Annotated in this window: 56 protein-coding genes and 1 pseudogene (1 of these 57 only partly in view); 34 read left to right on the forward strand and 23 right to left on the reverse strand. The window is 65.3% G+C overall.

Features of this window, described 5'->3' with window-relative positions:
- Positions 1-243: pseudogene (locus tag Mrose_RS01900) on the forward strand (orotidine-5'-phosphate decarboxylase); the annotation flags it as partial.
- On the opposite strand, the gene Mrose_RS01905 reads toward Mrose_RS01900, so the two are convergent.
- The gene (locus tag Mrose_RS01905) at positions 218-589 is read right to left on the reverse strand and encodes a hypothetical protein (protein WP_119275742.1); all 372 of its coding nucleotides are present in this window, start codon (positions 587-589) and stop codon (positions 218-220) included. The pseudogene Mrose_RS01900 and the gene Mrose_RS01905 sit on opposite strands and share 26 nt — an antisense overlap.
- 102 nt (positions 590-691) lie before the next feature.
- On the opposite strand from Mrose_RS01905, the gene Mrose_RS01910 reads away from it, so the two are divergent.
- The 15 genes from Mrose_RS01910 (at position 692) to Mrose_RS01980 (ending at position 16,671) form a co-directional block, all read left to right on the forward strand.
- The gene (locus Mrose_RS01910; RefSeq protein ID WP_119275743.1) at positions 692-1,765 is read left to right on the forward strand and encodes a PA0069 family radical SAM protein; all 1,074 of its coding nucleotides are present in this window, start codon (positions 692-694) and stop codon (positions 1,763-1,765) included.
- Positions 1,766-1,825: 60 nt separating this feature from the next.
- On the forward strand, positions 1,826-2,377 hold the full coding sequence (gene pyrE, locus Mrose_RS01915; RefSeq protein ID WP_119275744.1) for an orotate phosphoribosyltransferase: 552 nt from the start codon (positions 1,826-1,828) through the stop codon (positions 2,375-2,377).
- Entirely contained in the window at positions 2,374-3,516 is a 1,143-nt protein-coding gene (locus Mrose_RS01920) for a stage II sporulation protein M (RefSeq protein WP_119275745.1), read from the forward strand. The genes pyrE and Mrose_RS01920 overlap by 4 nt, the downstream gene beginning before the upstream one ends.
- Positions 3,513-4,517, forward strand: coding sequence for an NAD(P)H-dependent glycerol-3-phosphate dehydrogenase (locus Mrose_RS01925; protein WP_119275746.1), 1,005 nt, complete (start codon positions 3,513-3,515; stop codon positions 4,515-4,517). Before Mrose_RS01920 ends, Mrose_RS01925 begins: the two co-directional genes overlap by 4 nt.
- Positions 4,518-4,809: 292 nt before the next feature.
- Positions 4,810-5,724 (forward strand): sugar ABC transporter substrate-binding protein, encoded by a 915-nt coding sequence (locus tag Mrose_RS01930; protein WP_119275747.1) that lies wholly within the window; start codon positions 4,810-4,812, stop codon positions 5,722-5,724.
- 214 nt (positions 5,725-5,938) lie between these two features.
- Positions 5,939-6,973 (forward strand): ABC transporter permease, encoded by a 1,035-nt coding sequence (locus tag Mrose_RS01935; RefSeq protein WP_119275748.1) that lies wholly within the window; start codon positions 5,939-5,941, stop codon positions 6,971-6,973.
- 4 nt (positions 6,974-6,977) lie between these two features.
- Positions 6,978-7,820, forward strand: coding sequence for an ATP-binding cassette domain-containing protein (locus tag Mrose_RS01940; RefSeq protein ID WP_119275749.1), 843 nt, complete (start codon positions 6,978-6,980; stop codon positions 7,818-7,820).
- 49 nt (positions 7,821-7,869) lie between these two features.
- Positions 7,870-8,877: a Gfo/Idh/MocA family oxidoreductase gene (locus Mrose_RS01945; RefSeq protein WP_243455031.1), complete on the forward strand. Its 1,008-nt coding sequence runs from the start codon at positions 7,870-7,872 to the stop codon at positions 8,875-8,877.
- 75 nt (positions 8,878-8,952) lie between these two features.
- Positions 8,953-10,830 carry a 3D-(3,5/4)-trihydroxycyclohexane-1,2-dione acylhydrolase (decyclizing) gene (gene iolD, locus Mrose_RS01950; protein ID WP_119275750.1) on the forward strand — a complete coding sequence of 626 codons (1,878 nt, stop codon included), beginning with the start codon at positions 8,953-8,955 and terminating at the stop codon, positions 10,828-10,830.
- A 79-nt stretch (positions 10,831-10,909) separates the two neighbouring features.
- The gene (locus Mrose_RS01955) at positions 10,910-11,836 is read left to right on the forward strand and encodes a TIM barrel protein (RefSeq protein ID WP_119275751.1); all 927 of its coding nucleotides are present in this window, start codon (positions 10,910-10,912) and stop codon (positions 11,834-11,836) included.
- Positions 11,837-11,846: 10 nt separating this feature from the next.
- A complete protein-coding gene (locus Mrose_RS01960) occupies positions 11,847-12,854 on the forward strand; it encodes a class II fructose-bisphosphate aldolase (protein ID WP_119275752.1) in 1,008 nt (335 codons plus the stop codon).
- Positions 12,851-13,861, forward strand: coding sequence for a 5-dehydro-2-deoxygluconokinase (gene iolC / locus Mrose_RS01965; RefSeq protein ID WP_245969455.1), 1,011 nt, complete (start codon positions 12,851-12,853; stop codon positions 13,859-13,861). Before Mrose_RS01960 ends, iolC begins: the two co-directional genes overlap by 4 nt.
- A gap of 58 nt (positions 13,862-13,919) precedes the next feature.
- Positions 13,920-14,924, forward strand: a complete 1,005-nt coding sequence (gene iolG / locus Mrose_RS01970; protein ID WP_119275753.1) for an inositol 2-dehydrogenase — start codon at positions 13,920-13,922, stop codon at positions 14,922-14,924.
- Positions 14,921-15,781, forward strand: coding sequence for a 5-deoxy-glucuronate isomerase (iolB, locus tag Mrose_RS01975; RefSeq protein WP_119275754.1), 861 nt, complete (start codon positions 14,921-14,923; stop codon positions 15,779-15,781). Before iolG ends, iolB begins: the two co-directional genes overlap by 4 nt.
- 86 nt (positions 15,782-15,867) lie before the next feature.
- Positions 15,868-16,671, forward strand: a complete 804-nt coding sequence (locus tag Mrose_RS01980) for a DeoR/GlpR family DNA-binding transcription regulator (protein ID WP_119275819.1) — start codon at positions 15,868-15,870, stop codon at positions 16,669-16,671.
- Here the strand turns inward: Mrose_RS01980 and ppsA are convergent, their stop codons facing one another.
- Complete coding sequence (gene ppsA / locus Mrose_RS01985; RefSeq protein WP_119275755.1) at positions 16,672-19,110, reverse strand: phosphoenolpyruvate synthase; 2,439 nt, start codon at positions 19,108-19,110, stop codon at positions 16,672-16,674.
- A gap of 144 nt (positions 19,111-19,254) precedes the next feature.
- Here ppsA and Mrose_RS01990 point away from each other — a divergent pair, with 144 nt between their 5' ends.
- The gene (locus Mrose_RS01990) at positions 19,255-20,082 is read left to right on the forward strand and encodes a pyruvate, water dikinase regulatory protein (protein ID WP_119275756.1); all 828 of its coding nucleotides are present in this window, start codon (positions 19,255-19,257) and stop codon (positions 20,080-20,082) included.
- A gap of 51 nt (positions 20,083-20,133) precedes the next feature.
- On the opposite strand, the gene Mrose_RS01995 is transcribed toward Mrose_RS01990, so the two are convergent.
- Positions 20,134-20,340 carry a hypothetical protein gene (locus Mrose_RS01995; protein WP_119275757.1) on the reverse strand — a complete coding sequence of 69 codons (207 nt, stop codon included), beginning with the start codon at positions 20,338-20,340 and terminating at the stop codon, positions 20,134-20,136.
- A 79-nt stretch (positions 20,341-20,419) separates the two neighbouring features.
- Between Mrose_RS01995 and Mrose_RS02000 the strand changes: the two genes are divergently transcribed.
- Positions 20,420-21,505, forward strand: coding sequence for a LacI family DNA-binding transcriptional regulator (locus Mrose_RS02000; RefSeq protein WP_119275758.1), 1,086 nt, complete (start codon positions 20,420-20,422; stop codon positions 21,503-21,505).
- Between the two features lie 8 nt (positions 21,506-21,513).
- Here the strand turns inward: Mrose_RS02000 and Mrose_RS02005 are convergent, their stop codons facing one another.
- Positions 21,514-22,224, reverse strand: coding sequence for an alpha/beta fold hydrolase (locus tag Mrose_RS02005; protein WP_119275759.1), 711 nt, complete (start codon positions 22,222-22,224; stop codon positions 21,514-21,516).
- 104 nt (positions 22,225-22,328) lie between these two features.
- Positions 22,329-23,111: a tRNA (adenine-N1)-methyltransferase gene (locus Mrose_RS02010; RefSeq protein WP_119275760.1), complete on the reverse strand. Its 783-nt coding sequence runs from the start codon at positions 23,109-23,111 to the stop codon at positions 22,329-22,331.
- 78 nt (positions 23,112-23,189) lie between these two features.
- Here Mrose_RS02010 and Mrose_RS02015 point away from each other — a divergent pair, with 78 nt between their 5' ends.
- Positions 23,190-24,983, forward strand: coding sequence for an ABC transporter ATP-binding protein (locus Mrose_RS02015; RefSeq protein WP_119275761.1), 1,794 nt, complete (start codon positions 23,190-23,192; stop codon positions 24,981-24,983).
- On the opposite strand, the gene Mrose_RS02020 is transcribed toward Mrose_RS02015, so the two are convergent.
- The 6 genes from Mrose_RS02020 to Mrose_RS18745 all read right to left on the reverse strand — a co-directional run bounded on the left by Mrose_RS02020 (position 24,980) and on the right by Mrose_RS18745 (position 27,566).
- Complete coding sequence (locus Mrose_RS02020) at positions 24,980-25,327, reverse strand: hypothetical protein (protein ID WP_119275762.1); 348 nt, start codon at positions 25,325-25,327, stop codon at positions 24,980-24,982. The two genes, Mrose_RS02015 and Mrose_RS02020, sit on opposite strands and share 4 nt — an antisense overlap.
- Positions 25,328-25,890: 563 nt before the next feature.
- A complete protein-coding gene (locus Mrose_RS02025; protein WP_147371548.1) occupies positions 25,891-26,208 on the reverse strand; it encodes a hypothetical protein in 318 nt (105 codons plus the stop codon).
- Between the two features lie 175 nt (positions 26,209-26,383).
- Positions 26,384-26,728, reverse strand: coding sequence for a type II toxin-antitoxin system VapC family toxin (locus Mrose_RS02030; RefSeq protein ID WP_119275764.1), 345 nt, complete (start codon positions 26,726-26,728; stop codon positions 26,384-26,386).
- Positions 26,725-26,907 carry a hypothetical protein gene (locus tag Mrose_RS02035; RefSeq protein WP_119275765.1) on the reverse strand — a complete coding sequence of 61 codons (183 nt, stop codon included), beginning with the start codon at positions 26,905-26,907 and terminating at the stop codon, positions 26,725-26,727. Before Mrose_RS02035 ends, Mrose_RS02030 begins: the two co-directional genes overlap by 4 nt.
- A 78-nt stretch (positions 26,908-26,985) precedes the next feature.
- Positions 26,986-27,408: a type II toxin-antitoxin system VapC family toxin gene (locus tag Mrose_RS02040; RefSeq protein ID WP_119275766.1), complete on the reverse strand. Its 423-nt coding sequence runs from the start codon at positions 27,406-27,408 to the stop codon at positions 26,986-26,988.
- Positions 27,405-27,566: a hypothetical protein gene (locus Mrose_RS18745; protein WP_182482631.1), complete on the reverse strand. Its 162-nt coding sequence runs from the start codon at positions 27,564-27,566 to the stop codon at positions 27,405-27,407. Before Mrose_RS18745 ends, Mrose_RS02040 begins: the two co-directional genes overlap by 4 nt.
- Positions 27,567-27,580: 14 nt before the next feature.
- Here Mrose_RS18745 and Mrose_RS02045 point away from each other — a divergent pair, with 14 nt between their 5' ends.
- Positions 27,581-28,939 carry a recombinase family protein gene (locus Mrose_RS02045; protein ID WP_119275767.1) on the forward strand — a complete coding sequence of 453 codons (1,359 nt, stop codon included), beginning with the start codon at positions 27,581-27,583 and terminating at the stop codon, positions 28,937-28,939.
- Between the two features lie 166 nt (positions 28,940-29,105).
- On the opposite strand, the gene sufU is transcribed toward Mrose_RS02045, so the two are convergent.
- The 8 genes from sufU to aceA all read right to left on the reverse strand — a co-directional run bounded on the left by sufU (position 29,106) and on the right by aceA (position 39,433).
- Positions 29,106-29,525, reverse strand: coding sequence for a Fe-S cluster assembly sulfur transfer protein SufU (sufU, locus tag Mrose_RS02050; RefSeq protein WP_119275768.1), 420 nt, complete (start codon positions 29,523-29,525; stop codon positions 29,106-29,108).
- 9 nt (positions 29,526-29,534) lie between these two features.
- On the reverse strand, positions 29,535-30,758 hold the full coding sequence (locus tag Mrose_RS02055) for a cysteine desulfurase (RefSeq protein ID WP_119275769.1): 1,224 nt from the start codon (positions 30,756-30,758) through the stop codon (positions 29,535-29,537).
- Between the two features lie 151 nt (positions 30,759-30,909).
- Positions 30,910-31,212: a non-heme iron oxygenase ferredoxin subunit gene (locus Mrose_RS02060; RefSeq protein WP_119275770.1), complete on the reverse strand. Its 303-nt coding sequence runs from the start codon at positions 31,210-31,212 to the stop codon at positions 30,910-30,912.
- Between the two features lie 52 nt (positions 31,213-31,264).
- The gene (gene sufD, locus Mrose_RS02065) at positions 31,265-32,611 is read right to left on the reverse strand and encodes a Fe-S cluster assembly protein SufD (RefSeq protein ID WP_119275820.1); all 1,347 of its coding nucleotides are present in this window, start codon (positions 32,609-32,611) and stop codon (positions 31,265-31,267) included.
- A gap of 84 nt (positions 32,612-32,695) precedes the next feature.
- Positions 32,696-34,105, reverse strand: a complete 1,410-nt coding sequence (sufB, locus tag Mrose_RS02070) for a Fe-S cluster assembly protein SufB (RefSeq protein ID WP_119275771.1) — start codon at positions 34,103-34,105, stop codon at positions 32,696-32,698.
- 138 nt (positions 34,106-34,243) lie between these two features.
- Complete coding sequence (gene sufC, locus Mrose_RS02075; RefSeq protein ID WP_119275772.1) at positions 34,244-35,002, reverse strand: Fe-S cluster assembly ATPase SufC; 759 nt, start codon at positions 35,000-35,002, stop codon at positions 34,244-34,246.
- Positions 35,003-35,244: 242 nt separating this feature from the next.
- Complete coding sequence (locus Mrose_RS02080; RefSeq protein WP_119275773.1) at positions 35,245-38,049, reverse strand: tetratricopeptide repeat protein; 2,805 nt, start codon at positions 38,047-38,049, stop codon at positions 35,245-35,247.
- An 88-nt stretch (positions 38,050-38,137) separates the two neighbouring features.
- Complete coding sequence (gene aceA / locus Mrose_RS02085) at positions 38,138-39,433, reverse strand: isocitrate lyase (protein ID WP_119275774.1); 1,296 nt, start codon at positions 39,431-39,433, stop codon at positions 38,138-38,140.
- A 371-nt stretch (positions 39,434-39,804) separates the two neighbouring features.
- On the opposite strand from aceA, the gene Mrose_RS02090 reads away from it, so the two are divergent.
- The 3 genes from Mrose_RS02090 to Mrose_RS02100 all read left to right on the forward strand — a co-directional run bounded on the left by Mrose_RS02090 (position 39,805) and on the right by Mrose_RS02100 (position 41,863).
- Positions 39,805-40,677 (forward strand): hypothetical protein, encoded by an 873-nt coding sequence (locus Mrose_RS02090; RefSeq protein ID WP_147371549.1) that lies wholly within the window; start codon positions 39,805-39,807, stop codon positions 40,675-40,677.
- Positions 40,674-41,126, forward strand: a complete 453-nt coding sequence (locus Mrose_RS02095; RefSeq protein ID WP_119275776.1) for a hypothetical protein — start codon at positions 40,674-40,676, stop codon at positions 41,124-41,126. Before Mrose_RS02090 ends, Mrose_RS02095 begins: the two co-directional genes overlap by 4 nt.
- Before the next feature lie 74 nt (positions 41,127-41,200).
- A complete protein-coding gene (locus Mrose_RS02100) occupies positions 41,201-41,863 on the forward strand; it encodes a hypothetical protein (protein ID WP_119275777.1) in 663 nt (220 codons plus the stop codon).
- Positions 41,864-41,908: 45 nt separating this feature from the next.
- Here Mrose_RS02100 and Mrose_RS02105 read toward each other — a convergent pair whose 3' ends face one another.
- The gene (locus Mrose_RS02105) at positions 41,909-42,553 is read right to left on the reverse strand and encodes a GntR family transcriptional regulator (protein ID WP_119275778.1); all 645 of its coding nucleotides are present in this window, start codon (positions 42,551-42,553) and stop codon (positions 41,909-41,911) included.
- A gap of 76 nt (positions 42,554-42,629) precedes the next feature.
- Between Mrose_RS02105 and Mrose_RS02110 the strand changes: the two genes are divergently transcribed.
- The 10 genes from Mrose_RS02110 (at position 42,630) to Mrose_RS02155 (ending at position 52,728) form a co-directional block, all read left to right on the forward strand.
- The gene (locus Mrose_RS02110) at positions 42,630-42,992 is read left to right on the forward strand and encodes a UxaA family hydrolase (RefSeq protein ID WP_119275779.1); all 363 of its coding nucleotides are present in this window, start codon (positions 42,630-42,632) and stop codon (positions 42,990-42,992) included.
- Positions 42,992-44,203, forward strand: coding sequence for a UxaA family hydrolase (locus Mrose_RS02115; protein ID WP_275052651.1), 1,212 nt, complete (start codon positions 42,992-42,994; stop codon positions 44,201-44,203). The genes Mrose_RS02110 and Mrose_RS02115 overlap by 1 nt, the downstream gene beginning before the upstream one ends.
- A gap of 46 nt (positions 44,204-44,249) precedes the next feature.
- Complete coding sequence (locus Mrose_RS02120; RefSeq protein ID WP_119275780.1) at positions 44,250-45,176, forward strand: hydroxyacid dehydrogenase; 927 nt, start codon at positions 44,250-44,252, stop codon at positions 45,174-45,176.
- The gene (locus tag Mrose_RS02125; RefSeq protein WP_119275781.1) at positions 45,173-46,168 is read left to right on the forward strand and encodes an Ldh family oxidoreductase; all 996 of its coding nucleotides are present in this window, start codon (positions 45,173-45,175) and stop codon (positions 46,166-46,168) included. Before Mrose_RS02120 ends, Mrose_RS02125 begins: the two co-directional genes overlap by 4 nt.
- Complete coding sequence (locus tag Mrose_RS02130; RefSeq protein WP_119275782.1) at positions 46,165-47,427, forward strand: ABC transporter substrate-binding protein; 1,263 nt, start codon at positions 46,165-46,167, stop codon at positions 47,425-47,427. Before Mrose_RS02125 ends, Mrose_RS02130 begins: the two co-directional genes overlap by 4 nt.
- Positions 47,428-47,527: 100 nt before the next feature.
- Entirely contained in the window at positions 47,528-48,433 is a 906-nt protein-coding gene (locus Mrose_RS02135; RefSeq protein WP_119275783.1) for a carbohydrate ABC transporter permease, read from the forward strand.
- Between the two features lie 162 nt (positions 48,434-48,595).
- Positions 48,596-49,426 carry a carbohydrate ABC transporter permease gene (locus Mrose_RS02140; RefSeq protein ID WP_119275822.1) on the forward strand — a complete coding sequence of 277 codons (831 nt, stop codon included), beginning with the start codon at positions 48,596-48,598 and terminating at the stop codon, positions 49,424-49,426.
- Between the two features lie 96 nt (positions 49,427-49,522).
- Positions 49,523-50,857, forward strand: a complete 1,335-nt coding sequence (locus tag Mrose_RS02145) for a fucose isomerase (RefSeq protein ID WP_119275784.1) — start codon at positions 49,523-49,525, stop codon at positions 50,855-50,857.
- Positions 50,845-51,678 carry a PfkB family carbohydrate kinase gene (locus tag Mrose_RS02150; RefSeq protein ID WP_119275785.1) on the forward strand — a complete coding sequence of 278 codons (834 nt, stop codon included), beginning with the start codon at positions 50,845-50,847 and terminating at the stop codon, positions 51,676-51,678. The genes Mrose_RS02145 and Mrose_RS02150 overlap by 13 nt, the downstream gene beginning before the upstream one ends.
- 60 nt (positions 51,679-51,738) lie before the next feature.
- The gene (locus Mrose_RS02155) at positions 51,739-52,728 is read left to right on the forward strand and encodes a tagatose 1,6-diphosphate aldolase (protein ID WP_119275786.1); all 990 of its coding nucleotides are present in this window, start codon (positions 51,739-51,741) and stop codon (positions 52,726-52,728) included.
- Between the two features lie 119 nt (positions 52,729-52,847).
- Here Mrose_RS02155 and Mrose_RS02160 read toward each other — a convergent pair whose 3' ends face one another.
- Together Mrose_RS02160 and Mrose_RS02165 are read right to left on the reverse strand one after the other, a co-directional pair.
- Positions 52,848-53,255, reverse strand: coding sequence for a type II toxin-antitoxin system VapC family toxin (locus Mrose_RS02160; protein WP_119275787.1), 408 nt, complete (start codon positions 53,253-53,255; stop codon positions 52,848-52,850).
- Positions 53,252-53,500, reverse strand: a complete 249-nt coding sequence (locus Mrose_RS02165; protein WP_119275788.1) for a DUF6364 family protein — start codon at positions 53,498-53,500, stop codon at positions 53,252-53,254. The genes Mrose_RS02160 and Mrose_RS02165 overlap by 4 nt, the downstream gene beginning before the upstream one ends.
- A 230-nt stretch (positions 53,501-53,730) precedes the next feature.
- Here Mrose_RS02165 and Mrose_RS02170 point away from each other — a divergent pair, with 230 nt between their 5' ends.
- A complete protein-coding gene (locus tag Mrose_RS02170; protein ID WP_119275789.1) occupies positions 53,731-54,192 on the forward strand; it encodes an iron chaperone in 462 nt (153 codons plus the stop codon).
- Between the two features lie 235 nt (positions 54,193-54,427).
- Here the strand turns inward: Mrose_RS02170 and Mrose_RS02175 are convergent, their stop codons facing one another.
- Positions 54,428-54,987: the 3' portion of a Gfo/Idh/MocA family protein gene (locus Mrose_RS02175; RefSeq protein ID WP_119275790.1), read on the reverse strand. Its footprint extends 655 nt past the window's final position; 560 of the gene's 1,215 nt are visible here — the last part of the coding sequence; its start codon lies off the right edge, out of view; its stop codon occupies positions 54,428-54,430.

A 54,987-nucleotide genomic window follows, 5' to 3' on the forward strand; every position in this document is an offset into this window, starting at 1 on the left:
GGGGCGGTGGTGGGGGCGACCTATCCCGAGCAGGTGGCCGAGATGCGCTCGGCCATGCCCCGCTCGCTCTTCCTCCTGCCCGGCCTGGGGGCCCAGGGCGGCCAACCCTTGCGGGGAGCGGGGCTGCTCAACTCGGCCAGCCGGGCGCTGTACTACCCAGGGGGGAAGCCGCGGCTCGAGGCCGCCGTGGCCCAGGCCGAGGCCTACCTGAGCGCGCTCAGCTCACCCACCCCGTCGCTTTGAAGCGCTCGAAGCCCCGCTGGGTGAGCTGGGATAGCTCCTCGAGCAAGGCCGGGTCCGCCGCCTTGAAGTTGAAGCAGGACTTGCCCTGCATGCGCTTGCGCAGGGCGGGGGAAATCTTCTCGAGCAACTCCGGGTGGTTGTAGAGAGGGATCAGGTGATAGCTGACGTAGTTTTTCTTGACCTGAACGCTGCCGAAGGCGAACTGGTAGCCGTCTGGGCGCTTGTGGTGGGTGTAGAGCGCGTATTCGCCTGGTTGGTCGCTTTTGACCTCGAGGTGGGGGGCGTAGGGCTCGAGGATGGCCTTTAGTCGCTCGAACAGCGCCTGAAAATCGCTCTGCCTGGGCATGCTCACCTCCGCTTCGGACTGGCTTGGTGTCCTGGGTGGCTTGAGGTCAGCTTATTACGCCAATAGCGAAATTTTAACTCACAATATGCTAACATTTATTCCATGGGTCTCCCCGACCACCCTCACCCCAGCATCGTCGGGCGCGGCGCGGCTTCCAACCCCTCCAACCGCTTCGAGCGGCTGCAGATCACCATTGACCCCCTCGACGATTACTTTGAGCCCCAGAGCCTCAAGCCGCAGACCCAGTATTTCAAGGACCATTCGCGCTCTATCCTCACCCGCAACGATTCTCCCGACATCGCCGCCAAGGTCAGCATCAACCCCTACCGCGGATGCGAGCATGGGTGCGTGTACTGCTTCGCCCGTCCCACACACGAATATCTCGGTTTTTCCCTTGGCCTGGACTTCGAGAGCAAGATCATGGTCAAGACCGACGCGCCCGATCTGCTGCGCAAGGAACTCGCACACCCGCGCTGGCAACCGCAGGTGGTGATGTTCAGCGGTGTGACCGATATTTACCAGCCCGTCGAGCGCCACCTGGGGCTCACCCGCCGCTGCCTCGAGGTCTTCCTCGACTTCCGCAACCCCGTGGGTATGGTCACCAAGAACTACCTCATCACCCGCGACCTCGACCTGCTCGAGGAGATGGCCCGCTACCGCTGCGTGTCGGTGGGCATCTCGCTCACCACCCTCGACGAGGAACTGCGCCGGCTGATGGAGCCGCGCACCTCGGCCCCCCAGCGCCGCCTGGCGGCCATCGAGGCCCTGGCTGCCGCCGGGGTCAATGTGGGGGTGATGACCGCGCCCATCATCCCCGGCCTCAACGACCACGAGATTCCGGCCCTGGTCAAGGCCGCGGCCAAAGCTGGGGCCAGGTGGGCCGCCTATACCATCGTGCACCTGCCCTACGGGCTTAAGGACCTCTTCACCGACTGGCTCTCCCGCCACTACCCCGAGCGCAAGGACAAGGTGCTCGAGCGCATCCGGGCCGTACGGGGCGGCCAGCTCAACGACCCCCGCTTCGGCTACCGCATGAGCGGGGAGGGCATCTTTGCCGATCAGATTCGCCAACTCTTCCGCGCCGCCTGCCGCCAGGCGGGGCTGCCGAAGCCCAGCTATCGCCTTTCCACCGAGCATTTCCGTGTGCCGGGGGTGTATCAGCCCAGGCTGTGGTGAATCCGACGCCCGCCCTTCGCTGAGGGCTGAGAGTCTCTCCGGCGGTTAGCATAGAGCCTGATGGACGTGCTTCAGATGTACCGTGAAACCGGAGCCCTGCACGAGGGCCATTTCCTGCTCAGGAGCGGGCGGCATTCGCCCATGTTCCTGCAATCGGTCACCCTGATGCAGCACCCGCTGTATGCCGAGGCCATCGGGGAGGCGATTGGCAAGCTGTTCGAGGACGTGGGGCTGGAGTTCGTGATCGGCCCGGCGATGGGCGGGGTGACGCTGGCCTTCGTGGTGGCGCGGGCTCTGGGGGTACGCTCGCTCTTCGCCGAGAAGGACGGCATGGGCGGGATGTACGTGCGCGAAGGGCTCACCATCCGCCCCGGCGAGCGCTTTCTGGCGGTCGAGGACGTGATCACCACGGGGGGCTCGGTGCAGCGGGCCATCCGGGCTGCCGAAGCCAAGGGGGGAGTGTGCGTGGGGGTTGGAGCCATCGTGGACCGCAGCGGCGGGAAGGCCGACTTCGGGGTGCCTTTCAGGGCTCTTACCGCCCTCGAGTTCCCCACCTATGATCCGAGTGACTGTCCGCTGTGCCGCCAGGGAGTACCCTTACGGGAGATATGACCGTGTCGAAGGCTCAATACCCAGCACAAAGCATTGAAGGTGCATTGCCGAGAGCCGGGCATCGCGGGCTGAGCAGCCTGCTCTCCCCGGCCCGTTGCGGCGCGCGGCTGTTTTTTGCCTTGCTCTTTACCCTCAGCCTTTGTTTTTCCCTGGCCCACGGCGAAGAGATCGAGGCCGCGAGGCAGGCGGTGCAGGAGTGGCAGGTTGGGAAGTACACCGTAGACCCCAGCCAGGCCCTCGGCAAGCCCACCGAGGAGTCGGTGCGCATCCTCGAGCGCTACATCGCCTTCCCGCCCCCGCCGCAAGGGCTCAAGGTCAACCTCGAGTCGCCCCTGGAGGAGGAGAGCACGCGGGGCAGCGTGGTGAGCTTTCCCGCCAGCGTGGGCGAGCAGACCGGCGAGGTGCGGGTGCTGCTGCAAAACGGTGAACCAACCCGCATCAGTTGGGTGCCCGCCGGAGGACAGCTGCCGCCGTGGATCGAGAGCCCGGTGGCCTGGGGGTTGTTCGTCTTGGTGTCGCTGGGCTGGGTGCTGGCCTTGCGGGGTGAGGGCATCCTGGCGCGGTGGTGGCGCGAGGGCTGGGCCCTGGTGCGCTCTCACGCCCGGCTGTACCTCACGCTCAACGCCGTGCTCTACGGGCTGTTCATCCTGGGCTCCCTGACGGCCTACGCCTCGCCCGAGATGGCGGGGTTGATGCAGCGGCTGGTGGGCGGTGCCCTCGAGCAGATCGGCCTCGGGGAGGGGGGCATAAGGGGCGGGGTGCTCGAGTTTGCCCTGCTGATCTTCTACTGGAACTTCACCCGCGGCCTGGTGCTCACCACCGCGATGCCGGGGCTGTTGCTGGGGGTTCCGGCCCTGCTCATCAACGCCTTGCGCTACTTCCTCTTCGGTTTTGCCCTGAGCCCGGCGCTTTTCCCCACCGTGGCCTTCCTGGCCCACGTTCCCACGCTGATCATCGAGTTGCAGGCCTACATCCTGGGCACTTTCGGGGGGATGGTGCTGGCAGGCAGGGTGCTGCGCGGTGAGGGCTTTCGTCCGGGGCTGCGGGCGGTGGGCTTGATGGTCTATCTGGGTGGCTTCTTCCTGCTCATAGGAGCTTGGTACGAAGCTTTGGAGATCGTGGTGCTTCTGGGACGATGAGCGATTCCCCCACCCTCTCCCCAGGTAAGGTCGCGGTGATTGGCGCAGGGGCCTGGGGCACGGCGGTTGCCCTGCTGATGGCGCAGAAGGGCCTCGAGGTGGCACTGTGGGCCCGCCGAAGGGAGCAGGCCGAGGCCATGCTGGCCATGCGGGAGAACCGGGAGTACTTGCCGGGGATCGCCCTGCCTGCCAACCTGCAGCCCACGTCCAGCGCCGCCGAAGCGCTCGAAGGCGCGGCTTTGGCGGTGGTGGCGGTGCCCTCGAGAGCCCTGGCCCAAACGCTCGCACCCATGCCCAGGGCCCCGGCCTACCTCTCGCTCACCAAGGGGCTGGCCTACACCGACGATGGCCTCACCCGCATGAGCCAGGTCATCGCTGCGGTGACGCGAGCGGAGCGTGTAGCCGCCCTCTCGGGCCCCAACCTGGCGGAGGAGATCGCCCGCTTTCAGCCCGCTGCCTCGGTGGTAGCCTCCTCCGACGCCGCACTGGCCCGGTGGGTGCAGAAGCTGCTTACCGGTCCCAGTTTTCGGGTCTACACCAGCAACGACATCGTGGGGGTGGAACTGGGCGGAGCCCTCAAGAACGTCATCGCCCTGGCGGCGGGCATGGTGGACGGCCTGCGCTTGGGCGACAACGCCAAGGCCTCACTCATGACCCGCGCCCTGCGCGAGATCGTGCGCTTTGGGGTAGCCCAGGGGGCGCAGAGCGAAACCTTTTACGGCCTCTCGGGCCTGGGTGACCTGATCGCTACTTGCACCAGCCTGCACTCGCGCAACCGCGGGGCCGGAGAGAAGATCGCCCGCGGGACCACACTGAGGGAACTCGAGGCTGGCAAACAGGTCGTCGAGGGCATCTACACCGTCAAGGCTTTGCACGAGTGGGGGCAGCGGTCGGGTGTGGAGATGCCCATCACCGAAGCGGTCTGGCGGGTGGTTTACCAGGGTGAGAAGCCGCTCGAGGTGCTCTCGGCGCTGATGGGACGGGAGGCCAAACCGGAGTGAGCGCATGGGTGGTGACGGGTATGGCTGAATTCCCCACTACACCGGACCATACGCGCTTTTGCGCTTTGCCTTTCGCTTCAACCCTTCAACTTTCTAATACGAAACTTTTTTCTTCGTTTTACTTTCATTAAGACGCCATAGCGATTGACAAACGAAACATACCGTGCTTACAATACCGCTGACCTGAGAGTTCAACGGTCGCCGCCGATGGTGGGAGAGCGTCCTGCGGCTAGCCAGCGATGGTTTGTGTCTGGTGCTGTTTTCCCTTATCCCGGCGGAGGAGGGGGTAGGTATGAAGAAATTGCTGTTGGGTGCGTTGTTGGTGATGGGGATGGGCCTGGCCATGGCCCAGCAGATTCGCATCGTCGTGGTATCCCACGGGCAGGCGGCTGACCCCTTCTGGTCGGTGGTCAAGAACGGAGTGGACCAGGCGGCCAAGGACATGAACGTGCGGGTGGAGTACCGCGCGCCCGAGACCTTCGACATGGTGCGCATGGCGCAACTCATCGACGCCGCGGTGGCCTCCAGGCCCAACGCGATCGTGGTTTCGATTCCTGACGCCAAAGCCCTGGAAAGGTCCATCACCGCCGCGGTGAAGGCGGGCATCCCGGTCGTTTCGATGAACTCTGGTTCCGATGTGGCTGAGAAACTGGGCGTGCTGGTTCACGTGGGACAGACCGAGTACGAAGCCGGTCTGGGGGCGGGCAAGCGCATGAAGGCAGCGGGCGTGAAGAACGCCATCTGCATCAACCAAGAAGTCGGTAACGTGGCGCTCGACCTTCGCTGCAAGGGCTTCTTCGATGGCCTGGGGACCAAGCCCAACGTGATCCCCGTCAAGATCGGTGATCCTACGGGCATCAAGAACGCAGTCGCCGCCGCTTTGCAGAAGGACCCCACCATTGACGGCGTTCTGACCCTTGGCCCTACGGCTGCTGAGCCCGTGTTGCAGGCCATTGAAGGCAAAAAATTGGTCTTTGGCACCTTCGACCTTTCGCCTGCGGTGCTCAAGGCGTTGAGCGAGAAGAAGATGGCTTTCGCCATCGACCAGCAGCAGTGGCTGCAGGGTTATTTGCCTATCGTGATCCTGGCCAACTACGTTCGCTACGGCCTGCTGCCGGCCAACAACGTCATCCTCACCGGGCCGGGCTTCGTCACCCCCGAGAACGCCGCCCAGGTGATCGACCTGAGCAAGAAGGGCATCCGCTAAGTCTCCCAGGATTGGAGGGCACTTGGTGGCAGAAGTCGCCAATGGCCGATGGCCACGTCAGGCACGTTAGCTCGAGGTGACCCGCAGGCACTTTAGAGCTTACGCCGGTTGGGCGGAGGTTCTGAAGCTGGGCGCTGTGCTCGAGGCTCTCAACGAGAACGGTTGGGAGCCTCGGTTTTCTAAAGAGTAAAGAGGATTTTGAGGGGGCGAAGACATGGCGGTGAGAACACAGGACGAGCGGCTGCGGCCTATAAGCCTCTGGCAGCGGTTATTGCTGCGCCCTGAGCTCGGCTCGATCGCGGGCCTTGTCGTGGTGTTCGGTTTTTTCGCGATTGCTGCGGGGGGTAGCGGTTTTCTGACCTGGGCCGGTACGCGCAACTACCTCGAGGTGGCCGCGCAACTGGGCATCCTGGCGGCGGCGGTGGCCCTGCTGATGATCGGGGGTGAGTTCGACCTTTCGGTGGGCTCGATGATCGGGGTGGCGGCGGTCATGATGGCCATTCTGAGCCATCCCGATTACGGCGGCTTGCCCATTTCCCTTTCCCTGGTGATCACCCTTGGCTTTGCCCTGCTGATCGGTTACTTCAACGGCTGGCTGGTGCTGCGCACCGGGCTGCCTTCGTTCATCGTGACCCTGGCGATGATGTTCATCCTCTCGGGCGCGAACATCGGCTTTACCAAGCTGATCACCAAGCTCACCATCGTCTCGGGGCTGGGGGACTCGCTGGCCAAGGACCCCTTGAGCTTCCTGTTCACCGGCGCGTTCCTGGGGCTTCCGGCGGCGGTGTGGTGGTGGCTGGGGGTGACGCTGGTGTTGAGCTGGGTGCTGCTGCGGACCCCCTTTGGCAACTGGATTTTCGGGGCCGGGGGCGACCCTACTGCCGCGCGCAACGTGGGGGTTCCGGTGCGCCGGGTGAAGATCACCCTCTTCATGCTCACGGCGGCGGCGGCGACTGTGGTGGCCGCGATCCAGGTGATGGGGCTGGGCTCGGCCAACGTGTTGCAGGGGATGGGGAAGGAACTCGAGGCCGTCGCAGCCTCGGTGATCGGCGGCTGCTTGCTGAGCGGGGGCTATGGCTCGGTGATCGGCGCGGGCATCGGGGCCTTGATCCTGGCGATCGTGCAGCAAGGGATCGTGTACACCAACATCGACCTCGACTGGTTCAAGGTGATGGTGGGGGGCATGATCCTGGGCGCGGTGATCCTGAACAACTACCTGCGCAAGCTCTCCATGCAGGTGCGGAGGTGAGGCCATGACGCCACTGATCGAGCTGCGCAAGGTGAGCAAGTACTTCGGGCCGGTGGTCTCGCTCAAGGACATCGACATGCGGGTGTACGCGGGCGAAGTCCACTGCCTGCTGGGCGACAACGGCGCGGGCAAGAGCACCCTGATCAAGGCCCTTTCGGGGGTGCACCAACCCTCGGAAGGCCAGATCTACATGGAGGGGCAGCCCGTGGTCTTCAACTCGCCTCGAGACGCCCTGGACAAAGGCATCGCCACGGTCTACCAGGACCTGGCCATGCTGCCGCTGATGAGCATCAGCCGCAACTTTTTCCTCGGGCGCGAGCCCAAAAAAAAGGTAGGCCCCTTCACCCTCTACGACGCCGCCTTTGCTGCTCAGGTGGCCCGCGAGGAGATGAAAAAAATCGGTATTGACATCCGCGACCCCGACCAGCCGGTGGGCACCCTGTCGGGGGGTGAGCGGCAGTCGGTGGCCATCGCCAGGGCGGTCTACTTCGGGGCCAAGGTGCTCATCCTCGACGAGCCTACCTCAGCCCTGGGGGTCAAGGAGTCGGCGGTGGTGCTCAAATACATCGTGCAGGCCAAGCTGCGCGGTTTGGGGGTGATCTTCATCACCCACAACGTCCATCACGCCTGGGCGGTGGGCGACACCTTTACGGTGCTGAACCGGGGCAGGAGCTACGGCACCTTCAAGAAGGAGGAAGCCACCCGTGAGCAACTCTTGCAGATGATGGCCGGGGGGGAGGAACTCGAGGCGCTGGCGGTGGAACTCGACCTCATCGCCAAGAAAGACCCCACCACTGCCGCCCAGATCGAGCACAAGGCGGCGGAGGAACTGCATAAGCCGAATTGAGGGCTGAAAGCTGTACGAACCCAGACCCTGTGATGACCTGGAGAACTTCATGAAGACCCTCAACATGGCCATGATCGGCGCGGGCCGGATGGGCCTGGCCCACGCCCGGGTGCTCTCGGGGCTGGCCGAGTGCCGGGTGGTGCGGGTGGTGGATACCCTAGCCCAGAACGCCGAGCGGGTAGCGGTGGAGCTGGGGGCCAAGGCTTCCACGCACCTCGAGGACGCCTTCCAGCCCGACGTAGACGCAGTCATCATCACCACTCCCACCCCCACCCATGCTGAGGTGGTGGAGGCCGCCGCGAGGGCGGGCAAGGCCATCTTCGTAGAAAAGCCCATCGCCGAGAGCCTGGAAGCCGGTCGGCGGGTGGTGGCGGCGGTGGAGCGAACCGGCGTGCCCTGTCAGGTGGGCTTCCAGCGCCGCTACGACCCGGCCTATGTGCGGGCCAAGGAGATGATCGAGCGGGGGGAATTGGGGAGGCTCGAGGGCATCCGGCTGGTGGGGCGCGACCCCTACCTTCCCAAGCTCGACTTCCTCAAGACCAGCGGTGGCCTGCTGGTGGACATGGGCATTCACGACCTGGACAGTGCCCGCTTCCTGGTGGGCGAGGTGGCCGAGGTCTACGCCGTCGGGGGCGCGCTGGCCGAGCCAGAGCTGAAGCAATACGGCCTGTTCGACACCGCCGTGGCCACCTTACGTTTCGAAAGCGGCGCGGTGGGGACGCTGGAGGTGGCCTTGCGCACCGCCTACGGTTATGACATCCGCTGCGAGGTGCTGGGGGAAAAGGGCCGCATCCACATCGAGCGTGACCGCCGCCCCGACCTGACGTTCTATGACGAGCGCGGGGGGAACTTCGACCGCCCCCGCAACTTCGAGCAACGCTTCCCCGAAGCCTACGCGGCTGAAATGGTGGCCTTCGCCCGCAACCTGCACGCGGGCAAGCCCCTGGAGCCTGGTGTGCGCGACGCCTGGTACTCGCTGCGGCTGGCCAAGGCGGCCCAGCACGCCCTCGAGACAGGGCAGGTGGTAGGGGTGAAAGAGTTTGGGGGGGAGTTGTGAGAAAGGCTGATGGCTAACAGCCCTCGACTTTTTTAGAGCTGCGACCTGAGACATGAGGCCAAAGGAGGTTCACATTTGAGCACCCAACGACTGACCGTGGCCCAGGCCCTCGTAAAGTTCCTGGCCGCCCAGCACTCCGAGCGAGATGGCCGGCGGATGCGCCTGATCGCGGGGGTGTGGGCCATATTCGGCCACGGCAACGTATCCGGCCTGGGGCAGGCCCTGGAAGAGTACGGCGACGAGGTGGGTCTGCCCACCTACCGCCCGCAGAACGAGCAGGCCATGGTGCATACGGCAGCGGCCTACGCCAAGCACACGAGCCGCATGAGCACCTTCGCCTGCACGGCTTCGGTGGGCCCCGGCTCACTCAACATGATCACCGCCGCGGCGGGCGCGACCATCAACCGCCTGCCGGTGCTGCTCTTGCCCTCGGACTACTTCGCCAACCGCCTGCCCGACCCCGTCCTGCAACAGCTCGAGCACCCCCTCGAGCACGACGTGAGCGTCAACGACGCCTTCCGCCCGGTGAGCCGTTTCTTCACCCGTATCACCCGGCCCTCTCAGCTCCTCAGCGCGCTGCCCGAGGCCATGCGCGTGCTCACCGACCCCGCCGAGACCGGAGCGGTCACCATCTGTCTGCCGGAGGACGTGCAGACCGAAGCTTACGACTGGCCCGAGGGCTTCTTCGCCCCCAGGGTGTGGCGCATCCGCCGCCCCGCGCCCGAGCCGGAAGTGGTGGGGCAGGTGGCTGAGCTCATCAAGGAGGCCAAGCGCCCGCTGATCGTGACCGGGGGCGGCACGCTCTACTCCGAAGCCCACGCCCAGCTCGCCGCTTTCGCCCAGACCTATGGCATTCCGGTGGCCGAGTCGCAGGGGGGCAAGGGGGCCTTGCCCTGGGATCACCCCATGTGCGTGGGCGCGGTGGGTTCGAACGGGGGAACCGCCGCCAACCGGTTGGCCAAAGAGGCCGATCTGGTCCTCGCCATCGGCACCCGGCTGGGCGACTTCGTCACCGCCTCCAAGACCGCCTTTCAGAACCCGCAGGTGAAGTTCGTCGGGGTGAACGTGCTCCCCTTCGACGCGGGCAAGCTGAATGGCCTGTCGCTGGTGGCCGATGCCCGGCGGGCCCTGGAAGCGCTCGACCAGGCCCTGAAGGGCTTCGTGGGCACTGCGCCCTCCTACCGCGAAGAGGTCGCCCGGCTCAAGAAGGAGTGGGACGAGTTGGTCCAGGGCTACCGCACGCCCAAGTCCGAGAAAAAGGAGATGGCTCAGGCCGAGGTCATCGGCCTGACCAACGAAACCTTCGGCGGCAAGGTCACCGTGATCTGCGCGGCGGGGAGCCTGCCGGGCGATTTGCTCAAGCTCTGGCGCTGCGAAGACCCCAAGGCCTATCACCTCGAGTACGGCTTCTCCTGCATGGGCTACGAGATTCCCGCCGGGCTGGGGGTGGCGATGGCCGAGCCGGGGCGCGAGGTGGTGGTCTTCGTGGGGGACGGCACCTACTTGATGATGAACTCGGAGATCGTCACGGCAGTGGCCGAGGGGCTGGGCTTCACGGTGATGCTGATTGACAACAAGGCCTTCGGTTCGATTCGTGGCCTGCAGATGTCGCTGGGCTCGCCTTCTTTCAACAACGAGCTGCGACGGCGCGACGATAGGACGGGCCGCACCGACGGGGCACCGCTCGAGGTGGACTTCGCCGCCCACGCCAGGGCCATGGGGGCCAGCGTGTGGAGCCCCAAAAACTACCGCGAGCTGGAAGAAGCCCTCAAACAGGCCCGCAAAGCCAGGGGCGTGAGGGTGATTGTGGTTCCGGTGAGCATAGACGACCGCGTTCCGGCCTTTGAGAGCTGGTGGGACGTGCCGGTGGCCGAGGTATCGGGCCAGCCGGAGGTCAGGAAGGCCCGCGAGGAGTACGAAGCCTACCTGAAGAAGCAGCGGCGCTATTTCTGAGGAGAAGCTAGATACCAAACGCTTATGACCTAAGCCCTTGGTGAAGGCGCCGGCACTCATGCGAAAGGAACACTGAACGATGGCAATCCGTTTTGGCAACGCACCGTGCAGTTGGGGCACCATCGAGGGGTGGGGGCAGGGCATCGGCTATAGCCAGATGCTCGACGAACTCAAGGCCTCCGGCTATGACGGGACCGAGCTGGGCGACTGGGGCTACATGCCCACCGACCCCGAGCGGTTGCGGCTCGAGCTCACCTCGCGCGGCCTGACCATGCTGGGGGCCTACGAGGGGGTCTACCTGCTCGAGCCCGCCCTGCATGCCGCAGGCGAGCAGCGGGTGCTGCGCACGGCCCGCCTGTTGAAGAGCGTGGCCGACGTGGGCGACGGCTGGAAGCCCTTCGTGGTGCTGGCCGACGAGCACAGCCGCGACAAGGTGCGCTTCGAGAACGCCGGGCGCGTCCGGCCTGAGATGAGCCTCAGCACCCAGCAGTGGAAGGTCTTCGCCTCGGGGGCGGAGCGCATCGCCAGGGCCGTCCACGACGAGACCGGCCTGCGCACGGTGTTCCACCACCACTGCGCGGGCTACGTCGAGGCCCCCTGGGAGATCGAAGCCTTCCTCGAGCACACCGACGGCACAATCATTGGGCTGGTGTTCGACACGGGCCACTACCTCTACGGGACAGGCGCCAACGAGCCCTCTGAAGTGCTGGAGGGCCTCGAGCGCTTCCGTGAACGAATCTGGTACGTCCACTACAAGGACTGCCACCCCGGTATCGCCGCCGAGGCCCGCGAGAAGGGCTGGAACTACAAGGAGGCTATCGGGCGGGGCGTGTTCTGCGAGCTGGGCAAGGGCCAGATCGACTTTGGCGCGGTGACCAGAAAGCTGACGTCGCTAGGCTACGATGGCTGGATTACGGTGGAGCAGGACGTGCTGCCCGGCATGGGCGAACCCAAGGAGAGCGCCAGGCGCAACCGCGACTACCTGCGGGCCGTGACCGGGATCTAAGGAGGTGGCGATGCTGCTGGACGCGCTGCAAGCACGCGAACTCTTCAAGCTGGCCCTGGAGCGGCGTTTTGCGGTACTGGCGGTCAACGTAGACAGCCCCGCCGCCATCACCGACTGCCTCGAGGCGGCCCGCCGGACGCAGGCTCCCATCATCCTCGAGGCCAGCCTGTGGCAACTCAACGGCCACAGCTTTGGAGCCGGGGATGCCCTCACCGGGATGGCCCGCTTCATTGCTCAACTCGCAGTGCTTGCCGCTTCCAAGCGCTATGGCAATGTCCCGGTGGTCTACCACACCGACCATATCAAAGGCCCCCAGACCCTGGAGATTCTGAGCGCTGCGATTCGGGGTCTGCCGGTAAAGTTCGGTGAGACCGAGGCGCGGCTGCGGGCTTCCACGCTTTCGCTGGACTCCTCCGAATTATCCGAGGCGGAAAATATCGCCACCATTAACCAGCTTTGCCAGGTCGCAGCCGAAACCGGGGTCGAGGTCACCCTCGAGATGGAAGCCGGAGTGGATGAGGGTCTGACCCCGCTCGAGGTCGCCGAGCGTCTGCTGGGCAGCGTCGAGCGCGAGCACCCCGGCAAGGTCTACCTGTGGGCACCGGGGGTGGGTACGCGGCATGGTCTGGGCGAGCAGAGCGCTTTTTCAGCCGATGCGGTAGCTCAACACCAGGCCTTTGCCTCTGAGCTCACCGGGCGGCCTATCGGCATCGTGCTGCATGGCTCGTCGGGCTTGAGCCAAGCCAGCTTGCAGGCGGCGGTACAGGCGGGGGTGTGTAAGGTTAACTGGTCGTCGGAAAGCCTTTTGGTGCGCTCGAGGGCCGCCCAGGAGTACTACGCCACCCATGCCGCCGAACTAGAGCCAGCTCACCCTCGCTGGAAGGCCGCTGCCATGGACGACGGGCTACAAAGCTACATTGCACAGCGCTATGTTCCGGTGGTAATGGAGCGCATCCGGCTCCTGGGCGGGTCGGGCATGGCGACGCTGCTGCTGGAACGCCTGGGGGTGTCGGCGTGAGCACGCACTATGACCTCATCACCATGGGCCGTTCCTCGATTGACCTTTATTCCAACGACGTCGGAGCGGCTTTCCCCGACATCACCTCCTTTGGGGCCTACATCGGTGGGAGCCCGCTCAACATCGCGGTTGGGGCCAGTCGTCTTGGGCTCAGGGCCGCGCTGCTGACGGCGGTGGGGGTGGACAAAATAGGGGAGTTCATCGTCGAGCGGCTCAAGCGCGAAAAAGTGGAGACCCGCTTTATCCCGCAAAAGCCCGGAACCCGCACCTCGGCGGTGGTGCTGGGCATCGAGCCTCCGGATAAATTCCCCATCACCTTCTACCGCGAGAACGCTGCCGATATCCAGCTTTCGATCGATGATGTGCTCAACACGCCCATTGGCCAGGCCAGAGCCGTGCAGCTTTCTGGCGTGGCCCTGGCCAAAGAGCCCAGCCGCAGCGCCACCTTTTTTGCCGCCGAACAGGCCAAGGCTGGGGGGGCCACGGTCTTTTTGGATCTCGACTTTCGAGCCGACGGCTGGCATGACCCCCGCGCCTACGGGGTGCAAATCCGCGCCTTATTGCCGATGGTGGACGTGGCCATCGGCACCGAGGAAGAGATCAACGCGGCCATGCTGCGCCGAGCCGAGGACATCACCATCCGCCACTCGCAGATCACCGCGCCGGAAATCCGGGGCGACGTAGAGGCCAACATCCGGGCGCTGCTGGGCAGGGGGGTGGAGGCCCTGGTGGTCAAACGCGGGGCCAGAGGAGCCGATGTGTACTTGCAGGATGGCCGCATCGTGAATGCTCCGGGTTTTAAGGTGGAAGTGCTCAGCGTGTTGGGTGCGGGGGATGCTTTTGCAGCGGGCTTTATCTATGGGCGTTTGCAGGGCTGGGACTGGTACCACAGCGCCCGCATGGGCAATGCCTGTGGGGCCATCGTGGTGACCCGCATCGGTTGCGCCGACTTCATGCCCTACCTCGATGAGGTGCTGGCTTTTATCGAGTCCAAGGGAGGGTTCTGATGTCCGGGCGTAAGTTGAGGCTCTGGTTGCGAAGCGCTGAGTGCTAGGGAGAACGAATATGTCAAAGAGCTTTGGAGTGGCTTTATTGGGTGCAGGACGAATGGGCATAGAGCATGCGCGTACCATGCTGGGCGTGGCCGAGGCCCGGGTGCTGGCGGTGGCCGACCCCAATACCCAAGCAGCGGAGGCGGCTCGTACCCTGCTGCGGGCAGAGAAGGTCTATGCCGAGCCTGAGGAGGCCATTCGCCATCCCGGCGTGGAGGCAGTGGTCATCGTCACGCCCACCGACACCCACGCCCGCTACATCGAGCTAGCGGCTCTGGCCGGCAAAGCCATCTTCTGCGAAAAACCCGTAGCCAAGGACCTGGGAGAGACCCGGCGGGTGCTCGAGGTCGTGAGGCGCAAAGGGGTGCCCTTCCAGATCGGCTTCCAGCGCCGCTACGACCCGCCCTATCAGCAGGCCAAGAGCAAGATCGAGGCGGGGGAGATCGGGCAGGTCGAGCAGTTTATCGCGGTGATGCGCGACCCCGCCCCGGCCCCCCTCGAGTACCTCAAGGGCTCCGGGGGCATCTTCATCGACCAGTCCATCCACGACATCGACTGCGCGCGCTTTTTGGTGGGGGAGGTGGAGGAGGTCCACGCCTGGGGCGCGGTCAGGGTGGACCCCCAGATCGGCGAGATCGGCGACGTGGACACCACCAACCTGAGCCTGCGCTTCACGAATGGCGCGCTGGGGGTCATCCAGAACTCGAGGCGGGCGGTGTATGGCTACGACGTGCGCACCGAGGTCTTCGGCTCAGGGGGCAAGCTGGTGATGGACGCTACCCCCAAGACCCCTCTGTGGCAGTACGGTAGCGGGGTCAAGGCCGACCACTACCACTTCTTCATGGACCGCTTCAAGGAAGCCTACCGGCTGGAACTCGAGGCCTTCTTCCGCTTCCTGAGCAGGGGGGAGACCCCCACTCCTGGAGCCAGGGACGCCCTCGAGTCCCTGCGCATCGCGCTGGCGGCGACCAGGAGCCTCAAAGAGGGGCGGGCGGTGCGGCTGGAGGAGGTCACATGAACTCGCCCCACCACCTCAGGCCCCGTTCGGGTGTGGGCAACCTCGTCGAGGTGAGCCCGGCTTCGGCGGGGTGGAAGTACCTCTCCTTCCAGGCCATCGCCCTTCCGGCGGGCTATACCCACGAGAGCCGTTCCGACGGTCGGGAGGTGGCCCTGGTGCCGCTGTCGGGTGCGATACAGGTCGAGGTCGGGACCCAGTCCTTCGAGCTAAAACGCAAGGATGTTTTTTCCGAGCTGCCTTCGGTCTTGTACCTGCCGCCACGCACCGAATACGTGGTCCAGGTGGTCACGGATGCCGAGTTTGCCCTGGGGAGCGCGCCCGCGGAGGGACGCTACCCCGTGCGGCTGTTCAGGCCCGAGGAAATCCGAGTGGAGATACGGGGGGGAGCCAACGCCACGCGCCAGGTGTCGCACATCCTGGGGCCACACCTTCCTGCCGAACGCCTGCTGCTCTACGAGGTCTACACGCCCTCGGGCTTCTGGTCGGGCTGGCCGCCGCACCGCCATGACGGACGCATGGGCTCGCTCTACATCGAGGAGACCTATTACTACAAGATCAGTCCCCAGACCGGCTGGGCCATTCACCGCAACTACAGCCCCGAAGACGGCCTGGACGAGCTTCTGCTGGCTAAGGACGGCGATCTGATCCTCGCGCCCAGGGGCTATCATCCGGTTGTGGCGCCGCCCGGGTCCAACGTCTACTACCTCAACTACATGGCCGGCGAAGCCCTCAACGAGCAGCGGGCCACGCCGCCCGTGGATGACCCCGATTGGGGCTGGATGCGAGAGGACTGGGCGGGGAAGCCGCTGAAACTTCCCGTCGGGGGCGGGTCGGAAGGGGAAGGGGGTAAGGGGTGAAGAGGTGAAAAGGCAAAAAGGTGAAAAGCCCGGCCGGTTACTCGCTTTTCACCTTTTTACCCGTTAACCTTTTCACCTGGGTCTTTATGAAAACCGAGGATCGGCGCAGGAAGATCATCGAGCTCCTGGAGCAGAAGGGTTCGGTTTTGGTGGAAGACCTGGCGGCTGAGTTCCAGGTCAGCCAGGTCACCATCCGCAAGGACCTGACGGAACTGGAAAGCCGCGGCCTGCTGCACCGTACCCACGGCGGGGCGACCTTCGCCCACAAGAGCCTGTTCAACCCCTCCTTCCGCGAGAAGGTCAACCTGCAACAAGCGGAGAAGCAGGCCATCGCCACGGCAGCCCTGGAGTACATTGAAGAGGGCGATTCCATCATTCTGGACGCGGGTACGACCAGCCTCACCCTGGCCCGATTCCTCAAGCACCGTTTCCGCTCGCTTTACATCATCACCAACTCGGTGCCCATCGCCCTCGAGCTCTCCGAGACCCGCTGGGAGGTGCTGCTCACGGGCGGCCAGGTGCGCCACCACAGCATGGCCCTCATCGGCCCGGCGGCGGTGCGCACCCTCGAGGTCTACCACGCCGACAAGGCCTTCATGTGCGCGACGGGAGTCTCGATCCACAAGGGCTACAGCACCCCCAACCCCTACGAGGCCCAGACCAAGCAGGCCATGATCCAGTCGGTGGACACAGCCTATGCCCTGATCGATTCCAGCAAGCTGGGGCGGGCGACTTTGGCCAGCTTCGCCGCGCTGGAGGAGATCGACCTGCTCATCACCGACGAGGGCGCGCCGAAGGATTTCTTGCAGCACCTCGAGCGCCAGGGGCTGAAGTACCGGATCGCCAAGCTCGAGCGCCTGCCCCTCAAACACGCGTCGAGGGCGGGCTGATTAGCCGTTCACGCTTTCCTTTTGCTTCTCGGCCAGGTAGAGCCAGGTCTCCAGCACGCTATCCGGGTTGAGCGAGATGCTCTCGATGCCTTGCTGCACCAGCCACTCGGCGAACTCGGGGTGGTCGGAGGGGCCCTGGCCGCAGATGCCGATGTACTTGCCCATCTTCTTAGCGGTCTGGATGGCCCTCGAGAGCAGGAACTTCACCGCCTCGTCTTGCTCGTCGAAGAGCTCGGCCACCAGCCCCGAGTCGCGGTCGAGAGCCAGGGTGAGCTGGGTGAGGTCGTTGGAGCCGATGGAGAAGCCGTCGAAGAGCTCCAGGAAGGCCTCGGCCAGGATGGCGTTGGAGGGCACCTCGCACATCATGATGAGCTTTAGACCGTTCTGGCCGCGCTCGAGATCGTCAGATGCGAGCCTGCTGCCGTCCCCAATAGCCGATGGACCGCTTACAGAACTTTGGCCGCGCTCGAGGCCGTGGGACTTCAGGACCTCGATCACCTGCCGCGCCTCACCCACGGTGCGCACGAAGGGGATCATGATCCATACGTTGGTCAGACCGAACTCGTCCCGTACTTCCTTGAGTGCCTGGCACTCGAGCGCGAAAGCTTCAGCAAAATCGGCGCTGCGGTAGCGCGAGGCGCCCCGGAAGCCGATCATGGGGTTTTCTTCCTTGGGTTCGTAGAGGGTGCCGCCCAGGAGGTGGGCGTACTCGTTGGACTTGAAGTCCGACAGCCGCACGATCACGGGGTGGGGCGCGAAGGCGGCGGCGATCATGGCCACGCCCTCGGCCAGCTTCTCGCGGAAGAAGTCGGCGGGGGAGGCGTAGCCGGCGGTGCGGCGCTCGATCTCGGCCTTGAGGGCGGGCTCGAGGCGCTCGAAGTCCAGCAGGGCCTTGGGGTGTATGCCGATGACGTTGTTGATGATGAACTCGAGTCGCGCCAGCCCCACCCCGGCGTTGGGGAGGTTGGCGAAGCTGAAGGCCCGCTCGGGGCTGGCGACGTTCATCATGATCTTGACCGGGATCTCGGGCATCTTGTCGAGCTCGATACGCTGGAGCTCGAACTTCGGCGCCCCGGCATAGACCCGCCCGGTGTCGCCCTCGGCGCAGGAGACCGTCACGGTGTGGCCGTCCTGCAGCACGCGGGTGGCGTCACCGGTGCCCACCACCGCCGGGATGCCCAGCTCTCTCGCCACGATGGCGGCGTGGCAGGTGCGCCCGCCCCGGTTGGTTACGATGGCCGCGGCTCGCTTCATCACCGGCTCCCAATCGGGGTCGGTCATGTCGGCCACCAGCACGTCACCCGGCTGCACGCGGTTCATCTCCTTCGGGGAGTTGATCACGCGCACGGTGCCCACCCCAATGCGCGAGCCCACCGCGCGGCCCGTGACCAGGATCTCGGCCCGCTCGGTCATGCTGAAGCGCTCGATGACCCGCCCACCGCGGCTTTGCACCGTCTCGGGCCTCGCCTGCAGGATGTAGATCTGTCCGTCCAGGCCGTCCTTAGCCCACTCGATATCCATGGGGCGGCCATAGTGCTCCTCGATTAAGAGGGCCTGGCGGGCCAGCTCGGTGACCTCGGCATCGGACAGCGAGAAGCGCCGCCGCTCCTCGGGGGAGGTCTCCACCGTCACCACGCCGCTTTCGCCGTAGACCATCTTCTGCAGCTTGCTGCCCAGGCTGCGCTGGAGAATGGCCCTGCGGCCCGCGCGCAACCCCGGCTTGTAGACGTAGAACTCATCGGGGTTGACCGCGCCCTGCACCAGCATCTCACCCAGGCCATAGCTCGAGGTGATGAAGATCGCCTCGCGGAAGCCCGACTCGGTGTCGAGGGTGAAGGCCACGCCGCTCGCACCCAAATCCGCGCGCACCATGCGCTGCACCCCAGCTGAAAGCGCCACCTCCTCGTGGGCAAAGCCGTGGTGGACGCGGTAGGCGATGGCCCGGTCGTTGTACAGCGAGGCGAAGACCTTCTTCACGTGCAGCAGGACGCTCTCCACACCCTTGACGTTGAGGAAGGTTTCCTGCTGACCGGCGAAGCTGGCCTCGGGCAGATCCTCGGCGGTGGCCGAAGAGCGCACCGCGACAGAAAAATCAGCGCCGGACTGGCGCTGAAGGCGAATATAGGCGTCTACGATGGCTACCTCGAGGTCTTTGGGTAGCTCGGCGGCCTCTACGGCAGCCCGAATCTGCGCGCCTACGCGGGCTAGTTCGTCCACATCGTCGATGTTCAGACCCCCCAGGGCTTTGCGGATGTACTCCTCGAGGTGGTTGTGGGCGAGGAATTCCCGGAAAGCCAGCGCGGTGGTGGCGAAGCCGCCCGGCACCCGCACCCCGGCCTGGGAGAGCTTGGCGATCATTTCCCCGATGGAGGCGTTCTTGCCCCCTACGTGCTCGAGGTCTTTCATGCTGAGCGTGTCGAACCAGCGAATGTAGGCCATGAGGTTCCTCCTGGGCTCCAGGGTGCAATAATCGGTAGTGTGTAAAAAGCCTGACTGGAGTTCTTGTGTACACCGTTACGGGGTTTGTAACAAAAACACCTACACCACCTGCTGGGGGAGTTGCGGCCCCCTTACATTGAAGCCATGGACCAGCCTTCTCGAGCGGTCTTCATCGTTTCCGACCACACCGGCCTGACCGCCGAGGCGGTGGCCCGTAGCCTGTTGGCCCATTTTGAGGGGGTGCGTTTCGAGTACTTAACGCGCCCCTTCACGGACACCGAGGCCGAGGTGCAGGCGGTGGTGGAGGAGATCAACGAGCGCTACCGGAGTGGGGGCGTGCGGCCCATCCTCTTCACCACCCTGACCAATCCCCGCCTGCTGGCGCAGCTCGAGACCGCCCCCGCGTTGTTCTTCGACCTGTTCACGCCCTATCTGGGCGTGCTCGAGGCCGAACTGGGCCAGCCCACCACCCCCAGGGTGGGTCGTTACCACAGCATCGGCGACGTGAGCGCCTACTTCACCCGCATCGACGCGGTGGACTTCGCCCTCACCACCGACGACGGGGTAGGCGAGAAGCACTACCAACTCGCCGACGTGATCCTCATCGGGGTTTCGCGGGCGGGCAAGACCCCCACCTGCCTCTTCCTGGGCTTGCAGTACGGCATCCGCGCCTCCAACTACCCCCTGGCCGAGGAGGACTTCGAGCGCCAGCGCCTGCCCGAGCCGCTGAGGCCCTACGCGAACAAGGTCTTCGGCCTGACCATCGACCCCCGGCGGCTACACCAGATCCGCACCCAGCGCAGGCCGGGGAGCGGCTACGCGGCTTTGGAGCGCTGTGAGTACGAGGTCAAGCGGGCCGAGCAACTTTTCCGGGCCAACGGTATCCGCTTCTTCGACACCACCGCGGCCTCCATCGAGGAGATCGCCACCGCCATCGTGCAGAGCGCTCACCTGACCCGGCGCATCGGGTAGGGGTTTTGTCGCCTCGCTGACGACAGAACCCCTACCCGACGGTGCTCGGCGTCAGCACCTGGCTTCGGTCTTGGCTGCCGGGTGGCGTGCTCTCCACCAGCGCAGGACGGTCTCGAGCCAGCCCATACGCCGACGAGCGCCCACCGCCAGGAGGGTTTCCTGGGTGTCGCGGGTGTTGCCGGTGGGCCCGCTGCCCTCGAGAGCATCCCGCATGGCCTGGCGGACGAAATTGGCGACGATGAAATGGTGGTTGAACATGGCTCCTCCTCCCGGATTCAGATGGGGACGTATCTGAATCGATTCATCTGAATCGTTTCAGTAGTATAGCATAGCGAGGATGGGTGTCAAGCCGGACAAGAAGGTCACGCTCAAGGACATCGCCCAGGCGCTGGGGGTGGCGACCTCCACGGTCTCCAATGCCTACAACCGCCCCGACCAACTCTCGCCTGAATTACGGGAGCGGATCTTCGAAACCGCTCGGCGGCTGGGCTATTCCGGCCCCGATCCGATGGCGCGGGGATTGCGGCGGGGCAGGGTAGGGGCCATCGGCGTAGTCTACCCGGATCGCCTGTCCTATGCCTTCACCGACCCGGTGGCCCCGCTGTTCATCCAGGGCATCGCCCTCGAGGCCGAGCAGGCGGGCTATGGCCTGCTGCTCGTGGGCAGCACGCCCCAGGAAGACAGCACTCTGGCCGCTACCGCCAGCGTGGACGGCTTCGTGGTGCAGTGCTTCGCCGACGGCGACCCCCTCTACCAGGCCGTGATCGGGCGCAGGTTGCCGACCGTGCTGGTGGACAACTTCAGCGACACCCCCGGCCTGCCCTGGGTTACCGTAGACGACGTCGGGGGAGCGCGAGCAGCCGCTGAGCACCTGATCGCTTTAGGACACCGCCGCCTGGGGATTGCTTCGCTGGAACTGACTCGCCAGAGCGTGGGCGGGATTTTGACCCTGGAGCAGCAGGCTGGGGCTTCCTACGGGCCGACCCGGGCGCGCCTGCAAGGCTACCGGGTGGCCGTCGAGGCTGCGGGGTTGTCGTGGGGGCGGGACGTGGTGGTGTATGAGTGTCCGGAGAACACGCTGGAAGAGGGCCGGAGGGCGGCTGAGGTCTTGCTGGGTCAGTCACCGCGCCCCACGGCCATTCTGGCCATGAGCGACCAACTGGCCCTGGGGGTGCTGGAGCACGCGGCCCGGCAGGGCACCGCGGTTCCCACCGGGCTTTCCGTGGTGGGCTTCGACGACGCGCCCATAGCGGCCCAGACCACCCCCAGCTTGACCACCGTGCGGCAGGACCACGTGGAGAAGGGGCGACGGGCCGGGCAGATGCTGCTGGCCCTGCTCGAGGGCAGGGAAGCCCTCGAGCCCGTGATCCTGCCCACCCGGCTGGTCGTGCGCGAGTCCAGCGGGCCGCCTCCTCGCTCCTGAGCAGGGGCTCAGCTCAGGACCTGGGCCAGAAAGCCCAGCAGCGCGGTGTTGAAGGTGGTGGGGCTCTCGAGGCTCGAGAGGTGCCCGGCTTCGGCCAGAATCAGCATCTGGCTGCCCTCGATGGCTTTGTACAGGGTGCGGGCCTCGGCTATAGGGGTCACGCTGTCCTCCTCGCCCACCAGGATCAGGGTCGGTACGGCGATGGTGGGGAGGGTGGGCGTGGAGTCGGGGCGGTCCCGCAGGGCCTCGAGGCTGCGCGCGACCAACTCGGGTTCGTTGTCCAGGATCATCTGCGCGGCGCTCTGCACGATCTCGGCCTCGTGCTCGCGGGTGGTCTTGCCCAGGTGGTTGGGCAGGAGGGCTTCAGGGAACCAGGCCAGACCCTCGGCCCGGATGCGGGCGGCCTGCTGGTCGCGGGTGGCCCTGCCTTGTGGGTTGTCGGCCCCGGCGCGCGTATCGGCCAGCACCAGCCCGGCGATGCGCTCGGGGGCCTGCCGCCACAGCTCGAAGGAGAGATACCCGCCCATGGAAAGCCCCACCAGCACGGCCTTGTCCCACCTGAGCCAGTCCATTTCCCGCAGCACCTGCTCTGCGGCCTCGGGGAGGGTTTTGCCCATGTAGTTCGGGGCGATGACGGGATAGCGCGGCTGGAGCACCTCGAGCTGCGGCCCCCACATCGTGGGGTAGGGGAAGGCGTGGAGCAGCACGACTCCGGTCATAGGTCTACCTTACAGGGTTGTACGTCCTACGTCGTAGCGAGACGCAAGACGCAAAACGCCTTCTGTAGGGGCGGGCCCCCGTGCCCGCCCTTTTTCCGACGTGTTTAGGGCTTACCGTTCCCCGCCAGCCGCCGCAGCTGCACCAGGAACGCGGTGTGGCCCACCTGCTGGAAGCTGGGGTGGGCTACTGGGGGCCGGATGTCCCACTCGCGGTGGATGACCTCGAGCGTGCGCTCGTGGAGGTAGGGGAGGGCCTGGGCCTTGAGGTGCTCGAGCAGGGCGACCACCTGGGTGAGGTTGGGCAGATAGCACACCACGAAGCGGTCGGGCTTGAGGGCGGGGGTGAGGGCGGGGAGCACATTCCAGGGCTCCATCAGGTCGAGGGCCACCCCGTCGAAGGGCTGGGCGGGGGGCTCGAGTTCGGCCAGGTCGCCCAGCACCCAGGTGACGTTGTGCCAATCCTCGAAGGCTTGCAGGTTGTGGCGGGCCCTGGCCTGGTGGCGCTCGCGCCACTCGTAGCTCCAGACCTGCCCGCCGGGGCCTACTGCGCGCGCGAGGAATAGGGTCAGGCCGCCGGAGCCCGAGCCGGCCTCGAGCACCCGCATACCCGGAGCTAGGTCGAGCAGGAAAGCGATGGTAGCGGCGTCCTTGGGATAGGTGGGGGTGGCCTCGCGCGGCATGTGCAGCACATAGTCCTCAAGGGTGGGCCGGTGAACGGTGAAGGGCTCGCCCTGGGGGGTGGCGACGCTGCCCCCATAGCCGGCCTCGAGGATCTGCTGGTGTCGCAGGGAGCCCCGCTGGGTGTCGAAGCTGCCCCCTTCCTTGAGTCGGAAGAGGTAATTGCGTCCCCGCCGGTCTTGCAGCAAGACCCACTCGCCGTAATTCACGCTGCCAGTTTATCCAAAGCCTCGCGCAACCGTGTTCGCGGAGGGAGTTGAAGGCAGGCGAAGGGCTAGAATGCCGTCATGTACTCGCTGCCTCGTCCTCAACGTGAAAACGCCCGCCCGCCCAGCCGCCGCGACCTGGGCCAGTTGCGCCGCCTGCTGGCCTACACGAGGCCCTACCGCTGGGGTCTGGTGGTGGCCGGGGTCGCCAGCCTGATCTCCACCGCTTTCAACCTGCTGTTCCCCCAGGTGGTGGGCCGCCTGATCAACGCCTCCTTCCTCGAGGCCAACCTGGCCCGGCTCGACTCGCTGCTGCTGGTGTTGCTGGGGGTGTTCGCGGGCCAGGCAGCCTTCACCGGCGTTCAGAGCTACCTCGTCGCCCGCACCGGCGAGGGCGTGGTGGCCGACTTGCGCAAGGCGCTCTATGCCCACTTGCTCACCCTTTCCCCCCGCTTCTTCGAGCGTAACAAGACCGGCGACATCACCAGCCGTCTGACCTCGGACATCGCCACCGTGCAGGCGGTGGTCTCGAGCACCCTCGTCCAGCTCTTCACCCAGCCTCTGGTGCTCGTGAGCACGCTGCTGATCCTCTTCCTCACCAACTGGAAGCTCACCGCGCTGATCCTGGCGGTGGTGCCGGTGGTGATCCTGGCGGCGATCTTCCTGGGCCGCATGATCCGCCGGGTCTCCAAGGAGTTCCAAGACCGCGTGGCCGAGGCCAACGCCCGCGCTGAGGAAACCCTATCGGGCATCCGGGTGGTGCAGTCGTTTACGGCGGAGGGGCTCGAGGCAAAGCGTTATGGCGAGCTGATCGGCAACTCCTTCCGCGTGGCGCTGCGGCGGGCGGTGCTGGGGGCGGTGCTCAACCCCATCATCTTCTTCGCCGTCTTCGCCGCACTGGGCCTGGTGCTTTGGTACGGCGGGCGGCTGGTGGCACTAAAGGAGATCAGCCCCGGCCAGCTCTTTACCTTCGTGCTCTACACCTTCAACATCGCCGCGACCGTGGGCACCTTCACCGGCATCTTCACGCAGATCCAGAGCGCTCTGGGAGCTTCCAGCCGCATCTTTGAGCTGCTCGACGAGCGCCCCGACCTGCTCGAGGCACCCCAGCCCAAGCCACTGGAGCGGGTGCAGGGGTGGGTGCGCTTTCAGGACGTGCGCTTCGCCTACGGCGAGCGCGGCGAGGTGCTGCGGGGGGTGAGCCTCGAGGCCAAGCCCGGTCAGGTGGTGGCCATCGTGGGCCCCAGCGGGGCTGGGAAGAGCACCCTGGTGGCGCTGATCCCGCGTTTTTACGACGTGAGCGGCGGGAGCATCAGCATAGACGGCCTCGACGTGCGCGAGGTCGCCTTGCGAGAGCTGCGCTCCCACATCGGCATCGTGCCCCAGGAGACCCTGCTGTTTTCCGGCTCCATCGCGGAGAACATCGGCTATGGCCGCCCCGGCGCGAGCGAGGCTGAGATCATCGCCGCCGCCAGGGCAGCCAACGCCCACGAGTTCATCAGCGCTTTCCCCGAGGGCTACCGGACCCTGGTGGGGGAGCGCGGGGTGAGGCTCTCGGGCGGCCAGCGCCAGCGCATCGCAATTGCCAGGGCTCTGCTCAAGGACCCCCGCATCCTCATCCTCGACGAGGCTACCAGCTCGCTCGACTCGGAGTCGGAGATGCTGGTGCAGGAGGCGCTCGAGACCCTCATGCAAGGCCGCACCACCTTCGTCATCGCCCACCGCCTCTCCACCGTGCGCCGCGCCGACGTGATTGTGGTGCTCGAGGATGGCCGGGTGGTGCAACAGGGCACCCATGAGGAGCTGCTGGCCGCGGGTGGGCTCTACCGCGACCTCTACGAGTTGCAATTCATTCGTGCTACAGAAGAGGCTTAATCGGCTTTGCGACGCTCATCATCCAATCCGGGCAGGTTGAGCACCCGCCCCAGCACCGTCAGTAGCACGCGCCGACTCACCTTGTGCCCATACGATCCGATCACCGCGCTGAACGCGGCCAGCATGGTGGGTTCAACGCTGGGCATCATGGCATACAGCGTCCAGCCGGAGATACCCCCCCAGAAGGCCGTACTGGCCACGTTGAGGGTGGCGCGTATGACGGATAAGGGGGTGGGAGGCCAGTGCGACGTGAGCAGGCTGGCCAGCGACGACAGGAGTGCGGCAATGGCCGCGAATAGTGCGCTGATCCTGAAGACGTCTACTGCCTCCCCGTCGATCTTCATGCTTTCAGCTCCGTGTATTGGTTGGCCCACCCGATGATCTTGTTCACGTAGGGCCAGTTACGCTTGCCCGCCTTGAAGGCATTGGGCCCCACGTTGTAGGCGTGGAGCAGGTCGCACCAGCTCGCTCCCAGTAGATATTTATCGAAGCGAGGGGGTGTGGGGGAGCTATAAAACCCAGCGGCTTTAGCCCTGGTCGCCTCGCCACGGCGAGGCGAGGACTCCCCCACGTGCCCCGCAGGGGCACGTGGCATAGGGCTGGCTGTGATAAAATGCCCATCGGGAACAGCAGTTCCCGAGGTTCTTGCCGCCCCGCCTTGGCGGGGCGGGGTAGGGGGTTCCGTCCACGAAGCGCTGGGCGGGTAAAACCTGTAGCGTGCGAATCTCGGTCTGGTGTGGCGAAAACCAAGCCACACTCTTGGCCAAACTCCATACCGTGGGACACACGGGAAGTCACGCTTGAGGAGACGGTTGAAATACCGTGCATCACCGTGTAAGACGTTCGTACCGGGCGCATTGGTGAGCCCAAGAATCCCACGTGCTTTAGCCGTGGGAGTGTCAAGCGGTTAATTAACCAGCCGCTCCAAAGTGAGCACCAGGCGGTCATATGGCGCGCTGGTGGTCGCCACGAGCGTGCCGCTGTTGTAGACCATCAGCAGGCCGCCACCGCCCGCGGGCCAGGGCTCGAAGGCGATCACGTAGCCCTGCTGCTCGGCCCTGGCCCAGAGGGTGCTGAACTCCTGCCGCCAGTCGGTGGAGGCGATAGGTTGGCGGGCTGGGGCCGTAGTGATGGGCGCAGGCGTAGTCTGGCCGGCGTTGGGACGCAGGGTCAGGGCAAAATAGGCGGCAACGAGCAGGATGAGGATCAGGCGAGCTTTCTGCATATTCATCCCCCCTAGGGCTTGCGGGCGATGCGTTGATGCCAGTTTAATTGTACTGGCCTCTTACGCCGCGTCTTGCGCCGGTGCTTGCGGCGGCTGGCCAGGTGCCAGGCGCGGCAGTAAGGGCATCGGTAGGCGTACATCGAGATGCCATGATCCTTACGGATGCCATACGCGGCTAGGACGGCTTGCTTGTGGTTGTTGTATTGAACAGATCGCGCAGCTCCAGACCCTGGTTCTGTTGTTTGAGCTGAGCCTGGGCTTTGGCGGCTATTTCGGCAGCCTTGGCATCGAAGGGCAAGTGGTCTATCCCCGCCAGCAATATCTCTCGCTGGCGTCTGCGTTGCCGGGCCTCTTTACTGCGGGAGTCTCCCACGAGAAACTCCCCCAGCATCAGCTCGTAAAAAGCTACGTCCGCAATGACGACCCGGCTCTTTTGGAGCCGGGAAAGGGCTTGCAAGGCTTTGGGCTCGAGACGGATGGCTGCAATCAGGAGGTTGGTATCCAGGACATATTTACTCATCGAGCGGATTTGCGGCGGGTCACCTTAGCTAGGGTTTTGGCCTCTTCGTCGGTAAAGGAGTCGAGCAGTTTGGCAACCCACGCTTTCATGGCAGGATCTTCGAATTCATACCTGTCCAGAACTTCGCTGCGAAGTTGCGGGCGGGTAACTTTACGTTTGGTCAAAGCCTTGACAGCCATATATCCATCATAACCCGTCACTATGTCTCGAGGCTGGCATGAAACGCTTTGCTGAGTACCTCCGCTTCAGCGCATTGCTTACACAGCTGCCCAGTCCTCAATATCCAGCTTCTCAGCCTTTTGCATCGAGGCGAAGTGTTTCACGTTCCGGGTGAGGAGACTGAAGCCGTAATGGACTGCCGTAGCCCCGATGATCAGGTCTCCTTCCGACATGAGCGCCTGACGACTATTCCTCAGGCGGGCTTGGTGTCGTGCTGCCACCAGCGCGATGCCCGTGCCGAAGGGCAGTACTGTGAAGTTGTCCAGCCACAGCCGCATAGCCCCGACCCGACCAGGGGCCCGGTAGTATTCCCCCTCCAGGAGCTCGAAGTAGGTATAGGTGGACAGGAAGAGCTGGTTCTGTCTGAGCTTTTGGAAGGTAGCTACGGCGTTGGCCTCGCCGCGGAAGTACCCAATGAAAAAGTCGGTGTCCGCGACGTAGTTTTTCTTCGAGCTGATCATCGTTTTTTGGTCGGCTTCAGCTCCCTGATGGCCTTCTCCAGCTCGTCGGCTTCGCGGGGCGTGAACTTGGGGGCCTGGCTATGGATGCGCTCCATGTTGGGGTCTGCCCAAGCGCTGGGTTTTTCGGCCTTGGTTTTCGCTCTTGCCTTGCCAGCCATGCCTCGAGGGTAGCATGAAACGCTTCGCTGAGTACCTCCGCTTCAGCTCATCCCCCCAGGACAAGCTCTCTTCGCCCGAAGCCCACCAGCGTGAGAACCGGGCCTACGTCGAGCGGGTGGGCGGGGTGATCGTCGCCACCTACCGCGACACCATCAGCGGGCGGGTGAGGGAGCGGGCCGGGCTCGATCAGCTCCTTGCAGACTGTAAACGGGGGCTCTTCGACGCGGTGGTGATCTACGACATCACCCGCGCGGGCCGCAAGGCGCTGGTGACCCACCAGATAGCCGAAGAGATCGTTTCAGCGGGGGTCGAGCTGCACAGCACCCTACACGGACAGTACCAGTTCGATGACGAGATGGGCGAGTTCCGCTTTGGCGCGGATGCCCTCTTTGCCCAGGTGGACTACCGGCGCACGGTGCGGCGGCTCTACGATGCCAGAATCCAGGCGGCTATGCGGGGAGAGGTCGCCCCCACAGGGCGGGTGCCCCTGGGCCTACGGCGCACCTACCACCCTCTGACCGGCAAGAGCCGTCTCGAGATCGACCCTGAGGGCCAAGAGTTGGCCCTGCGAATCTTCAGGATGTTCGACCAGGGGATGACCGCCTCTGCCATCGCGGAGACGCTACACCGCGAGGGGGCTCCCACGGCCCAGGGCGGGATATGGGACAAGGCCACCATCCTGCGGATGCTGCGAAATCGCGCCTTCGTGGGCGAGTGGACCCATCGCTACCGGCGCAAGAAGGGCGGGCCGATCACCGTGACGGTGAAGATCCCCCAGGTGATTCCCACTGAACTGTTCGAGCGGGTGCAGCTCCGGCTGGCCACCCTCAAGCGGGGCGGGCCTCCCATGTCTCGGCTCGAGATTCTGCCCTTTACGGGGATGTTGTTCTGCCACTGCGGGATGCGGCTATCATTGCAGGGGAACCGCCGCTATCCTGGGAGCATCGTGGCGAAGTGCCGCAACCGCAAATGTGGGGGGATTGGGCGGGCCTACTACCGCGAGTTGCACGCGGCCTGCATCGCCCTCGCCAGCGGGGCCATCAAAGCCAAGGTGCGTCGGTTAGAGGCATGGCCCCCCGCCGAGACCTCGAGACCTGACCCAGCCAGGAAGGCGGCTGTGGTGAAGCGCATTGAGCGGATCAAGGCCATGATCGAGGCCGGCATCTATTCCATCGAAGAGGGGAGGGCCCGGCTCGAGGCAGCACGGGCGGAGTTGGCCAGCCTCGAGGTGCCCAGCTCGCCCGGCCCCAGGTTGATGAAGGTACGGCTCCCTAAGACCGCAGACCCGGCTTTGCTGCGTAAGGCCGGGGTCTGCTTCGTGGTGTATCCAAATCGAGAAATCGTCATGCGTGTGTGCTTTAGCATGAGTTGATGTATACGAGTTGCAATTCCGCGAGGAGGGAGAAGCGGAACCTTCCCGCAGACCATGAGCCGGACTGTCAGCGGAGTTGAAAAGGGCGGGCTACTGGCCCACCCCTGCAAAAGGTGCCGATAGTCGCTCGCGTTTGGCGTTTGGTATTCAGCTATAGGCTAGCGAACTACTCCTTCAGCGCTTCCTCGAGCGTGTTCCACGCCAGCGTGGCGCACTTGACCCGCGCGTGCAGCTTGTGTACCCCGGCCAGCGCCCTCAGGTCGCCCAGCTCGGGCGCAGGCTCGGCTCCGTCCACGATCATAGCCTTGAACTTCCGGGTCAGCTCGAGCGCCTCTGGAGGGGTCTTGCCCTTGATGAGCTCGCTCATCAGCGAGGCCGAGGTCATGCTGATGGCGCAGCCTTGGCCCTGCCAGGCGGCTTCGGCGATGCGCCCGTCCTCCAGGCGCAGATAAAGCTCCAGGCTGTCGCCACAGGAGGGGTTGACGCCGGGCATTTTCACGCTGGCGCCCTCGAGGGTGCGGAAGTTGAGGGGGTGCTTGTAGTGGCGCAGCAGGATTTCCTTGTAGAGTTCCTCGAGCAGCTTCATTGCGTCCCCCTACAGCCAGTCCTTGAAGAACTCCCGCACCTGCTTGAGCCCCTCGATGAAGCGGTCCACTTCCTCGAAGGTGGTGTAGAGGTAGAAGCTGGCCCTGGCGGTCGAGGCCAGGCCCAGCTTGCGGTGCAGGGGTTGGGCGCAGTGGTGCCCGGCTCGCACCGCGATGCCGTACTGGTCGAGGGCGCAGGCCACGTCGTGGGCGTGCAGGCTGCCCAGGCTGAAGGCCACCACCCCGCCCCGGTCTTTCCCGCGCGGGCCGAAGGTGCGCACCTCGGGGAGTTCCTCGTCGAGGCGCTTGAGGCAGTACTCGACCAGGGCGCGGTCGTGCTGCCAGATCTGCTCCATCCCCACGCCCATCAGGTACTCCGCAGCGGCTCCCAGGGCGATAGCCTCGGCGATGGGCGGGGTTCCGGCCTCGAAGCGCTGGGGCGGCCTGGCATAGCTCGAGCGGTCGACGTGCACCTCCAGGATCATCTCCCCCCCGCCCAGGAAGGGGGGAAGCTCCTGCAGGACTTCGGCGCGGCCCCACAGCACCCCAGCCCCCGTCGGGCCGCACATCTTGTGCCCGGAGAAGGCGAAGAAGTCGGCTCCCAGGGCCTTGACGTCGATGGGCATGTGAGGTGCGGACTGGGCCCCGTCCACCACCACCAGCGCGCCTGCGGCTTTGGCCCGGCGGGCCACCTCGGCCACCGGGTTGACCGTGCCCAGCACGTTGGACATGTGCACCAGGCTCACCACCTTCACCCGCTCGGTGAGGAGTTCATCCAAAGCGCAGAGCTCGAGCCGCCCCTCGGGAGTGAGGGGAATGGCCTTGATGCGGGCCCCGGTGCGCTGGGCGACGAGGTGCCAGGGCACTAAGTTGGCGTGGTGCTCCATCTCGCTGAGCAGGATTTCGTCGCCTTCGCGCAGGTTGTGCAGGCCCCAGGCGTAGGCCACCAGGTTGAGCGCCTCGGTGGTGTTGCGCACAAAGATCACCTCTTCGGGCTGTGCCCCGATGAAGCGGGCCAGGGTGTGGCGGGCCTGCTCGTAGGCGTCGGTGGCGGCTAAGGAGAGCGAGTAGGCTCCCCGGTGGACGTTGGCGTAGGACTCGCGGTAGAAGCGCTCCAGCGCTTCGATGACGGCCTGGGGCTTCTGGCTGCTGGCGGTGGAGTCGAGGTAGACCAGATCGGGCTTTCCCACGATCAGCGGGAAGTCCTGACGGACGGACTCGAGGGTGAGGGGCATCTTCGTCTCCCTTGGGGCTATGGCTTGAATTCTACCCGCATCTGTCGGGACCGGTATGTGATGGCCCCCTTCAGCTTAGGCAAGGGGGCCAGGGACGTTTGTCGGAGCTTTTTGCCCGGGTTTAGCCCGGCCCCTTGGTGCTGCGCGGTGGTCAGATCTCGAGCCAGACCTTCCCGTCCTCCAACTTGGCCTTATAGGCTTTTACCGGGCGTGGGGCGGGCATGGTCTGCTTGCCGGTGCGGATGTCGAACTTGGCCCCGTGACGGGTGCATTGGATGGTGTAGCCCTCGAGCGGTCCGTCGGAGAGCGGGTTCTTGTCGTGGGTACAGATGTCGGAGATGGCGAAGACTTCCTCGCCCACGAGCAGCAGAAGCACCGGGGTCTTCTCACCCTCCACCCTGACCACCAGGCGGCCATTCTCGAACTCTTCGGCAGTGGCGACGGGGATCCACATAGCGAAGTTAAACGCTAAAACCCTGATCTTCTCTGGCGTTCGGCCTTAGGCATTAGAGCTTGACCTTCTCCTCGATGATCCCCTCGATGTGCTGACGCAGCGGCTCGATGGGGATGCGGGTAAGCACGTCGGCGAGGTGGGCCTTGACCAGGATTTGCTGCCCGACGTGCCGGGGCAGGCCGCGGCTCATGAGGTAGAACAGCTGCATCGCGTCGACGGGGGCGGTGGAGGAGCCGTGCGAGCACTTGACGTCGTTGGCACCGATCTCGAGCTGCGGCACGCTGTCGGCGCGGGCGTCGGGGGAGAGCAGCAGGTTGCGGTTGGTCTGGTAGGCGTCGGTCTTCTGCGCGCCGGGCTCGAGCTTGATCAGCCCCGCATACACCGTGCGGCTGCGGTCCTTGGCCGCGCCCTTGTAGAGCACGTCGGAATAGGCGTGGTCGGCGACGTGGTGCTGGAGGGTGTAGTGGTCGACGTGCTGATTGCCGGCGGTGAAGTACAGGCCCAGCATCTCCGAGTACGAGCCCGCCCCCAGCATCTGCGACTGCACCTCGGCGCGGCTGATGGTTGCCCCCATGTTGACCACCAGGTCGTTGAGGGTGGCGTCGCGGCCTAAGTGAGCCCGCTGGCGGTGGAAGTGGTAGAAGCCCTCCCCCAGGGTCTGGATGTGGGCGTGGCGCACCCTGGCCCCGCTGCCGAGCACCAGCTCGGTGGCCGAGAGGTTGACCGAGGCCGGTACTTTCGTAGGGGAGATGTATTCCTCGATGTAGACCGCCTGGCTGTTGGCCTCGCTGACGATGAGGGTACGGCCCACCGACAGCGCGTTGCCCCCTAGGTACTTGAACACCCCCAGGGGCTTGGAGAACTCCACGCCCTGCGGCACGTAGAGAAAGACCCCGTGGGTGAAGAGCGCGCTGCCCAGGGCGGGAATCTTGCTGTTTTCAGGACGGTTCTTCTGCGAGCCCACCAAGTCGGAGGCATTCACCGTCTTGAACAGCGCCCCCTGCACCTGCTTGGGGTGGGACTTCAGCGCCTCGTGCAGGCTGGTGAGCACCACGCCCTGCCGCGTGAGTTCCTCGGGGAGTTCGGCGTAGACCAGTTGGGGTCCCACGAATACCACGAAGCCCGCCAGGTCGGCCTGGGCAATGCGGGCCTGCACGGCCTCGGGCAGCTCCTCGCGGGTGCGCAGGGGGACGTCGGTGGGCTCCTCCAGCGGTAGCCCCTCGAAGGGCACCTCGGTGATGTCGGTGTACTTCCACTCCTCGGTGCGGGTGGTGGGGTAGGGCAGCTTGGCGAAGGTTTCCCAAGCTGCCAGACGCTGCTCGAGCAGCCACTGGGGCTCGTTCAGCTTCTTGGAGACCTCGAGCACGAGGTCGCGCGAAAGGGTTGAGGTCAACTCCATCATTTCTCCACAGACATGCTATAGCCGATAGCCGGTAGCCGACGGCGAGAAGCCTGGTGGCTGACTATCCGCTAAGGAGGGGCTTTAGCCCACTGAGCCTTCCATCTCGAGCTCGATGAGCCGGTTGAGCTCGACGGCGTACTCCAACGGCAATTCCTTGGCTACGGGCTCGATGAAGCCGCGCACGATCAGGGCGGCGGCTTCGTCCTCGGGCAGGCCGCGGCTTTGCAGGTAGAAGATCTGCTCGTCGTTGAGGCGGCTCACCGTGGCCTCGTGGCCCACGCTGGCGGTGTCGTCCTCGATCTCCATGTAGGGGTAGGTGTCGGTGCGCGACTCCTCGTTGATGAGCAAGGCGTCGCACTCGACGTTGACCTTGACGTGCTTGGCTCCCTCGTACACCTTGATCAGGCCGCGGTAGGAGGAGCGGCCCGCGCCCTTGGAGATGCTCTTGGAGACGATGGAGCCGCTGGTGTTGGAGGCCGCGAAGATCAGCTTGCCGCCAGCGTCTTGGTGCTGGCCGGTGCTGGCGAAGGCGATGGAGAGGATGTCGGAGCGGGCCCCTTCTTCGATGAGGTAGGAGGAGGGGTACTTCATGGTGAGCTTGGAGCCCAGGTTGCCGTCGAGCCACATGTGGTAGGCGTCCTTGTGCACCAGCGCGCGCTGGGTCACGAGGTTGTACATGTTGTGCGACCAGTTCTGGATGGTGGTATAGCGGCTCTTGGCCCCCTCCTTGACGATGATCTCGATCACACCGGAGTGGAAGGAGTCGGTGGAGTAGGTGGGCGCGGTGCAGCCTTCGATGTAGTGCATCTCGGCGCCTTCGTCCACGATGATGATGGTGCGCTCGAACTGGCCGAGCTCGGCGGTGTTGACGCGGAAGTAAGCCTGCAGGGGCAGCTCCACCTTCACGCCCTTGGGCACGTACACGAAGCTCCCGCCCGACCACACCGCGCTGTTGAGCGCGGCGAACTTGTTGTCCTCGGGAGGGATCACGGTGGCGAAGTACTCGCGGAAGAGGTCCTCGTGGTGCTTGAGCCCCTCCTCGATGCTGACGAAGATCACGCCCAGGCGCTGCAACTCCTCCTTGACCTGGTGATAGACCATCTCCGAGTCGTACTGCGCGCCCACCCCGGCCAGCACCTTGCGCTCGGCCTCGGGGATGCCCAGCCGCTCGTAGGTGCGGCGGATTTCCTCGGGCACCTCGTCCCAGCTCCGGGCGTCGCGGACTTCGGCGGGCTTGGCGTAGAAGTAAATCTCGTCGAGGTTGAGGCCCGAGAGGTCGCCTCCCCACCTGGGCATGGGCTTGGACTCGAAGATCTCCAGCGCCCTCAAGCGGAAGTCGAGCATCCACTGGGGTTCGCCCTTGTGGTAGCTGATGGCTTCCACGACCCGGCGGTTCAGGCCCTTCTCGGCCTTGAAGACCGGCTTGACCTCGTCGACGAAGCCGTATTTGTATTCGCTGCCAATGGTGGCGACATCGAAGTTATCGGACATCTTTGGGTTCCTCCGGTAGAGCCAGAAGGCGAAAAGGTGAAAAGGCGAAAAGCAGCGGTGAAGCCCTTAGCTTTCCCTTTTGACCTTTTTCCCTTTTTACCTCCCAGCTTTGTAGCCCTTGCCAGCTCTCCGTGCGGGTCAGCTCCCAGTCACGACGAGTTCTTTGACCCACTCGTAGCCCTCGGCCTCGAGCTTGAGGGCCAGCTCGGGCCCGCCCGAGGTCACGATGCGGCCATCCACCATCACGTGAACCACATCAGGGATGATGTAATTCAGCAGGCGCTGGTAGTGGGTGATGATCAGCGCGGCAAAGTTGGGGGAGCGCATGGCGTTGACGCCCTTGGCCACGACCTTAAGAGCGTCGATGTCCAGACCCGAGTCGGTCTCGTCCAGGATGGCGTAGGTGGGCTCGAGGACCATGAGCTGCAGGATCTCGTTACGCTTCTTCTCCCCACCCGAGAAGCCGTCGTTGAGGTAGCGCGTGAGGATGCTCTCGTCCCACTCCAGCACCTCCAGCGCTTTCTGGAGCTTGTTGTAAAACTCCATCACGCTCACTTCCTCGCCTTTGCGGGCCTGCAAGGCCAGCCGCAGGAAGTTGGCGTTGGTCACGCCGGGCACCTCGACGGGGTATTGGAAGGCCAGGAACAACCCCTTGCGGGCACGCTCATCGGGCTCCATCTCCATGATGTTCTCGCCGTCCACCAGGATTTCACCCTTCTCGATGGTGTAGCTGGGGTCTCCGGCGATGATTTTGCCCAGTGTGCTCTTGCCCGCTCCGTTGGGGCCCATAATGGCGTGCACCTGGCCCCTGGGGACCACCAGGTTCACGCCCTTGAGGATTTGTTCGCCGCCTTCGATGGAAGCGTAGAGGTTCCTGATCTCGAGCTGGTTTGCCATCTGTTTTCCTCCGTGGGGCTGACCGGCAACGACTTATTGCAAACCGTTACCAATAGCAATAAGAGTATAGGGTCTTAACCCTATAATCTCTAGTAGTCTAGTCGGGATTTGGCCTCGAGTTTGAGCATTGCGCAAGAATCAGCCGCCAGCTAGCCAGCGATTAAGCATAAGACAAAACACGAAACGCGCAAAGCCATCGTGAAAGCTGCCTTGCGTACGACGTAGGACGTACGACCCCATAGTTATCGACCATCGGCTATCGGCGTCAAGGGATTCAACAACCACATGGCCAAAGCCTCGCCCGCCTCGAGCGGCGCGAACGGCCCCAGCCGCTCCTTGAGCAGCTTGGGCGGCCAGACCCTGCCCAGCAGTCGCCCGAGCTGGATGCGGAAGGGCTCGGGGAGGTGGCCCAGGTTCTGTAGCCGCTCCCAGGCGGCCTCTTCCTGCTTGAGGCCCAGCAGGGCCTGGGCCTCGAGGGCGCTCTTCCAGATCTGGGTGCCGGGGTCAGATTCCAGGCCGCTGAGCTGGACCAGCTGGGCCAGCACCTCGCCCCAGCGCCCCTCCCGGCCCATCGCGTCGGCGTAGGCCAGCCGGGCCTGGTCGCGCAGGTAGGGGTTTTCCAGCCGGAGGAAAGGGTGCATGAGGGCCTGGGCTGCGCCCGGCTCCAGCAGCAGAGACAGCATCAGCGCCGTGTCGAGCATCAACCCGGTGTAGCGGTCGCCCTTGGGCGAATCCTGCTGCAACTCCTTCCACAGGCCCTCGAGCAGGCGCTGGGCCTGGGGGGCGGGCTGGCCTCCGTGAAAGGGCGGGCGATAGGGGTCGCCGGTCTCCCAGACCCAGTAGGCCACCGCCAGGCGGAAGATGGTGCGCCGGTAGCGGTAGAGGGCCTCGCTGCGGCGCTCGCGCGCGCCCCGCAGGTAGCGCTCGGCCTCGGCGGTGAGGCTGATGGCCTCCCAGGGATGGTGACGGGCGGCCTCGAGCACCCCCGCCTCACTCTGGGCGCGGGCGCGGGTGAAGGCGTCGGGGGCCTCGGCGATGGCCCGGTAGAGGTGCTGGGCCGCCTCTTCGTAGCGCCCGATGCGGCGCAGGGCGGTGCCCAGGCGAGCCCGCACGCGCGCGGCCTCCTCCGAGGCGGTGGGGGTCAGGCCCGCGAGGGCGCTCTTCATGCGCTCGACGGCTTCCTCGCCCTGCCCCAGCCGCATCAAGAGGTCGCCGGCTTGGTAGCGGGCGCGGCTGGAGAGCAGTGGGTCGTGCTGGACCTGCTCCAGCGCCTCCAGCGCCTCCTTGAAGCGCCCCGCGTCCTTGGCCACCAGGCCCTGCCACAGCCGTACCCGGTCGGCCAGGAAGGGCGGGATGGGCAGGGCCAGGGCCCGCTGCACGTCGTCCTCGGCCAGCGCGTAGTCACCCTGCCAGCGGGCGATGGCCGCGTGGACCAGCAAGCCCTCAGCCAGCACCTCCCCGCTGAGGGTGGAGAGGTCAGGCAGCAGGGCCTGGGCGGCCGGGTAGTCGGCGGCGTCCACCTTGGCCTCGGCTGCCTTGACCCTGGCCCAGGCCCGGGTGGCCGGGTTCTTCGAGCCCGAGAGCAGCTCGAGCGCCTCCAGCGCCTCGGGGTGGGCGTACTGCCCCAGCACCGCTCGGTAGCGCACCAGCACCGTGGCCAGGGCTTCGCGCTTCTCGGACGGCCACTCCTTCGAGCCCGCCCACAGTCCCGGCAGCAAGGAGAGCCTCGAGGGGTCGGCGGCCAGCAGCTCCAGCAGCACCTCGAGCGCGCCCGCGCCCCAGGCGTGGTGCAAGGCGCGGAAGAGGTCGCGCTGACGGTAGTACTCCAGGGCCAGCTCGTGCAGGTGCCGGGCCTCGGCGCCCTGCACCTCGGGCAGCAGGGTGCGCAGCACTGGGCGCACCAGCGCCTCGCCCTGCCCCCGGCCCGAGCCCTCGCTGGCCGGCTGCAACAGCGCGCGCTCGGCTTGGGAGAGGGTGGAGAGGCTACGGCCCAGGGCGGCCTCGAGCAGGGGAACCGGCACGGCGGGGTCGGACTCGAGCGAGAACACCGCCAGCGCCTCGAGGATGGGCCGCAGCGCGGGGTCCTGGCGCAGGTCGCTGGAGGGCTGAGCCTGGCGCTGGGCGGCCTCGAGCAACACCAGCCGCGAGAGCTCGCCGAAGTTGCGCCCGGCCTGATTGACCAGCGCCTCCACCCGCTCAGGCGGCAGGTCGGGCAGGCGGTCGCGCACGTAGCGGCGGGCCTCGGCCCGGCTGGGGGCGGAGAGGGGGCTGTAGCTCAGGCTGACCGGAGGCTCGCTCAGCGCGGCGATGTAGGGGATGTCGAGCTGGCGCAGCAGGGGCTCGAGCCACAGCGTCAGGTTGGTGCGCTCCCCCCCGACCCGCAGGGGCAGGCCGCCGAGCTGCCCGTCGGCCTCGGCCCGCAGCAGCAGGGGCACCCCCTCGCGCTGGATGGCTTCCTTCAACAACTCCTTGATCTCGTCCTGTAGGGCACTTTGCAGCGCGTAGGGTTGAGTAGGGGAGAGCTGAGCCAGCAAGGCCTCGAGCCCTTCCCGGATACCCAGCCGCTCGCCGATGAGGTAAAGCTGAGGGGCCAGCTCACCCCCCAGGTTGACCCGCAGGCTGCTGGGCAGGGTGCGTTCGATGGCCCCTAGCAAGACCCCCTTGCCGGTGGCCGGGCCGCCCACCACTACCATCTGGATGCGCTCCCCGGCCTCCACGCCCCGCACGAAGCGGCGGAACAGCCGTCGCTTGTCCCGCCCCAGCGCCCGCCGCGCGGCCTCCTGGGCTAGCTCGCCGGGGAAGGGCGGGGGCTCGAGCCCCACCTCCCGGAAGAGGCCGACGAGCACCTCGAACAGCCGCAGCTTCTCGTCGGGCGAGCCTAAGTCTTTGTAGAGGATGTTGCGCACCGTGCCGGCCCGCCCCCCGCGCTCGGCCAGCACCGCCTCGAGCCAGCGCAGGCTCCCCCGCCTCCCCCGGTGGTCCTGTCCGGAGAGGTGTGGGCGCAGGGTCTCGAGGTGCTTGAGCCAGGGTGTAGCGGCTTCGCTCACGGTGTATACACTATACGTCAATAGCCGATGGCCAATAGCCCCTGATGTGGGCTATCGACCATCGACTACTTGGGCTATCGACCCGTGCTCAGTGGAACTGTGCCTCTTCGGTCGAGCCCACCAGGGCCGCGGTGGAAGCCTGGCCCGCAGTGATGGCCAGCAGCACCTCGTCGAAGTAGCCCGCGCCCACCTCGCGCTGGTGGCGCACGGCGGTGAAGCCCTCCCGCTCGGCGGCAAACTCGAGCTGTTGCAGCTCCACGAAGGCGCTCATGCCGCGTTCCTTGTAGCCGCGGGCGAGCTCGAAGGTGCGGTAGTTGAGGCTGTGCCAGCCCGCCAGGGTGATGAACTGGAACTTGTAGCCCATCGCCCCCAACTCGCGCTGGAAGCGAGCGATCGTCTCGTCGTCGAGATTCTTCTTCCAGTTGAAGCTGGGCGAGCAGTTGTAAGCCAGCAGCTTGCCAGGGAATTGAGCGTGCACGGCCTCGGCGAACTTGCGGGCGACCTCGAGGTCGGGCGTGGAGGTCTCCATCCACAAGAGGTCGGCGTAGGGCGCGTAGGCCAGCGCACGGGCGATGCAGGGCTCGAGGCCGTTGCGGATGCGGTAGAAGCCCTCCGGCGTGCGCTCGCCCTCCTTGACGAAGGGCCTGTCGCGCTCGTCGATGTCGCTGGTGAGCAAGGTGGCAGCCTCGGCGTCGGTGCGGGCGATGATGAGGGTGGGCACGCCCAGCACGTCGGCGGCCAGGCGGGCGGCGTTGAGGGTGCGGATGTGGGCCTGGGTGGGGATGAGCACCTTGCCGCCTAAATGCCCGCACTTCTTTTCGCTGCTGAGCTGGTCCTCCCAGTGCACCCCGGCGGCCCCGGCTTCGATCATGCTCTTCATCAGCTCGAAGGCGTTCAAGGGGCCGCCAAACCCGGCCTCGGCGTCGGCCACGATTGGGGCGTACCAGTAGCGCCCGCTCCCGCCCTCGGCCCGCTCGATCTGGTCGGCCCGCATCAGGGCGTTGTTGATGCGCCGCACCACCTGCGGCACCGAGTTGGCCGGGTAGAGCGACTGGTCGGGGTAGGTCTGGGCGGCCAGGTTGGCGTCGGCGGCCACCTGCCAGCCCGAGAGGTAGATGGCCTCGAGGCCCGCCTTGACCATCTGCACCGCCTGGGCCCCGGTGTAGGCCCCGAAGGTGTTGACGTAGGGCCGCTCGTGCAGCAGCTCCCACAGCCGCTCGGCCCCCCGCCGGGCCAGGGTGTGCTCCACCTGGAGGCTAGGCCGCAGCCTCACCACGTCCTCGGCGGTGTAATCCCGTTGGATCCCTTTCCAGCGCGGGTTGCTCTCCCACTCTTTACGCAGTTTCTCGGCTTCCAGTCGCATTTCAGGGGTCAGTTTGCTCATGGGCTTCCTCCTCGAATGAACTCCCGTCGAGCCGGGAATCCCCCTCGCTCGGGCTGTGCATCCACCCCCGAGAAAGCTCGTGGCGCTCGGTTGTGTAGCGGGCTAACGCTGGGTGAGCGTTACGGTTCTGATTGTGGGGGAAGCCTCCAGGAACTTTGACCGTGTATAAGTTGGTTCAACACACCCGAGGGAAAGTGTAAATGGAAAATAGGTACACTTGATGAAAATACACAAGTGCGGGTTGGTGGTTCTCAGCTTTTTGAGTGGGACCAGGGTTGCCGCATACGGACCCGCGCTGTAACTCCGACGTGGGAGCCTGGGACCTCGAGCATCCCCCTTAGCTGGAACTATTCAGCAAAAGATTAAGGAAAATGCCTGGACTGAGTTTGTACAATCGACCTATCATGCCGATTTATGATGACCGTTCCATGGATCAATGGTTGTTTGCTCGATCACGTCCCAAAAGAGCCGAAGAACTCGCACCCCTGGAGGAACTGGGCGTCTTCCCTCGCCGCGTACCTTTCCCCACTCCTGTCGCCGCTGAGTCTCCCACACCTCAGCCTCGAGCTACCTGGAACCCCGAGGGGGAGTTCGTCCTTCGTCCCTACGGCTCTCCCCTCCAGCGTAAAGCCCGGCGGGAGCGGGAATGGCTGCACTCGGGGGCCATTTTAGACACCCATCTTACCCATCCCCTGGCCCACCTGATCGATCAACAAGGGGCTACCAACCCCTACCAGCAGGCCATCGACCAGCACGGAGCCCACGACCCTTACCTGAACTCCAGCGAGACGGCGGAGGTGAACATCAAGTGGTCGGGAGCTTACGACCTGAGCAAGGATAAAGACCCCCGGCTCAACCTGTCCCAGCCGCACCTGGCTACAGCACCTCAGAAATACTACTGGGCGGCCGTAGACGTGTACTACGACCGGATCGCCTACACCACGCTCCTGGAGGCTATCGAAGCCATCGCTAAACGTCACGATCAGTACCCTGCTTTCAGAAAAGCAGCCCTGGAGTTCATCGGCTCTACCGACAGGCTGCCCCTGAGCAAGGACGCGCTTCTTCTGGCCCAGCAAATCCAGATCAAGGATTTCGAGGAGAGCATCTTTTTCTACATGAAGAGCAGGTTCGCGAAGATGAAGGAGGAGGGCGTAAAAATCGGTCAAGACGTGAAATATGACATGGCAGATGAACTTCTGAGAATTTGGTACTCGTGGCATCCGGGCAAAAAGGTAACCAGATGAAGAGGAGGCTCACCTTCTTGGCATTGGTGCTTTTCTTAGGTGCTATTGGAGCAATCATGCAGGGTAATAGGCATAGGGGCGAACCACAGATTAAGGAAGTATTTCTGGTTGTGAGAGAGATGCTTTTGGGTTTGGGGCTAGACCAGATTGGTTGTCCAAGTTACTATGGGGATTTCTACGAGTTTAGAGCTTGTTTTGCCTTGAAAAACACGCCAGAAAGCATCATTCCAAATCTCGATAAATCTCTGGTAGGTATGTCAATGAGGACAATGGGCTGGCAGCAGGACTACGGTCTTTGGATAGCAAAGTATCGTATCTTGCAGAATCTGAAACTAAGAGTCAGTATTGTTCTGACTGAAAAAATAGGCAATTTTGAGCTGGAAGAGCACACACCACTCAAGAATTATCACACCTTTGCCCGCCTCACCATAGTTGAGACCGAAGACTAGCAGCTGAGGATGTGCTTTGCGGGCCTCTCAGGGCTTTTAGCCGTCCTCAATACCATAGAGAAGCGAGGTTCTAAATGGACCCAAAAGTTACGTCGAAAACTGATGAAACCAGAAAGGAGAGTAGTGGTTTTAGCTACTTTCTTCGTGGGGTTATTTGGCTCGTGTTTAGCAGTGCGGGGCTTTGGGCTTTTTGCTCGAACATTACGGGTGCCCTCCTCTTGATGTGGGGCTTCAGTTATTCTCAACAACCATCGCTTCTCGAGCAGCTACGCTTCTCGACGGTTCAGATGATGCCAACGCTGGTGGGGGCTTGCGCCTTCATCGCCGCTTTATTCAATGGGATTGTAAGTTTCATAGTAATAACGACTGAGGGCTCGAGGCCGACACTGGAAAGCAAGTTGGACTGTGAATCCGAGTTCACCTATGCGATCAGGTGGATGATATTCGGCTTTTTGATCTCCATTTGCCTGATCGTGCTTTCCAGCGTGACCTATTTCTACGACATCGACTTCCTGTGGCTGGGAGTGGCGTTAGGGACTCTCTTTTTTGTTGTTGCCAGTAGTACGGGCCTAAACGGCATCGTGGGGCTCGTGGAGAAATGGTCGCTCGGGAGGGAAAAGGCCCTTTGCTCGTGGAGAGAGGCCATTAGGCTGATCCTTTTCCTGCTGACGTGGCTATTGCTGCCTGCGGGCTACTTGATGCAGTTCCTTCTGCCGTGCACGAGATGCTCGAGCTGACTGCTCCTACGCAGCACGTGGCATGGGCAGCGCTATGTATCGGGTTCAACTTTGGAAAAAGCGGGTCAAAGCCTCCTTCGCCCGCTGCACGTGCGCCCGCATCGCGGCCTCGGCGGCCTCGGGGTCGTGGCGGCTGACGGCCTCGAGCACCGCCTCGTGCTCAGCTAGCGAGAGCGGCAGGCGGCCGGGGATCACCGCCGAGGAGTTGATGAGCAGGCGAATTTGTCCGTCGATGGTCTCGGCCACGGCCAGCAGCCGCTTGTTGCGCGAGGCTTCCCAGAGGGTCTTGTGGAACTCGAGGTCGAGGTCACCGTAGGCCTCGAGGTCGCCTGCCTGGGCGGCCTTGCGCTGCTGAGCCAGGATTTTCTCGAGCTGCTTGGGCAGGGTTTTGCCGTTGTTTTCCACCGCCAGCCGTGCAGCCAGGCCCTCGAGCACCTCGCGCAGGCTGTAGATCTCGCGGATGTCCTCGGGGGAGGGGTTGCTCACGAAGTAGCCCCGGTGGGGGATGGCCTGCACCAGCCCCTCGCGCTCGAGCGCAGCCAGGGCCTCCTTGATGGGAGTGGGGGAGAGCCCGAGTTCCTCGGCCAGCACCCGCACCACCAGCTTGCGGCCTGGAGGGAGCTTGCGGCCCAGAATGGCCCTGCGCAGGGCCTTGTAGGCCTCGCGGTTGAGGGTGGTACGGGTCAGCATCTCAATTGAAGTTTAGCACGATTGACGACAAAAGATTTTAGATATAAAATCTCGCTGCATACAAAAGGAGGCCGGCGTGGCGCACAGAGCCCTGGCGCACAAAAGCACAGACGACGTGGCGGTAGCGGTGAGCGAGCTAAGACCGGGTGAGACCCTCACCATCGAGGCGCTGGACGGGGGCGAGCCCCATCAGGTGAAGGTGCTCGAGGCCATCCCCCTGGGCCACAAGATCGCCCTGCGCGACCTGCCCGAGGGGCACGTGGTCATCGAGTACGGCGAGAAGATCGGGCGGATGACGCGGGCGGTGAAGAAAGGCGGCTACGTGCACACCCACAACATCCGCACGCTGCGCTGGGACTACGGGGAGACGTCCACCGCAAAGCGCAAGGCTAAAGTGACGGCTTCCCGGAAGTCCGGCGTGGGGAAGGGGGGTAAGTGATGGCGATGGCTGCCATGCGCAACGCCTCGAGGGCTCGAGCCAAAAAAGCTGGCTCCGCCCTGCAACTCACCGGCTACCGGCGGACGAGTGGGGCGGTGGGGGTGCGCAACCACGTGGTGGTGCTACCGGTGGACGATCTCTCCAACGCTGCCGCCGAGGGGGTGGCCCGGCTGATCAACGGAGCCGTGGCGCTGCCGCACCCCTATGGGCGCTTGCAGTTCGGGGAGGACCTCGAGCTCACCTTCCGTACCCTCAGCGGGCACGGGGCCAACCCCAACGTCTACGGCGTGGTGGTCATTGGCATCGAGCCCAGGTGGGCCGAGCGGGTGGCCGAGGGCATCGCCAAAACCGGCAAGCCGGTGGAGCTTTTCTCCATCGAGCGCCACGGCGACCTGGGCACCATCCACATGGCGTCTCGAGCGGCCTACCGGCTGGTGCAGGAGGCCTCCGAGGTGCGGCGCGAACCCATCAGCCCCTCGGAGCTGGTGACTTCGATCAAGTGCGGCGAGAGCGACCCCACGCTGGGTCTGGCGGGGAACCCCGCTTTAGGCCGCGTGGTGGACCGGCTGGTGGACATGGGGGCCAGCGTGATCTTCGGGGAAACCTCTGAACTCACCGGCGGCGAGCACCTCATCGCGGGCCGCTGCGCCACCCCTACCCTCAGGAAGAAGTTTCAGGAGATGTACGACGCCTACATTCAGATGATCGAGGACCAGGGCGTGGACCTCTTGGGCTCGCAGCCCACCGAGGGCAACATCCGCGGCGGGCTTTCCACCATCGAGGAGAAGGCGCTGGGCAACATCCAGAAGACCGGGACCCGCCCGGTGAGCCGGGTCATCGGCTATGCCGAGCCGGTGGGGCCGGGCCAGGGCCTGGTCTTCATGAACTCCTCCTCGGCGGGGGCCGAGTACGTGACGCTGTGCGCCGCGGCGGGGAGCGTGTTGCACTTCTTCACCACGGGCCAGGGCAACGTGGTGGGCCACCCCCTCATCCCCGTGATCAAGATCTCCCCCAACCCCATCACCTGCGAGACCATGAGCGAGCACATTGACGTGCCGCTGCCCGACCTTCTGCTGGGCGAGATCGGCCTGGACGAAGCCGAGGGCCGCATCATGAACGTCTTCGAGCGCACCGTGAACGGGCGCAAGACGGCAGCGGAACTGCTGCGACACAACGAGTTCGTGATCACCAAGCTCTATCCGAGTGCCTAGCACGCCAGGGATAGCCAAGAGCAACTTTCGCCATCAGCCACCGGCCATGATTCTCGTCTGCGAGTTCATCACCCCCAGCGGCCTCGAGCGCCTCAGGCAAAGCGGCGTCGAAGTCCATTACGACCCCCACCTCTGGAAAGACCGCGACGCGCTCAAGGTCCGGCTGGCCGACGCGACCGCCCTCATCGTGCGCAACCAGACCCACGTCGATGCCGACCTGCTTTTGGCAGGGCCGAAGCTCAGGGTCGTGGGGCGGCTGGGGGTGGGCCTGGACAACATCAACCAGGCGGACTTAGAGGCCAGGGGCGTGAAGCTCTACTTTGCCCGCGGGATCAACGCGGTGGGGGTGGCCGAGTACGTGATGGCGGCGATGCTGCACCTCTCGCGCAACCTCGCCGGGGCCGCCCGGCACGTGGCCGAGGGCGGCTGGAACCGCAGCGCCTTCGGGGGCTTCGAGCTCTCGGGCAAGACGCTGGGCCTGATCGGGCTGGGCGAGGTAGGCTTGCGGGTGGCTCGGCGGGCTCGGGCCTTCGGCATGAAGGTCGTGGCCGCCGACCCCCAGCGCCTGCCCTGGGAGAGTGTGGTGGAGGAATTCGAGATCACCCTCACCACCGTCGAGGAGGTCCTGCGGCAGTCGCACTTCCTCTCGCTGCACGCGCCGCTGACCCTAGAGACCCGCCACCTCATCCGCGCCGAGACCCTCGCCGCCATGCCTAAGGGGGCCTATCTGATCAATACCGCTCGAGGTGAGCTGGTCCGCAACGAAGACCTGGTAGCCGCCCTGCGTTCGGGCCAGCTGGCGGGGGCGGTGCTGGACGTGGTGGACGAGGAACCCCTGCCCGAGCATCACGTGCTGCGGGCTGTGGATAACCTGTGGATAACCCCCCACGTGGCCGGGCTCACCGCCGAAGCCCAGGAGGCGGTGGGCCTGCGGGTGGCCGAGGGCGTGCTGGCGGCGCTGGGGGTCCGATGAAAATCGCTTATGCCCAGCTTCTGGAAGCCGTGCGGGGCCACTTCGCCGCCTTGGGGCTTGCGGCAGAGCACGCGGGGGCCATCGCCGAGGTGGTGCTGGAGGCCGAGCTCGAGGGCAACAGCGGGCACGGCCTCTCCCGCATCCCGCAGTACACCCACCAGCTCAGGGCCGGGGGGCTCAACGCCCGGCCCGCGATGCGGCTCGAGCGCACCCGCCCGGCTGTGGCCATCCTTCATGCCGACGGAGCGCCCGGCCCGGTGGCGGGCCTCCAGGCCGTGAGGGAACTGGTGGGCCTGGCGCAGGAGCAGGGGAGCGCCGCGCTGGCGGTGCGGGGAGCCGGGCACTGTGGGGTGCTCTCGGCCTACGTGGGGCGGCTGGCCCACGCGGGCCTGGTCGGGCTAGCCTTCGCCAACACCCCGCCCGCCCTCGCGCCGGGGCCGGTGCTGGGCACCAACCCCATCGCCCTGGGCACGCCTGCCGAGCCCGAGCCGGTGGTGGTCGACACCTCGGTGGCGGTGGTGGCGCGGGGCAAGATCATGGGCGCTGCCAGGCGGGGCGAGGCCATCCCCGAGGGGTGGGCCGTGGACAGGGAGGGCCGGCCCACCACCGACGCCAAAGCTGCGCTCGAGGGCTCCCTGCTGCCCATCGGCGGCGGCAAGGGCTTCGCTCTGGGGGTGCTGGTAGAGGTGCTGGCCGGGGCGCTGGCGGGGGCGGTGCTTTCCCCCGAGCTGCCCCTGCCCTGGGCTCCGCCGGAGCAGGCGGCTAGGCCGGGGCTGTTGCTGGTGGCCCTCGACCCGGCGGCTTTCGGGGAGGGCTACGGTGAGCGGGTGGCCCGGATGGTGGGAGCGCTCGAGGCTGCCGGGGCCCGCATCCCCGGAGCCCGGCGGGCGGCTTTGCGGAGGAAGGCCATGCGGGAGGGGATCGAGGTCAACGAAGCTTTGCAGGCTGAACTGGGTAGACTTGGGTTGAACTTACAAGGAGGAGCGGCATGAAGAAGCTGTTTTGGCTCGCGTTAGCGGTACTCGTGGCTTCCGGGGCGGTGGCCCAGCAGGCCACCCGGCTGCGCGTGTTCATCGGGGGGCAGCAGCGCCCCGACGTGATGCGCAAGATTCTGGACGCCTATCAGCAGCGCAACCCCGGCGTGCGGGTGGAAATCGAGGTCGGCGGGGCCACCTCCGACCAGCAGCAGCAATACCTCACCACCGTCTTGGCCTCGCGCGATCCCTCGATCGACGTCATCCTCATCGACGTGATCCGGCCCGCCCAGTACGCGGCGGCTAAGTGGTCGGACACCCTCGACAAGTACCTCCCGGCGGCCAGCAGGGCCAACCTGCTCAAGCAGTACCTGCCGGCCTACGCCAAGGCCAACGTCATCAACGGGCAACTCATCGCCCTGCCCAGCTTCGCCGACGCGCAGTTCCTGTACTACCGCAAGGATTTGCTCGAGAAGTACAACCTCAAACCCCCCACCACCTGGGACGAGGCCATCAAGCAGGCCCAGACCATCCTGGCCGGCGAGCGCAACCCTAACCTCAATGGCATCGGCTTCATGGGCAATATCTCCGAGGGCACGGTGTGCAGCTTCCTGCTGCCCATCTGGGCCGCGGGGGGCGACGTAGACGACGACTCCGGCAAGCTCATCCTCACCGAGGCCCAGGCCCGCAACTCCTTGCAGTTCTGGCTCGACCTCATGGACAAGCACAAGGTCTCCCCACCCAACATGGCCGAGAAAGCCCAGGACACCATCCGCCAGGAGATGCAGGCCGGGCGCTGGGTCTTCGGCACGCTCTTCGCCTACGCCTGGAACAGGTTTCAGAACGACGCCGACAGCCAGGTCAAGGGCAAGATCGGCGTGGTGCCGCTGCCCCGCTTCGAGGGCGGGCGTTCGGCGAGCTGCTTGGGCGGTTGGCAGTGGACCATCTCCGACTTCTCAAAGAACAAGGCCCAGGCCTACAAGCTGGTGCGCTACCTCTCGAGCCCCGAGGTCTCCAAGGTCCTGGCCATCGAGGCCTCTAACCTGCCGGTCTTCCCCTCACTCTACAAAGACCCCGACGTGCTCAAGGCCAACCCCTGGTTCGCCGACGCCCTGCCCGTGGTGCAGGCCGCCCGCGCGCGCCCCGTCCATCCCCGCTACCCCGAGGTGGCCGACGTGATGCGCAAGGCCCTCAACGCGGTTCTGGCCCGCACCAAGACGCCGGAGGCCGCGGCCAAAGAGGTCATCGGCGGCTTGCAGGCGATTTACGGGAAATAAGGTCGAGGGTTAGGGCTATGTCATACGTCGTACGTCCTGCGCAGGTGCTTTTGGTGCGAGGCGTATGGCGCACGACGTATGACCTACGACGGTAACGACTATGACCCGACCCCAACCCCGCTACCGCAGAAGCCTCGGCGACCTCAGCGAGCGCGCCTTGGCCTTTTGGCTGCTGGTCCCGGCTGGGTTGCTGCTGGGCCTCATCGCCCTGTACCCGGTGCTCCGGCTCGTCTACACCAGCTTTTTCCAGTATCAGCTCACCCTCGGGCCCGAGGCCAGCTTCAACGGGCTGGAGAACTACGCTACTGCTTTGCGCGACGCCCGCTTCTGGAACGCGTTGAAGAACACCTCGCTCATCGTGTTGATCACCGTTCCGGGGGCGCTGGTGGTGGGGCTGGGGCTGGCTTTGCTGGCTAATCTGCCCTTCCGGGTGAAGTGGCCGGTGCGGCTGGGGCTGTTGTTGCCCTGGGCCCTGCCGCTGGTCTTCGTGGGCCTGATCTTCCAGTGGTTCTTCGACAGCCAGTACGGGGTGGTCAACGACATCATCGTGCGGCTGGGGGGAGAGCGGCAGTTCTGGCTGTTCAGGCCCGACCTGGCCTTCTGGGCCATCTGCTTCACCATCATCTGGAAGACCAGCTCCTTCGTGGCGTTGATCCTGCTGGCGGGCTTGCAGACCATCCCCAAGGAACTCTACGAGGCCGCCGAGGTGGATGGGGCCAGCCCCTTCCAGCGCTTCTGGCGCGTGACCCTTCCGCTTTTGACCCCCGCCATCCTGGTGGCCCTGATTTTCCGCACCATCACCGCCTTCCAGACCTTCGACATCCCCTACGCCATGACCAAAGGGGGCCCCGGCAACGCGACCGAGACGCTGGCCATGTACGTGCGGGTGACCAGCATCGAAAACCTCAACTTCGGCTACGGCTCGGCCCTGGCGGTGCTGCTGTTCTTGCTGAGCATGGCGATTACGGTGGTGTACCTGCGCTACGTGAGGGGGGCGGATGAGTAGGCTGCGCCGTAGGGGTCGTACGTCGTACGTCGTACGCGAAAGAGGCAAAACGCAAGACGCAAGACGCAAGACGCCGGTAGCTCGTGCTTTGGGGCGCTTAGCGTTTAGCGTTTGGCGCTGGGCGCACTTGAGCCTTTGGCTATCCGCGGCTCGGAGGGCTTCATGAACCCCTTCAAGAACCTGCGCCTGTGGGTGTGGGTCGCCGCGGCCATTGTGGTGGTCAACGGCTTCTTCCCCTCGGTGTGGATCTTCTTCACCTCACTGAAGCTCGAGGGCGAACTCACCCGCATCCCCATCACCTACTGGCCGGAGAACCCCACCTTCCAGAACTACCTCCAGGCCTTCCGCGAGCAGCCGTTGGGCCGCTACTTCCTCAACAGCGTGATCGTGGCGGTAGCTTCGACCCTGCTGTGCGTGGGGGTGGCGAGCCTGGCGGCCTACGCGCTGGCCCGGCTGCACGTGCCCCGGCGCAACCTGATCCTCTCGCTGTTGGTGGGGGTCTCGATGTTCCCGGTGGCCTCGCTGATGGTGCCGCTGTACCAGACCTTCAACGAACTGGGCCTGCGCAACAACTACCTGGCGCTGATCCTGCCCCACGCCGCGCTCTCGCTGCCGGTGGCCACGCTCACGCTGGTGAGTTTCTTCGCCGGAATCCCGCGCGACCTCGAGGCGGCGGCGATGGTGGACGGCTCGAGCCGCCTGGGCGCTTTGTGGCGCATCGTGGTGCCGCTCTCGGCGCCGGGGGTGTTCACGGCAGCCATCCTGGCCTTCGTCAACAGTTGGGACGAGTTCCTGCTGGCCTCCACGCTGCTTCCGGCCAAGGCCATGCGCACGCTGCCGGTGGGCATTCAGCTCTACCAGGGCGAATACGTCTTCCCCTGGCCGCTGATCTCCGCCGCCCTGGTGGTGGCGCTGGTGCCGGTGGCGCTGGTCATCGCCGTCTTCCAGGAGCGGGTGGTGGGCGGCCTGACGCAAGGGGGTGTCAAGGGATGACGCGAGACGCAGGTCGTACGTCGTACGCAAGAAGGGGTGTGGCTCTGGACCCCTGAGGTTGTCCTGGGCGTTTGGCGTGTAGCGTTTGGCAATCTTATGTTGCGGATCGGACTCGTCCCCATCGTGCGGCCCCTGTTCCGGGGGTCGAAACTTGGCCTCGAGCACGCCTCGAGTCAGGCCCTTCGGCGCCTCGGAGGCGAGCTGGGCTTCGAGCTGGCCTACGTGGCCGAGCCCGTGGCCGACGCTACGCAGGCGGCAGCGGCGGCGAAGGCGGCAGTGGCGGCTGGGCTGGACCTGCTGCTGGTCGAACACGTGACCTTCGCCACGGCAGACGTGTTCTTGCCCCTGCTGGAGCTCCCCGTTCCGCTGGGCTTGTGGGCGCTGCCCGAGGTGTGGGAAACGGGCCCGCTGCCGCAAAACGCCATTTGCGGGCTGAACCTGGCCCTTTCGCTTTCGGTGCCGGGGCGGCAGACGCCGGTGAAGTGGTTTTACGGCGCCCCCGAGGACGAACGCTTCCGCGAGCGCCTGGGCCTGACCCTTGCCGCCTTGCGTGGGGTCAAAGCCCTGCGCGAGAGCCGGGTGCTGTGGCTGGGCGGTCCCGCGCCGGGGTTCTTCGCCTTCGACGCGCTGCCCGAGACGGGGATGCGGGTGGAGCGGGTGGGCCTCGAGGCGCTGTGGGAAGCCCTGGAGGGTGTCAGGGATTCCGATGTGGACGAGCTGGCCGCCGTCTTCGACGAGCTGGCGGAGTACCCGCTGGAGCAGTTGCGCCCGACCTTCCGGCTCGAGCTGGCCCTGGCCCAGGTGGCGCGGGGCTACGACGGGGTCGCCCTCCGCGAGTGGCCGGAAATCCCCGACCGGGCCGGGGTGATGGCCTACTCGGCCATGGCCCGCCTGGCCGACCGGGGTCACACCTTCGCCCCCGAAGGCGACGTGATGGGGCTGGCCGGGCAACTGGCCTTGCGGGCCATCTCAGGCCAGCCCGCCATCCTGCTCGACATCTCGCACTTCGGGAGCAAAGGGCTCATGCTCTGGCACGGCGGCGAGGCTCCCAAAGCCTGGGCGGGTGGCCCCACCCGGCTGGTTCCCCACTTCAACCGGGGGCTGCCTGCCGTGCGCGACATGCCCCTCAAAGCTGGGCCCATCAGCGGCCTGCGGCTGCTGCCGGGGCGGCGGGCGGTGGTGCACGGGGGTTATCTGAGCGGCGAAAAGGGCTACGACGGGGACTCGAGCTGGCTAGTGGCGGCGAGCTGGGCCGGGCAGAGCCTCGAGCCCCGCGAGTTCCTGGCGAGCTGGCTGGGCCACCGCGTCCCCCATCACATGGCGGTGGGGATGGGCGAGCACCAGCCGGCGCTGCTGGAGCTGTGCGCCTGGTTGGGCCTGGAGGTGCTGTCGGCCAAACCGGAGGAAAATGGGCTGGTATGGCTAGCGTGATCACCCTGGGCTGGGCCTGCTTGGACCAGCGCTTCTACCTCGAGCGCTTTCCCCCCACCCACAGCCGCACCCCCGTGCGGGCCTTCCGCCAGGCCATCGGCGGACCTGCCGCCGTGGCGGCCCAGGCCGTCGCCCGGCTGGGCGGGGAGGCGCTGCTGCTCTCCCGGCGCGGTTCGGACACAGTGGGGGAGAGCCTCGAGGCCGCCCTCCGCGCCGAGGGGGTGCGCACCCGCTTCACCCTGGGCCAGGAAACCCCCATCAGCGCGGTGCTGGTGGCCCCGGACGGCGAGCGCTACATCTTCCCTTACCGTCCCGACCTGCCCGCCGAGCCTGACTGGGACCCGGAAGTGGTGCTGGAGGGCGTGGGGGCCGTGCTGCTGGACCACCGCTGGGTTCTGGCCGGGCTGCGGCTGGCCCAGGCCGCCCGCGCGCGCGGCATCCCGGTGGTGCTCGACCTCGACCACGACCGCCCCGAGGCCTGGGAGCTGGTGCCCCTGGCGAGCCACGTGGTGGCCTCGGAGGAGCTGGCCCGGCATCTGGGCGGGGTGGAGGCGTTGCTGGGGCGCATTCCCGGTTGGGCCGCCGTGACGCTGGGGGCCGAGGGCGTGCGCCACCGTAGAGGCCAGATCCCCGCCTTCCGGGTCGAGGTCAGGGACTCGACGGGCGCGGGGGACGTGTACCACGGCGCTTTCGCCCTGGGCCTGGCCGAGGGGATGGGCGAGGAGGGGGCCCTGCGCTTTGCCGCCGCGGTCGCCGCCCTGCACGTGCAAAATGGCGAGCCTCCTGGAAGGAGGGAGGTCGAGGCATTATTGGCCTCGTAGGGGCCCAGGGTTTTACGAAGGGTTATCCGCTCTGCAGCAGAAGCTAGTTGGAGGCGAACTATGAAGACCACCCCCGCCAAAGCCCGTGCTTACGCCCGTATCGGCGATGCCCAGATGCGCTTCGGCACCCTGGCCATCGACCAGCGCCCGCCGCTCTTCAACCTGGTGGCTAAGGCGCTGAACAAGGACCCCGAAGCCGTGGGGGCCGAGGTCAGGGCACTCAAGGGCCTGCTGGCCGAGACCCTCGCCCGCAGCGTCACCGGCATCCTGATCGACCCGCACTACGCCTTCCCCGCCGCCATGCCCCTCATCCCCCGCGAGACCGGGCTGATGCTGACCCTCGAGCACCACCGCTTCGAGACCACCGAGGGCGGCTGGCGCAAGAGCGCGATCATCCCCGGCTGGAGCGTGGAGCAGGCCGTGCAGATGGGTGCCGACGGCCTCAAGCTCCTGGCCTGGCACCGCCCCGACGCCCCGCCCGAGGTCGTCGAGCACCAGCTCGAGTTCGTGCGAAGGGTGGGGGAGGAGTGCAAGAAGGCCGACCGCCTCTTCATCTTCGAGGTGCTGCCCTACCCCCTCCCCGGCGAGGACGAAGCTGCCTACAACGCCAAACTGCGCGAGCTATCCTTGCAGATCGCCGCCGCCTTCGCCGACCCTGGCTTCCACATCGACCTCTACAAGCTGGCGATTCCCGGCTCGGCCAGCCTGGTGCGGGAGTGGGGCGGCTCCGGCTACAGCCTCGACGACCTCGAGGCCGACATGCGCGAGTACACCAAGCTCCCAGCCCCCTGGCTGCTGCTGTCGGGCGGTCTCAACATCGACCAGTTCGTCGATGCCTTCGAGCACGCGGCGATGGCCGGGGCGCGGGGCTACCTGGCCGGGCGGGCCATCTGGCAGCACCCCCTGCGCCGCTATCCCGACCTCGCAGCCACCCGTGCGGCGCTGCTCGAGGAGGGCCGTGAAGCCCTCGACCGGCTGAACGAGGTGCTGCTGTCGATCCCGCCTATGCATCTCGAGGTGGATTGGGTGCTCGAGGGGATCGCGGGATAGATCAGGCTCTTGGGGCCGCTGCCCTGCTTGAGCTGACCGGTCGGGTCGGGGCTTTGCCGGTGTCCACCCGGTCCCCTCAGCCTAGCCCTGGTGCCGGGAGCGCCTGCGGCAGAGGGGAGCTAGCCTCGAGCCGTGCCGTAGGCCGCCACGAAGTCGGCGGGCGTCATGGCCTTGATGGGCAGCTTTTTGTAGTCGCCGGTGTTGCGAGTGACGATGAGCGCGGCCCCGAACTCGAGCGCGGCGCTCGCCTGGAGCGCGTCCTCGAGGTCCGGGATCGGCATCGCCAGCGCTTGCCGCACCGTCGCGGTGTCGCCCGCCGCCACCTCGACGAAAGCCAACAAATCGGCCAGAAAGCCCCGCACCTCCTGCTTTACCAAATAGGCCAGGTTCGAGACGCTGTGCCAGGCTATGGCTGCTTGCTTCGGGTTGAGCTCGACCCAGTCCAGTACCCCGGCGCTGTCGGCGAAGAAGGGCTCGCGGCGCAGGGCCACGTCCAGCAGGATGTTGGTGTCGATGAGGATTTTCACTCGTGGCCCAGCCCGTAGCGTTGCTTGAGCGCCTCGAGCAGTTCGTCTTGCCCATCGGACTCACGCAGCTCGAGCTTGCCCGCCCACTTCCGGCTGAACCGGGGGCGGGGTGGGGCGGCGTGCTCGGTGGTCTGCCGCAGCAGGTCCTCGACCAGCGCCGAAAGGTTGGTGCGGCGGGCGCGGGCGACGGCTTTGGCCTTGCGCACCACTTCCGGGTCGAGCGTGATGGTGACTCGAGACTTCATGGTATGTATTGTACAGCTAAATGCATACTTCGGGTGGGTGTAACCGTTCCATCAAGGATCTCGAGATCCGTGCCCCCTTCGCTCAGGAGGCCCCGGATATCCTCCAGCCCTGTTCTTTGGGATGGTGCTTGATGTGAAAGGTGATTATGTAGTAAACGTAAGAAGTCTCGTTTTTTCCTATATACTTAACGTAGGTTGGGCAGTGCAAGGCTACGAGAAAGGAGACGCTGATGTCAGAGAAGAAAGCTCCGGGAAAGCTCGCTAGGAGCGCCACCACGACCGGGAAGACCTTCGAGGGGTTCACAGCCGAGGAACGGGCTGCGATGAAGGAGCGCGCCAAAGAGCTGAAGGCGGGTAAGGCCGATGGGGAAAGTGCCGTGCTCGCGAAGATCGCCGAGATGCCGGAGCCGGACCGCTCCATGGCCCTTCGGCTCCATGCGATCATCAAAGCCAGCGCGCCGTCTCTCACGCCGAAAACCTGGTACGGGATGCCCGCTTATGCCAAGGACGGTAAGGTCGTGTGCTTCTTCACCCCTGCATCGAAGTTCAACACCAGGTACGCGACGTTAGGCTTCAATGACTCGGCGCACCTCGACGAAGGAGCCATGTGGCCGACCTCCTTCGCGCTGAAGGAGCTGACCGCCGCCGAAGAGGCTAGGATTGCGGCGCTGGTGAAGAAAGCGGTGGGCTAGGGGCTGAGTTCACCTCAGGCTGGCTAGGCAGCCTAGAGGCTGGTAAGAACCTATTCGAAACACAGCAGACGGATTAAGTTTAGCGTTGAGGATGCCCAAATTGCGGCGATCGCGCTGGCACACAGCATGGTATTGGCTACACGCAACACCGCCGACTTTGCACGAATCGAGGGGCTGGATCTGGTCAATCCTTGGGTAGGTGATGCCTGAGCATCTATGTGTTTCGGAGGCAACGTTATAAGTGTCCTAACCCATTCCCCTCGAGCAACTCCCGCACCATCACCTTTTCCCCCCGCTTCACCGATTCCTCGGCAGCCACCCCGATCACCACGCTCCAGAAGCCCTCTTCGGCGGTGGCGGCGGTGCTGGGCTTGCCGTCCATGGCGTCGATGAAGCGCAGGTGCTCGTAGTAGGTGCCGCCGTTGTGGCCGGTGGCCTCGATGAGGGCGGGGTAGCTGGGGGTCATGACTCGAGAGGTGCGGTCGGGGAGGCAGATGACCTCGAGGTAGCTCTTCCACTCCGAGTGAGCCTGCCCGTTTTCGCCCTCGCTGGCCTTGAGGCGGCCCTCGTCGCCGCAGATGACGATCTCCTCGTAGACCATGGGCGCGAACATGCACAGGTTGAAGTTGGCCCGGATGCCGTTGGCGTACTCCACGATCACGAAGGCGTTGTCGAGGATGTCCGAGCGCTCGCCTTCGTACTCGAAGTCCTTGAAGTTCACCGCCTGGCTCCCCGACGCGTAGACCATTACCGGCCTCGACTCGGCAAACAGGTTGAACAAATCGAAGTAGTGGC

It is taken from the genome of Calidithermus roseus, assembly GCF_003574095.1.
Lineage (GTDB): Bacteria > Deinococcota > Deinococci > Deinococcales > Thermaceae > Calidithermus > Calidithermus roseus.

Bases quoted from the DNA above. Each gene is read 5' to 3' on its own strand.
- Mrose_RS01905 (WP_119275742.1), bottom strand. From the start codon at position 589: ATGCCCAGGCAGAGCGATTTTCAGGCGCTGTTCGAGCGACTAAAGGCC.
- Mrose_RS01910 (WP_119275743.1), top strand. From the start codon at position 692: ATGGGTCTCCCCGACCACCCTCACCCCAGCATCGTCGGGCGCGGCGCG.
- pyrE (WP_119275744.1), top strand. From the start codon at position 1,826: ATGGACGTGCTTCAGATGTACCGTGAAACCGGAGCCCTGCACGAGGGC.
- Mrose_RS01920 (WP_119275745.1), top strand. From the start codon at position 2,374: ATGACCGTGTCGAAGGCTCAATACCCAGCACAAAGCATTGAAGGTGCA.
- Mrose_RS01925 (WP_119275746.1), top strand. From the start codon at position 3,513: ATGAGCGATTCCCCCACCCTCTCCCCAGGTAAGGTCGCGGTGATTGGC.
- Mrose_RS01930 (WP_119275747.1), top strand. From the start codon at position 4,810: ATGAAGAAATTGCTGTTGGGTGCGTTGTTGGTGATGGGGATGGGCCTG.
- Mrose_RS01935 (WP_119275748.1), top strand. From the start codon at position 5,939: ATGGCGGTGAGAACACAGGACGAGCGGCTGCGGCCTATAAGCCTCTGG.
- Mrose_RS01940 (WP_119275749.1), top strand. From the start codon at position 6,978: ATGACGCCACTGATCGAGCTGCGCAAGGTGAGCAAGTACTTCGGGCCG.
- Mrose_RS01945 (WP_243455031.1), top strand. From the start codon at position 7,870: ATGAAGACCCTCAACATGGCCATGATCGGCGCGGGCCGGATGGGCCTG.
- Mrose_RS01955 (WP_119275751.1), top strand. From the start codon at position 10,910: ATGGCAATCCGTTTTGGCAACGCACCGTGCAGTTGGGGCACCATCGAG.
- Mrose_RS01960 (WP_119275752.1), top strand. From the start codon at position 11,847: ATGCTGCTGGACGCGCTGCAAGCACGCGAACTCTTCAAGCTGGCCCTG.
- iolG (WP_119275753.1), top strand. From the start codon at position 13,920: ATGTCAAAGAGCTTTGGAGTGGCTTTATTGGGTGCAGGACGAATGGGC.
- iolB (WP_119275754.1), top strand. From the start codon at position 14,921: ATGAACTCGCCCCACCACCTCAGGCCCCGTTCGGGTGTGGGCAACCTC.
- Mrose_RS01980 (WP_119275819.1), top strand. From the start codon at position 15,868: ATGAAAACCGAGGATCGGCGCAGGAAGATCATCGAGCTCCTGGAGCAG.
- ppsA (WP_119275755.1), bottom strand. From the start codon at position 19,110: ATGGCCTACATTCGCTGGTTCGACACGCTCAGCATGAAAGACCTCGAG.
- Mrose_RS01990 (WP_119275756.1), top strand. From the start codon at position 19,255: ATGGACCAGCCTTCTCGAGCGGTCTTCATCGTTTCCGACCACACCGGC.
- Mrose_RS01995 (WP_119275757.1), bottom strand. From the start codon at position 20,340: ATGTTCAACCACCATTTCATCGTCGCCAATTTCGTCCGCCAGGCCATG.
- Mrose_RS02000 (WP_119275758.1), top strand. From the start codon at position 20,420: ATGGGTGTCAAGCCGGACAAGAAGGTCACGCTCAAGGACATCGCCCAG.
- Mrose_RS02005 (WP_119275759.1), bottom strand. From the start codon at position 22,224: ATGACCGGAGTCGTGCTGCTCCACGCCTTCCCCTACCCCACGATGTGG.
- Mrose_RS02015 (WP_119275761.1), top strand. From the start codon at position 23,190: ATGTACTCGCTGCCTCGTCCTCAACGTGAAAACGCCCGCCCGCCCAGC.
- Mrose_RS02020 (WP_119275762.1), bottom strand. From the start codon at position 25,327: ATGAAGATCGACGGGGAGGCAGTAGACGTCTTCAGGATCAGCGCACTA.
- Mrose_RS02025 (WP_147371548.1), bottom strand. From the start codon at position 26,208: ATGCAGAAAGCTCGCCTGATCCTCATCCTGCTCGTTGCCGCCTATTTT.
- Mrose_RS02030 (WP_119275764.1), bottom strand. From the start codon at position 26,728: ATGAGTAAATATGTCCTGGATACCAACCTCCTGATTGCAGCCATCCGT.
- Mrose_RS02035 (WP_119275765.1), bottom strand. From the start codon at position 26,907: ATGGCTGTCAAGGCTTTGACCAAACGTAAAGTTACCCGCCCGCAACTT.
- Mrose_RS02040 (WP_119275766.1), bottom strand. From the start codon at position 27,408: ATGATCAGCTCGAAGAAAAACTACGTCGCGGACACCGACTTTTTCATT.
- Mrose_RS18745 (WP_182482631.1), bottom strand. From the start codon at position 27,566: ATGGCTGGCAAGGCAAGAGCGAAAACCAAGGCCGAAAAACCCAGCGCT.
- Mrose_RS02045 (WP_119275767.1), top strand. From the start codon at position 27,581: ATGAAACGCTTCGCTGAGTACCTCCGCTTCAGCTCATCCCCCCAGGAC.
- sufU (WP_119275768.1), bottom strand. From the start codon at position 29,525: ATGAAGCTGCTCGAGGAACTCTACAAGGAAATCCTGCTGCGCCACTAC.
- Mrose_RS02055 (WP_119275769.1), bottom strand. From the start codon at position 30,758: ATGCCCCTCACCCTCGAGTCCGTCCGTCAGGACTTCCCGCTGATCGTG.
- Mrose_RS02060 (WP_119275770.1), bottom strand. From the start codon at position 31,212: ATGTGGATCCCCGTCGCCACTGCCGAAGAGTTCGAGAATGGCCGCCTG.
- sufD (WP_119275820.1), bottom strand. From the start codon at position 32,611: ATGGAGTTGACCTCAACCCTTTCGCGCGACCTCGTGCTCGAGGTCTCC.
- sufB (WP_119275771.1), bottom strand. From the start codon at position 34,105: ATGTCCGATAACTTCGATGTCGCCACCATTGGCAGCGAATACAAATAC.
- sufC (WP_119275772.1), bottom strand. From the start codon at position 35,002: ATGGCAAACCAGCTCGAGATCAGGAACCTCTACGCTTCCATCGAAGGC.
- aceA (WP_119275774.1), bottom strand. From the start codon at position 39,433: ATGAGCAAACTGACCCCTGAAATGCGACTGGAAGCCGAGAAACTGCGT.
- Mrose_RS02090 (WP_147371549.1), top strand. From the start codon at position 39,805: ATGCCTGGACTGAGTTTGTACAATCGACCTATCATGCCGATTTATGAT.
- Mrose_RS02095 (WP_119275776.1), top strand. From the start codon at position 40,674: ATGAAGAGGAGGCTCACCTTCTTGGCATTGGTGCTTTTCTTAGGTGCT.
- Mrose_RS02100 (WP_119275777.1), top strand. From the start codon at position 41,201: ATGGACCCAAAAGTTACGTCGAAAACTGATGAAACCAGAAAGGAGAGT.
- Mrose_RS02105 (WP_119275778.1), bottom strand. From the start codon at position 42,553: ATGCTGACCCGTACCACCCTCAACCGCGAGGCCTACAAGGCCCTGCGC.
- Mrose_RS02115 (WP_275052651.1), top strand. From the start codon at position 42,992: ATGGCGATGGCTGCCATGCGCAACGCCTCGAGGGCTCGAGCCAAAAAA.
- Mrose_RS02120 (WP_119275780.1), top strand. From the start codon at position 44,250: ATGATTCTCGTCTGCGAGTTCATCACCCCCAGCGGCCTCGAGCGCCTC.
- Mrose_RS02125 (WP_119275781.1), top strand. From the start codon at position 45,173: ATGAAAATCGCTTATGCCCAGCTTCTGGAAGCCGTGCGGGGCCACTTC.
- Mrose_RS02130 (WP_119275782.1), top strand. From the start codon at position 46,165: ATGAAGAAGCTGTTTTGGCTCGCGTTAGCGGTACTCGTGGCTTCCGGG.
- Mrose_RS02135 (WP_119275783.1), top strand. From the start codon at position 47,528: ATGACCCGACCCCAACCCCGCTACCGCAGAAGCCTCGGCGACCTCAGC.
- Mrose_RS02140 (WP_119275822.1), top strand. From the start codon at position 48,596: ATGAACCCCTTCAAGAACCTGCGCCTGTGGGTGTGGGTCGCCGCGGCC.
- Mrose_RS02145 (WP_119275784.1), top strand. From the start codon at position 49,523: ATGTTGCGGATCGGACTCGTCCCCATCGTGCGGCCCCTGTTCCGGGGG.
- Mrose_RS02150 (WP_119275785.1), top strand. From the start codon at position 50,845: ATGGCTAGCGTGATCACCCTGGGCTGGGCCTGCTTGGACCAGCGCTTC.
- Mrose_RS02155 (WP_119275786.1), top strand. From the start codon at position 51,739: ATGAAGACCACCCCCGCCAAAGCCCGTGCTTACGCCCGTATCGGCGAT.
- Mrose_RS02165 (WP_119275788.1), bottom strand. From the start codon at position 53,500: ATGAAGTCTCGAGTCACCATCACGCTCGACCCGGAAGTGGTGCGCAAG.
- Mrose_RS02170 (WP_119275789.1), top strand. From the start codon at position 53,731: ATGTCAGAGAAGAAAGCTCCGGGAAAGCTCGCTAGGAGCGCCACCACG.